Source organism: Clostridium tetanomorphum (assembly GCF_017873215.1).
Taxonomy (GTDB): Bacteria; Bacillota; Clostridia; order Clostridiales; family Clostridiaceae; genus Clostridium_AO; species Clostridium_AO tetanomorphum.
Genome location: NZ_JAGGKA010000019.1, coordinates 1 through 57,671 on the forward strand (window position 1 = coordinate 1; position 57,671 = coordinate 57,671).

At 28.4% G+C, this 57,671-nt stretch carries 57 protein-coding genes (1 of these 57 running past the window's edge); 53 read left to right on the top strand and 4 right to left on the bottom strand.

The features are described from left to right. The first annotated feature begins 258 nt into the window (after nt 1–258). The 5 genes from larC to J2Z24_RS16270 all read left to right on the top strand — a co-directional run bounded on the left by larC (nt 259) and on the right by J2Z24_RS16270 (nt 6,068). On the top strand, nt 259–1,440 hold the full coding sequence (larC, locus tag J2Z24_RS16250) for a nickel pincer cofactor biosynthesis protein LarC (protein ID WP_035145144.1): 1,182 nt from the start codon (nt 259–261) through the stop codon (nt 1,438–1,440). An 11-nt stretch (nt 1,441–1,451) separates the two neighbouring features. Beyond that, nucleotides 1,452–2,270: an ATP-dependent sacrificial sulfur transferase LarE gene (gene larE / locus J2Z24_RS16255; protein ID WP_035145143.1), complete on the top strand. Its 819-nt coding sequence runs from the start codon at nt 1,452–1,454 to the stop codon at nt 2,268–2,270. Continuing rightward, complete coding sequence (gene larB, locus J2Z24_RS16260) at nt 2,263–3,009, top strand: nickel pincer cofactor biosynthesis protein LarB (RefSeq protein ID WP_035145141.1); 747 nt, start codon at nt 2,263–2,265, stop codon at nt 3,007–3,009. Before larE ends, larB begins: the two co-directional genes overlap by 8 nt. Nucleotides 3,010–3,271: 262 nt before the next feature. Further along, a complete protein-coding gene (locus tag J2Z24_RS16265; RefSeq protein WP_035145140.1) occupies nt 3,272–4,651 on the top strand; it encodes a radical SAM/SPASM domain-containing protein in 1,380 nt (459 codons plus the stop codon). Nucleotides 4,652–4,784: 133 nt separating this feature from the next. Beyond that, nucleotides 4,785–6,068, top strand: coding sequence for an ABC transporter substrate-binding protein (locus J2Z24_RS16270; RefSeq protein WP_035145138.1), 1,284 nt, complete (start codon nt 4,785–4,787; stop codon nt 6,066–6,068). Nucleotides 6,069–6,102: 34 nt separating this feature from the next. Here J2Z24_RS16270 and J2Z24_RS16275 read toward each other — a convergent pair whose 3' ends face one another. Continuing rightward, a complete protein-coding gene (locus J2Z24_RS16275; RefSeq protein WP_035145136.1) occupies nt 6,103–7,224 on the bottom strand; it encodes a glycosyltransferase family 4 protein in 1,122 nt (373 codons plus the stop codon). A 155-nt stretch (nt 7,225–7,379) separates the two neighbouring features. On the opposite strand from J2Z24_RS16275, the gene J2Z24_RS16280 reads away from it, so the two are divergent. The 3 genes from J2Z24_RS16280 to J2Z24_RS16290 are packed head-to-tail and all read left to right on the top strand — an operon-like array spanning nt 7,380 to nt 10,186. Then, nucleotides 7,380–8,387 (top strand): CotS family spore coat protein, encoded by a 1,008-nt coding sequence (locus J2Z24_RS16280; protein WP_207714639.1) that lies wholly within the window; start codon nt 7,380–7,382, stop codon nt 8,385–8,387. Nucleotides 8,388–8,403: 16 nt separating this feature from the next. After that, nucleotides 8,404–9,156 carry a hypothetical protein gene (locus tag J2Z24_RS16285; protein ID WP_035145134.1) on the top strand — a complete coding sequence of 251 codons (753 nt, stop codon included), beginning with the start codon at nt 8,404–8,406 and terminating at the stop codon, nt 9,154–9,156. 10 nt (nt 9,157–9,166) lie between these two features. Continuing rightward, a complete protein-coding gene (locus J2Z24_RS16290; protein WP_035145131.1) occupies nt 9,167–10,186 on the top strand; it encodes a CotS family spore coat protein in 1,020 nt (339 codons plus the stop codon). Between the two features lie 39 nt (nt 10,187–10,225). Here J2Z24_RS16290 and J2Z24_RS16295 read toward each other — a convergent pair whose 3' ends face one another. Then, a complete protein-coding gene (locus tag J2Z24_RS16295; protein WP_035145129.1) occupies nt 10,226–11,350 on the bottom strand; it encodes a glycosyltransferase family 4 protein in 1,125 nt (374 codons plus the stop codon). 136 nt (nt 11,351–11,486) lie between these two features. Between J2Z24_RS16295 and J2Z24_RS16300 the strand changes: the two genes are divergently transcribed. From J2Z24_RS16300 to spoIIR, 12 genes are all read left to right on the top strand, one after another. Next, nucleotides 11,487–12,491, top strand: coding sequence for a CotS family spore coat protein (locus tag J2Z24_RS16300; RefSeq protein ID WP_035145127.1), 1,005 nt, complete (start codon nt 11,487–11,489; stop codon nt 12,489–12,491). 110 nt (nt 12,492–12,601) lie between these two features. After that, on the top strand, nt 12,602–13,462 hold the full coding sequence (gene yabG, locus J2Z24_RS16305; protein WP_035145126.1) for a sporulation peptidase YabG: 861 nt from the start codon (nt 12,602–12,604) through the stop codon (nt 13,460–13,462). Between the two features lie 356 nt (nt 13,463–13,818). Beyond that, nucleotides 13,819–14,052, top strand: coding sequence for a Veg family protein (locus J2Z24_RS16310; RefSeq protein ID WP_035145226.1), 234 nt, complete (start codon nt 13,819–13,821; stop codon nt 14,050–14,052). A 319-nt stretch (nt 14,053–14,371) separates the two neighbouring features. Then, nucleotides 14,372–15,937, top strand: coding sequence for a DUF3794 and LysM peptidoglycan-binding domain-containing protein (locus J2Z24_RS16315; protein WP_035145225.1), 1,566 nt, complete (start codon nt 14,372–14,374; stop codon nt 15,935–15,937). Between the two features lie 141 nt (nt 15,938–16,078). Beyond that, complete coding sequence (locus tag J2Z24_RS16320) at nt 16,079–16,894, top strand: cyanophycinase (protein ID WP_051593123.1); 816 nt, start codon at nt 16,079–16,081, stop codon at nt 16,892–16,894. A gap of 3 nt (nt 16,895–16,897) precedes the next feature. Further along, a complete protein-coding gene (gene cphA, locus J2Z24_RS16325; protein WP_035145122.1) occupies nt 16,898–19,513 on the top strand; it encodes a cyanophycin synthetase in 2,616 nt (871 codons plus the stop codon). Between the two features lie 121 nt (nt 19,514–19,634). Further along, on the top strand, nt 19,635–20,477 hold the full coding sequence (gene ispE, locus J2Z24_RS16330) for a 4-(cytidine 5'-diphospho)-2-C-methyl-D-erythritol kinase (protein ID WP_035145120.1): 843 nt from the start codon (nt 19,635–19,637) through the stop codon (nt 20,475–20,477). 199 nt (nt 20,478–20,676) lie between these two features. Continuing rightward, on the top strand, nt 20,677–20,871 hold the full coding sequence (locus J2Z24_RS16335) for a CLC_0170 family protein (protein WP_035145119.1): 195 nt from the start codon (nt 20,677–20,679) through the stop codon (nt 20,869–20,871). A gap of 28 nt (nt 20,872–20,899) precedes the next feature. Then, nucleotides 20,900–22,357: a spore germination protein gene (locus tag J2Z24_RS16340; protein WP_035145117.1), complete on the top strand. Its 1,458-nt coding sequence runs from the start codon at nt 20,900–20,902 to the stop codon at nt 22,355–22,357. Nucleotides 22,358–22,384: 27 nt separating this feature from the next. Further along, a complete protein-coding gene (locus J2Z24_RS16345) occupies nt 22,385–23,482 on the top strand; it encodes a GerAB/ArcD/ProY family transporter (RefSeq protein ID WP_035145116.1) in 1,098 nt (365 codons plus the stop codon). Beyond that, complete coding sequence (locus tag J2Z24_RS16350; protein ID WP_051593122.1) at nt 23,479–24,675, top strand: Ger(x)C family spore germination protein; 1,197 nt, start codon at nt 23,479–23,481, stop codon at nt 24,673–24,675. Before J2Z24_RS16345 ends, J2Z24_RS16350 begins: the two co-directional genes overlap by 4 nt. A gap of 100 nt (nt 24,676–24,775) precedes the next feature. Next, on the top strand, nt 24,776–25,423 hold the full coding sequence (gene spoIIR, locus J2Z24_RS16355) for a stage II sporulation protein R (protein ID WP_035145114.1): 648 nt from the start codon (nt 24,776–24,778) through the stop codon (nt 25,421–25,423). A gap of 63 nt (nt 25,424–25,486) precedes the next feature. Here spoIIR and J2Z24_RS16360 read toward each other — a convergent pair whose 3' ends face one another. After that, nucleotides 25,487–26,662, bottom strand: coding sequence for an MGDG synthase family glycosyltransferase (locus J2Z24_RS16360; RefSeq protein WP_035145112.1), 1,176 nt, complete (start codon nt 26,660–26,662; stop codon nt 25,487–25,489). Between the two features lie 266 nt (nt 26,663–26,928). On the opposite strand from J2Z24_RS16360, the gene ypeB reads away from it, so the two are divergent. From ypeB to phnD, 9 genes are all read left to right on the top strand, one after another. After that, on the top strand, nt 26,929–28,299 hold the full coding sequence (gene ypeB, locus J2Z24_RS16365; RefSeq protein WP_035145111.1) for a germination protein YpeB: 1,371 nt from the start codon (nt 26,929–26,931) through the stop codon (nt 28,297–28,299). A gap of 194 nt (nt 28,300–28,493) precedes the next feature. Continuing rightward, nucleotides 28,494–29,525 (top strand): D-alanine--D-alanine ligase family protein, encoded by a 1,032-nt coding sequence (locus J2Z24_RS16370; protein WP_035145109.1) that lies wholly within the window; start codon nt 28,494–28,496, stop codon nt 29,523–29,525. 30 nt (nt 29,526–29,555) lie between these two features. After that, the gene (locus J2Z24_RS16375; RefSeq protein ID WP_035145107.1) at nt 29,556–30,536 is read left to right on the top strand and encodes a DUF814 domain-containing protein; all 981 of its coding nucleotides are present in this window, start codon (nt 29,556–29,558) and stop codon (nt 30,534–30,536) included. Nucleotides 30,537–30,572: 36 nt separating this feature from the next. Next, nucleotides 30,573–30,995 (top strand): YwiB family protein, encoded by a 423-nt coding sequence (locus J2Z24_RS16380; protein WP_035145105.1) that lies wholly within the window; start codon nt 30,573–30,575, stop codon nt 30,993–30,995. Between the two features lie 123 nt (nt 30,996–31,118). Continuing rightward, nucleotides 31,119–31,421 (top strand): hypothetical protein, encoded by a 303-nt coding sequence (locus tag J2Z24_RS16385; protein WP_035145103.1) that lies wholly within the window; start codon nt 31,119–31,121, stop codon nt 31,419–31,421. Nucleotides 31,422–31,637: 216 nt separating this feature from the next. Further along, nucleotides 31,638–33,236: a CTP synthase gene (pyrG, locus tag J2Z24_RS16390; protein WP_035145222.1), complete on the top strand. Its 1,599-nt coding sequence runs from the start codon at nt 31,638–31,640 to the stop codon at nt 33,234–33,236. A 249-nt stretch (nt 33,237–33,485) separates the two neighbouring features. Further along, a complete protein-coding gene (locus J2Z24_RS16395) occupies nt 33,486–33,830 on the top strand; it encodes a hypothetical protein (protein ID WP_035145101.1) in 345 nt (114 codons plus the stop codon). A 200-nt stretch (nt 33,831–34,030) separates the two neighbouring features. Further along, nucleotides 34,031–35,560, top strand: coding sequence for a transcription termination factor Rho (gene rho / locus J2Z24_RS16400; RefSeq protein WP_035145100.1), 1,530 nt, complete (start codon nt 34,031–34,033; stop codon nt 35,558–35,560). Nucleotides 35,561–35,675: 115 nt separating this feature from the next. Continuing rightward, the gene (phnD, locus tag J2Z24_RS16405) at nt 35,676–37,559 is read left to right on the top strand and encodes a phosphate/phosphite/phosphonate ABC transporter substrate-binding protein (protein WP_035145099.1); all 1,884 of its coding nucleotides are present in this window, start codon (nt 35,676–35,678) and stop codon (nt 37,557–37,559) included. 60 nt (nt 37,560–37,619) lie between these two features. Here phnD and rpmE read toward each other — a convergent pair whose 3' ends face one another. Next, nucleotides 37,620–37,832 carry a 50S ribosomal protein L31 gene (gene rpmE / locus J2Z24_RS16410; protein WP_035145097.1) on the bottom strand — a complete coding sequence of 71 codons (213 nt, stop codon included), beginning with the start codon at nt 37,830–37,832 and terminating at the stop codon, nt 37,620–37,622. 203 nt (nt 37,833–38,035) lie between these two features. On the opposite strand from rpmE, the gene J2Z24_RS16415 reads away from it, so the two are divergent. The 24 genes from J2Z24_RS16415 to J2Z24_RS16530 form a co-directional block, all read left to right on the top strand. Continuing rightward, a complete protein-coding gene (locus J2Z24_RS16415; protein ID WP_035145095.1) occupies nt 38,036–38,623 on the top strand; it encodes a thymidine kinase in 588 nt (195 codons plus the stop codon). After that, nucleotides 38,624–39,553, top strand: coding sequence for a DUF1385 domain-containing protein (locus tag J2Z24_RS16420; protein WP_035145093.1), 930 nt, complete (start codon nt 38,624–38,626; stop codon nt 39,551–39,553). A 6-nt stretch (nt 39,554–39,559) separates the two neighbouring features. Beyond that, nucleotides 39,560–40,432: a peptide chain release factor N(5)-glutamine methyltransferase gene (gene prmC, locus J2Z24_RS16425; RefSeq protein WP_035145090.1), complete on the top strand. Its 873-nt coding sequence runs from the start codon at nt 39,560–39,562 to the stop codon at nt 40,430–40,432. Nucleotides 40,433–40,524: 92 nt separating this feature from the next. After that, the gene (prfA, locus tag J2Z24_RS16430; RefSeq protein ID WP_035145088.1) at nt 40,525–41,598 is read left to right on the top strand and encodes a peptide chain release factor 1; all 1,074 of its coding nucleotides are present in this window, start codon (nt 40,525–40,527) and stop codon (nt 41,596–41,598) included. 32 nt (nt 41,599–41,630) lie between these two features. Further along, on the top strand, nt 41,631–42,233 hold the full coding sequence (locus tag J2Z24_RS16435; protein ID WP_035145086.1) for a hypothetical protein: 603 nt from the start codon (nt 41,631–41,633) through the stop codon (nt 42,231–42,233). 61 nt (nt 42,234–42,294) lie between these two features. Continuing rightward, entirely contained in the window at nt 42,295–43,014 is a 720-nt protein-coding gene (locus J2Z24_RS16440; protein WP_035145082.1) for a ZIP family metal transporter, read from the top strand. A gap of 35 nt (nt 43,015–43,049) precedes the next feature. Further along, nucleotides 43,050–44,102: an L-threonylcarbamoyladenylate synthase gene (locus tag J2Z24_RS16445; RefSeq protein ID WP_035145080.1), complete on the top strand. Its 1,053-nt coding sequence runs from the start codon at nt 43,050–43,052 to the stop codon at nt 44,100–44,102. Between the two features lie 91 nt (nt 44,103–44,193). Then, a complete protein-coding gene (locus tag J2Z24_RS16450; protein ID WP_035145077.1) occupies nt 44,194–44,649 on the top strand; it encodes a low molecular weight protein arginine phosphatase in 456 nt (151 codons plus the stop codon). 77 nt (nt 44,650–44,726) lie between these two features. Continuing rightward, on the top strand, nt 44,727–45,176 hold the full coding sequence (rpiB, locus tag J2Z24_RS16455) for a ribose 5-phosphate isomerase B (RefSeq protein WP_035145074.1): 450 nt from the start codon (nt 44,727–44,729) through the stop codon (nt 45,174–45,176). A 21-nt stretch (nt 45,177–45,197) separates the two neighbouring features. Then, entirely contained in the window at nt 45,198–45,827 is a 630-nt protein-coding gene (gene upp / locus J2Z24_RS16460) for a uracil phosphoribosyltransferase (protein ID WP_035145072.1), read from the top strand. Nucleotides 45,828–45,962: 135 nt separating this feature from the next. Then, nucleotides 45,963–46,451, top strand: coding sequence for a deoxycytidylate deaminase (locus J2Z24_RS16465; protein WP_035145070.1), 489 nt, complete (start codon nt 45,963–45,965; stop codon nt 46,449–46,451). A gap of 27 nt (nt 46,452–46,478) precedes the next feature. Beyond that, nucleotides 46,479–47,513 (top strand): MraY family glycosyltransferase, encoded by a 1,035-nt coding sequence (locus J2Z24_RS16470; RefSeq protein WP_035145068.1) that lies wholly within the window; start codon nt 46,479–46,481, stop codon nt 47,511–47,513. A gap of 26 nt (nt 47,514–47,539) precedes the next feature. Next, nucleotides 47,540–48,694: a non-hydrolyzing UDP-N-acetylglucosamine 2-epimerase gene (gene wecB / locus J2Z24_RS16475; RefSeq protein ID WP_035145066.1), complete on the top strand. Its 1,155-nt coding sequence runs from the start codon at nt 47,540–47,542 to the stop codon at nt 48,692–48,694. 149 nt (nt 48,695–48,843) lie between these two features. Next, complete coding sequence (locus J2Z24_RS16480) at nt 48,844–50,022, top strand: acetyl-CoA C-acetyltransferase (protein WP_035145064.1); 1,179 nt, start codon at nt 48,844–48,846, stop codon at nt 50,020–50,022. A 552-nt stretch (nt 50,023–50,574) separates the two neighbouring features. Beyond that, entirely contained in the window at nt 50,575–50,976 is a 402-nt protein-coding gene (locus J2Z24_RS16485; protein ID WP_035145063.1) for an ATP synthase subunit I, read from the top strand. 15 nt (nt 50,977–50,991) lie between these two features. Beyond that, on the top strand, nt 50,992–51,672 hold the full coding sequence (locus tag J2Z24_RS16490; RefSeq protein WP_035145061.1) for a F0F1 ATP synthase subunit A: 681 nt from the start codon (nt 50,992–50,994) through the stop codon (nt 51,670–51,672). Between the two features lie 35 nt (nt 51,673–51,707). Beyond that, the gene (gene atpE, locus J2Z24_RS16495; protein ID WP_111947618.1) at nt 51,708–51,962 is read left to right on the top strand and encodes an ATP synthase F0 subunit C; all 255 of its coding nucleotides are present in this window, start codon (nt 51,708–51,710) and stop codon (nt 51,960–51,962) included. 40 nt (nt 51,963–52,002) lie between these two features. Then, nucleotides 52,003–52,479: a F0F1 ATP synthase subunit B gene (locus J2Z24_RS16500; protein WP_035145056.1), complete on the top strand. Its 477-nt coding sequence runs from the start codon at nt 52,003–52,005 to the stop codon at nt 52,477–52,479. A 2-nt stretch (nt 52,480–52,481) separates the two neighbouring features. After that, the gene (locus J2Z24_RS16505; RefSeq protein WP_035145053.1) at nt 52,482–53,021 is read left to right on the top strand and encodes a F0F1 ATP synthase subunit delta; all 540 of its coding nucleotides are present in this window, start codon (nt 52,482–52,484) and stop codon (nt 53,019–53,021) included. A gap of 10 nt (nt 53,022–53,031) precedes the next feature. Then, nucleotides 53,032–54,534 carry a F0F1 ATP synthase subunit alpha gene (atpA, locus tag J2Z24_RS16510; protein WP_035145050.1) on the top strand — a complete coding sequence of 501 codons (1,503 nt, stop codon included), beginning with the start codon at nt 53,032–53,034 and terminating at the stop codon, nt 54,532–54,534. 34 nt (nt 54,535–54,568) lie between these two features. Continuing rightward, nucleotides 54,569–55,420, top strand: a complete 852-nt coding sequence (gene atpG / locus J2Z24_RS16515) for an ATP synthase F1 subunit gamma (protein WP_035145047.1) — start codon at nt 54,569–54,571, stop codon at nt 55,418–55,420. Between the two features lie 31 nt (nt 55,421–55,451). Beyond that, nucleotides 55,452–56,849, top strand: coding sequence for a F0F1 ATP synthase subunit beta (gene atpD, locus J2Z24_RS16520; protein ID WP_035145045.1), 1,398 nt, complete (start codon nt 55,452–55,454; stop codon nt 56,847–56,849). 14 nt (nt 56,850–56,863) lie between these two features. Next, nucleotides 56,864–57,130 (top strand): F0F1 ATP synthase subunit epsilon, encoded by a 267-nt coding sequence (locus tag J2Z24_RS16525; protein ID WP_051593121.1) that lies wholly within the window; start codon nt 56,864–56,866, stop codon nt 57,128–57,130. 279 nt (nt 57,131–57,409) lie between these two features. Then, nucleotides 57,410–57,671, top strand: partial view of a hypothetical protein gene (locus tag J2Z24_RS16530; protein ID WP_051593120.1) — the start only. 428 nt of this gene lie beyond the right edge of the window; the window shows 262 of its 690 coding nt (coding positions 1–262); it begins with the start codon at nt 57,410–57,412; the stop codon falls past the right edge of the window.

A 57,671-nucleotide genomic window follows, 5' to 3' on the forward strand; every position in this document is an offset into this window, starting at 1 on the left:
CAATCATGCAGGTTGCAGACCTTGGTATAGTAGGAGACTTTAAGAAAGTAATTCCTGAATTAATAGCTGAAATTAAAGCTACTATGAACTAATAAAAAATAGAGTCTATAGTCTTCATAAAATATATAATAACTCAAACCAATAGTGGTTTGAGTTATTTTTTATATCATAATATGGTAAAATATAATAGAGATATGGCGAAATATTATGACTTTTTTATGTGGTTCAAATATATAAACTAAAGAGAGGTAAATTAAAATGAGAGTACTTTATTATGATTGTTTTTCAGGAATTAGTGGAGATATGAATTTAGGAGCAATGATAGACTTAGGAGTGGACAAAGATTATTTGATAAAAGAGTTAGGTAAACTTAATTTAAATGAATATAAAATAGAGATAACTAGAGAAGAAAGAAAAGGCATAAATGGTACTAAAGTTAATGTTATATTAGAAGAACATCATTCACATAACCATAAAGAAACTCATCACCACCATAGAAATTTAAAAGATATAGAACAAATAATATATAATAGTAAATTAGATTTTGATATAAAAGAATTAAGTGTAGAAATATTTAAAAAAGTGGCAGAAGCAGAAGGAAAGGTTCATGGAAAGGCAATAGATGAAGTACATTTCCATGAGGTAGGTGCGGTAGATTCCATAGTAGATATAGTAGGAGCTGCCATTTGTTTTAAATATCTAAAAGTAGACAAAGTTTTAGCTTCAAGTATAGAAGTTGGAAAAGGATTTATAAATTGTGCCCATGGATTGTTACCAGTACCAGCTCCAGCAACAACAGAAATATTAAAAGGAATTCCCTTAAAGTTTGGTAATATACCTTTTGAGGCTACTACTCCAACGGGGGCAGCAATAATATCTGTATTAGCAGAAGAGTTTATAGATAATTTAAACTTTAAGGTTGAAAAAATTGCATATGGTATAGGAAGTAAGGATGAAGGAAATGTCCCTAATGTACTAAGAGTATTTATAGGAGAAATAGATGAGAAAAATGATAGCTATATTATAGAATGTAATATAGATGATATGAATCCAGAAATATATTCTTATATAGTAGATAAATTGTTTAAAATAGGAGCTTCAGATGTCTACCTAACTCCTATAATTATGAAAAAAGGAAGGCCGGGAGTAGTGTTATCTGTACTTTATGAAAAGAAATTGGAAGATATAATAAAGCACATTATTTTTAAAGAAACAACTACTATTGGACTTAGAAAATATAGAGTAAAGAAAGAGTGCCTTCAAAGAGAAGTTATAGATATAGAAACTTCTTATGGAAAAGTAAAAGTTAAAAATTCTTATCTAAATGGGAAATTGGTAAAGATTAAGCCAGAGTATGAAGATTTAAAAAAAATAGCTGAGGAAAAAAATATACCGCTTATAGAAATTTATAATAATATAAATAGGTTAAATAATATTTGAGGTGAAAATTCATGATAGATAGTTATAAATATAAAAGTTTAGTTCAATATATAAAGAAATTAGGCAAAGTATGTATTGCATTTTCAGGAGGTGTAGATAGTACTTTTTTATTAAAGGTTGCAAAAGAAACACTAAATGATTGTACAATAGCAGTAACTATAAAATCGCCTTATATACCAGCTGCAGAAGTAGAAGAAGCTAAAATGATTGCTAGAAATTTAGGAATTAAACATTATATTTTGGAATCAGAAATTATAGAAGATATTAAATTAAATCCTAAAAATAGATGTTATATATGTAAGAAGAATATATTTCAAAAGATAATAGATTTAGCTAAAGAAAAGGGGATAGAAAATATCTTAGATGGTAGCAATTTGGACGATACTAAAGACTATAGACCAGGAATAAGAGCTTTAGAAGAGCTTAATATAAGAAGTCCATTAAAGGAATTAAGTATTACAAAAGAAGAAATAAGATACTTCTCTAAAAAATTACAATTAAATACATGGGATAAGCCTTCTTATGCATGCCTTTTGTCAAGATTGCCATATGATATTAACATAGATATAGATGAACTGAAAAAAATAGAAAAAGGTGAAAACTATTTACATAATATAGGATTTAAAGGGGCTAGGATAAGAAGTTATAAAGACATGGCCAGAATAGAAGTAGATAAGAAAGATATAAGAAGATTTCTAAGCGAAGAATTAACTGAAGATATAGTATCTAAACTAAAAACAATAGGATACAAATATATAACGCTAGATTTAGAGGGATATAGGATGGGAAGTATGAATGAAGGAATAGAGGAAGGTATAAGAAATGAATGAAAATGATATAAAAGAATTATTAGAAAATATAAAAAGCAATAGATTAAGTATAGAAGATGGAGTAAAAAAATTAAAGGAACTTCCATTTAAGGATTTAGGTTATGCAAAAATCGATAATCATAGAGAGATTAGAGTTGGATATCCAGAGGTAATATATTGTGAAGGAAAAACAGTAGAACAAATAAAAGGCATTATTCAGGTTATGTTAAATAAAAATAATAATATATTAGCTACAAGAGCTAATGAAGAAATGTACAATGAGATAAAAAATATATGTAATGATGCTGAATATTTTAAAGAAGCTAGAATTATAAGGATAATAAAAAATAAGCTAAAAAAGACTAATAATTATATTGCCGTAATTACTGCAGGAACTTCTGATATTCCAGTATCAGAAGAAGCAGCTATTACTGCAGAAACTTTAGGAAATGAAGTGAAAAGAGTTTACGATGTTGGAGTAGCTGGAATACATAGACTTTTTAAAAATATAGATGTAATAAGAGAAGCAAGAGTGGTTATTGTAGTAGCAGGAATGGAAGGGGCTTTGGCAAGCGTTGTTGGCGGATTAATAGATAAGCCTGTAATAGCAGTGCCTACTAGCATAGGATATGGTGCGAATTTTAAAGGATTATCAGCATTGCTATCTATGTTAAACAGCTGTGCTAGTGGTGTTAGTGTAGTTAATATAGATAATGGTTTTGGAGCCGGATACATTGCTAGTATGATAAATAAATTATAGATATTAATAAAAAGAACTTATGGAGTTTGCATAGGTTCTTTTTATTTTATCAATAAAACCATGCTATACGCATATAATGTATAAATAGTTTATATGCATGGAATGAATCATATAATTCTAAATTTTATGAATATTTTGTTAAATGTTTTAATTAAATGTTGATTTAATATATATCAGGAATATAATGTTATTAAACTGGAGGGTATAAAAAAGCTGAAAAAGGATTCATGTCCATTATTTCTATATCAGGGGGGGAACATAAATGAGCGTAATTAAGTCTATGGAAAAAGGAGTAAAAGACATGCTTGTTAAAAGAGGGGCAGAATTACTTAGCAAAAATCCAGAAAAAAATGTCGACAAGTTATTTGACATTGTAAAAAAAACTGTAAAGGATGAAGAAAATTTAGAAAGAGTTAATAATGTATATAAATACTATAAAGAAATACCATCTGTAAATGAATATATACAAAATATATTGAAAACTACAGATAAAAAATGTATGCAAAAATTATTTACAAATTTTTTCTCAAATGCAGTTTGGTATGGTATGCCAAAAAGAGCTAAACTATTAGAGGAGGAAGGAATAAAAACTCCATTTGTCATATTATTAAGCCCTTCTATGAGATGCAATCTTAGATGTGTTGGATGTTATGCGGCAAATTATTCCAAAGAAGATGATATACCTTATGAAGAAGTAGATAGGATTGTTAAAGAGGCTAGAGACATAGGAATATATTATTTTGTTATTCTTGGTGGAGAGCCTTTTTTTAATGAATATATGTTAGATATATATGAAAAGTATAATGATGTAATGTTTACACCTTTTACAAATGGAACTCTTTTTGATGAAAAATTAGCAGATAAAATAAAAGATTTAGGAAATGTTATACCAATGTTTTCAATAGAAGGTTTTGAAAAAGAAACTGATATGAGAAGAGGAAAAGGAGTATTTAGCAAGGTAATGCATGGCATGGATCTTTTAAGAGAGAGAGGAGTATTATTTGGTGTTTCAACAGCTACAGGAAGACATAATGTAGACACTGTAACATCTGATGAATTTATAGATATGTTAATAGAAAAAGGAGCTAGGATGGGATGGTACTTTATATTTATGCCAGTAGGAGATAATCCAGACTTTAATATGATGCTGACACCAGAACAAAGATTAATGTTGGGAGAAAAAGTAAGAAAAATAAGAAATACTAAACCATATTTTGCTATAGATTTCTTTAATGATGCGCCTTATGTAGGAGGATGTATTGCAGGAAAATATTATTGTCATATAAATTCTAATGAAGATGTAGAACCATGTATTTTTGCTCATTTTGCTACAGATAATTTAAAAGGGAAATCATTATTAGATGTATTTAAAGGACCTTTTTTTAAGGAACTAAGAGATAGACAGCCTTATAACGATAACTTACTATTGCCTTGCATGATGATAGATAACCCAGAAGTAGTAAGAGAGGTAATTGCTAAAACAGGTGCTAAACCAACAGATAAAGGTGCTGATATGATGATTAATGATGAAGAATTTAAGAGGAACTTAAATAAGTTAGCAGAGGAGTTTAAACCTTATGCCGAAAAAGCTTGGAAAGAGGAGTTTAATTCTACAGGAAATTATGAAATGTCTAAAGGTTAATATTTAGATAAATAGAGTTACTGATTAAAAGTCAGTAACTCTATTTGTTATATCAAATATAGTTTTTGACAATTTATAGATAGTAGATTATATTTAAGATAACTATAATTAATAGGTGTGTAGGTGATAATTTATGAATAATAAAAAACTATTTATGGTTTTTACTATATGTTTAACTATTTTATTTTCAATAGGATGTAGTAAAAAAAGGGAATTGCTACAGGGTATTGATAAAAAGTTAAAAGGTAAAATAAATATAAGTGTAAGTAAAGAAAGAGTAGGATATATATCAAAGTATGTTGAAGAATTCAATAAAATATATCCTAATGTAGAAATACATATTAAACAAGAGAATAGCAATTATAGACCTTCTGATGAAAAAGAATTAGAAAACATGGATATAGTGGTTATAAAAAATGAATATACTCAGTATTTTTTGAATAATTTTAGTAAAAATATTTATAACATAGAAGAGATTATCTCACCTTATAAGGGGAATTTTTCTAATGATAGTATAGTGGGTGTATCTAGTAATAATAAAATATATGGAATGCCATTAGATAAAAATCCTTATATTATGGTATATAGAAAAGATTTATTAGATAAATGCAATATAAAGATAGAAGACATAAAGACTTGGCAGGATCATATAAATGTATCTAAATATATAAATAAAACGTTAAAGGGAAACTATAAATTCTTATGGGAAAGAGATAAAAGTTATTTATATAAAGTAATGCTAAGTCAATTATCAGAAGGATATGTAGATAGTAACGGGAAGTCTACTATAGCTTCAGCCAAGTCTATAAAAGTTTTAGATATGATAAAGAAATTTAAAAGTGAAAATGTTATTTTACAAGATAATTCAAATGCATCATTAATAGAAAAGATAAGAACAGGTATTTTAGGAGCTACAATATGCAGTGCTAATGAAATTAGTGAAATTATGAACAAATTGCCTGAAATGAAAAATAAGTTAGTAGTAAGCAAGATACCTGCTTTTGAAGCCGGAGGTAATAGAGATATATCCATGAATGGATATAATATGATATTTTTAAATAAAGATAAAAACAAAGATTTAATGGCAACTTTCTCAGAGTTTATATTAAATGATGAAAAACTACAACTTCAATTATATGTTTCTAAAGGTATATTACCTGCCAATACAAGTATATATAAAGCTGAAGAATTGAATAAAAATGTAGATTATTTTAATGAAAAAATATGGCTTTTAATTGTTAGTATACAGAAAGAATCTAAGAATATAGTATATCCGGCTAGTTATATAGAGATAGATAATTTAATAAAGAAGAATATAAATAAGATATATGATAATAATGGAGACATAAAACCTTTATTAAAGTCTATGGAGAATAATATAAATAATATAATAAATGAGAGCCCTTCTAAAAGTTAATTAAAGAAGGGTTCTTTTAATTTTAAATATATGTTTATATAGAAAGAATTTTATTATAAGCATATAGAGTTTTTTTAGTAGTTTCCTCCCAAGAAAAAAGTGAAGCTCTTTTTAATGCTTTAGCTTTTAAAGAAGCTTGTAAATTTTCATCATTTAGTAAGTTACCTAAGGTATGTGTAAAACTCTTTAAGTCTAAAGGATTAATTAATATACCACCATCGCCAACCACTTCTGGTATAGAAGATAAATTAGAAGAAATTACACAAGTACCGCAGCTCATAGCTTCTAATGGTGGTAAACCAAAACCTTCATATATAGAAGGATAGACAAACGCATCACAACCATTATATAAAAGAGGTAAATGTTCTTCAGGAACAAAGCCGGTAAATATTACATTTGAAGATATTTTTAAATCATTAGTAAGTTCAGCAAGATAATTGGCACTATCTTTATTGGCTCCAACTATTACTAAATCGAATTCTTTATTCAGATTCTTATAAATCTTGGAAAAAGCTAATATTAATGAATTAACATTTTTTCTTGAACTAAAGCCACCTATATATAAAATAAAAGGTCTTTTAATATTATAGTGTTTTCTTAGTATAAGATTACAATTTGCTTTATCCATTGGTTTGTATTTAGAATCTGCTGCAAGGGGAGTTACAAATATCTTATTTTCATCTATTACAGGAAAAAATTTAAGTATGTCTTTTTTCGACCACTGTGATACGGTGATAATACCATCACAGTAACCAATTAGTTTAGGCATCTCTCTTAAAAATTTATTTAGATAGCTTTTCCCAACAGTTTCAGGCATAATATATGGAATGAGATCATGGATAGTTATTACCTTTTTACACTTTACATTTTCACTTAATCCCATTCCATTTTGAGGAACATGATATAAATCAATATTTTCTTTATATATATTATTAGGAAAATAAAATTCCTCAAAAAAACTTTTATGTTTTTTTGAAGTAAGTATTATTTTAGAGTTTTTTCTCATATACTGTTTGTAGTTTTTTCCCCACCAATAAATATTATAATAATTTGACTTATCTATATTAAGTAATCCATTCAAAATGTTTTCGGTATATGTTCCTATTCCAGTACCTTTATATAAATTTGCTCCCCTAGCATCAATAGCAATATTCATTTCATCCCCCTCCTTAAATGAACTAAGGTAAAGTTGCAAATATTTCAGCTTATATATTAATAATATTATCTATATACCAAAAATGTGTCATTTAGCACATACAAGAGAATTTTTACATATAATACAACTATAAGTAATGGACAGGAGGAAACCTTTTGATAGAAAAGCTGGTAAAAGAAAGGGTTGAAAAAGAGTATTCACTAAGAATACAATCCATAGAAAAAATAAAAAATGTTTATAAAATTACAACTGATGAAGATAAATATTGCCTTAAAGTAATTAATTATGAATTTAGTCACTTCTTATTCATAATATCTGCTATTAAGCATTTACAAGAACGTGGATTTGAACAAACTCCAGATATAATAAGGACTGAATCCTGTAAAGATTATATATCGTTGAGCAATAAGTATGCCTATTTAACACCTTGGTTAGATGCTAGAGTGTGTAATTATAACAATCCTTTAGATGTACAGTTAGCTTCTTATAAGTTGGCAGAACTTCATAAGAAGAGCTGCGGATTTAAAGTTAATTTACAGATGAAGCCAAGAGTGGGATGGTTTAGATGGGTAGATAACTTTAGAAATAAGAGAAATGAATTATTATTATTCAAAAAGATTATAAAAGATAAAGAAACCATAACTGAATTTGATGATTTTTATTTAAGATGTATAAATGAAGAATTAAAAAGAATTAATGTGGCCACAGATGATTTAGTTAAAAGTGATTATTTTAATAGTATGGAAAGTGAAATTTTAGATGGAGGATTTTGTCATCATGATTATGCTCACCATAATATACTTATAGGAAAAGATAATCAGGTTAATATTATAGATTTTGATTATTGCATTTTAGATACTCATTTACATGATTTGAGTAGTTTACTAATAAGAGTAATGAAAAATGGGAAATGGGATATTAAGAATTCTATATTTATAATAGATTGTTATAATTCAATATATTCAATTAAAAAAGACGATGTATCAATTATGGCAGCGTTTATAGAATTTCCTCAAGCATTTTGGCAATTAGGAATTCAGTATTATATTGAAAAGCAGCCATGGAAAGAAGAATTTTTTATGAATAAGTTAAGGAAGATATATGATGATAAAGACTTAAGGCAGGAATTTGTAAATGAGTTTAAAAATATAAAATACTATTAATGGTGGAGGGGATTATATGACTAAACCAGAAACATTTGAGCAATATTTACAATTAAAAGATATAGAAATAGTAGAAAACATAGATGTAAATATTGATAAAGATGATTTAGATGAAAAGTTAATTTTAAAACATCTAGAAACAATGAGTGAATTTCATAAAAAAACTATGGGTAGCACAGAATTTTTAAAAAATAGATTAGATAGTTCTATAGGAAGAATTGTGGAACAATACAAAGTTAATTTAAAGAAAGTAAATAGAGATTTAAATAGATTAAAAAATGAAGGAGTTAATAATTCTTTTGAAAATATATTATTTCAAAAAGGAGAAGAATTTATTCAAAGAGGAGAAAAGGCTGTAGATAATATATACAAGAATGGATATTATGATTTGATTAAAAGAAGTATGAAGAACAGAGAAATATGTTTAGGAGCTGTAGATTTTAATAATCTGACAAAGGAAGATAAACTAAAAGTAAAATATATAAAAAAATGTAGTCATAACATGGTAGAAGTAGATTGCTTTAATTTTTTATATAAATATAAAAAAAGAGGATTAAACTTGGATTTTAACGAGCTATCTCTAATGTTTTGTAATTTTGAAGATTTAGATATAAGAAGTCATAAGTTTATAATTTCTTTATTGTGTTTTCCATACGAATTTACTAGACAGTGCAATAAATATAGAGTAAGAAAGAAAGATTTAACAGATGAAGAATATGCATTAAAGCTTCAGAAAGCTATTGTACAAGATAGCTTATGCTTGATATAGAGGTGATTTTATGAAGGGAAGAATATATACTGATAGGTATTTTCTAGCAGAGTATGATTTAGATATAAGTTTATTTCATAGATTTGATTTAGAACCCTATGATATTTATCCTTTAAGAAGTGTATTTGTAGTTATCACAGATAAGGGAAGAAAAATATTGAAAAAAATCAAATATGATAAAGAAGAACTTATATTTATATGCCAGGGTATAGAATATATAAAGAAGTCATTTAGCAGAGTAATGGATTTTGTAAAAACCAAAGATGGAAGCTTTTATACTGTATGGAATAATGATATATATTGTATGATGGATTTAGTTGAAGGAAGAGAAAGTGATTTTGACAATCCAATTGATTTAAATATAGCATCGGGAGGATTAGCACAATTACATTTAGCATCAGAAGGTTTTAAAAGTAATGTTAATAGTAGAAATGGTAGTGGAAAATTAATAAATAGATTTAGAAGAAGTCTAAATGAAATGAAAGTTTTTAAGAGCGTAGCTCTTATAAATGAAAATAAAAGTGATTTTGATTGTATATTCTTAGATAAAGTTGATTATTATATTGAAGAAATAAAAAAGAGCATAAAGTTATTAGAAAATTCTTGTTATTATAAATTATGTTCTGAAGAGAGTAAAAATGTATTATGCCATCATGATTTAGCACATCATAACATAATTATAAAAGATAATGAAGCTTATTTTATAGATTTCGATTATGCTTTAATAGACTTAAGAATACACGATTTATGTAATTTTATAACTAAAGGAGTAAAAAATTCTGCTTTTGATATTGAAAAAGCAAAGAATATATTAGCTGAGTATTCAAATGTAAGTTCATTAGATAACAAAGAGTTAGGAGTATTATATGGTATGCTAACATTTCCTCAGGACTTTTATAGTATTGTAAAAGATTATTATACAAGAAGAAAAGATTGGACAGAGGATACATTTTTCGATAGGATAAATAAAAAAACGGAAGTAGAAGATTTTAGAATAGATTTTTTAAGAGAATTTGAGGATTTATTGTAATGATAGCCAATAGATATATTTTATATCTATTGGCTATTATTATCCATTAATTATTTTATTGTAAGCGATTATAGTGTCTTTAGCAGTTTTTTGCCAGGTAAGTTCTGAAGATCTAACTAATCCTTTTAATATTAAACTTTCTTTTAGTGTACTATCTAGGAGAACTTTATGCATTTCCATACATAAATTATCAATATTATTTGGATTTACTAGTAAAGCAGCATCATGGGTAACTTCAGGGATAGAAGTAGTATTAGAAGCAATAACTGGAACACCACAAGCCATTGCCTCTACAGGAGGCAATCCAAAACCTTCATAAAAAGAAGGATATACGAATAACTCACAACCATTATATAAATACGGTAGATGTTCTAGTGGAATAAAGCCAGGGAAAATTACTTTATCCTCAATATGAAGAGCTTCACAGCGTTTTTTGTATATACTGTATGATTTCCCCTGTTTACCTGCTATTACTAATTTAATATTTTTTTTATATATAGATAATAATTTATTAAAAGCTTCAATAAGACCTACTATATTTTTTCTAGGACTAAAACCACCTACATATAATATATAATTATCATCAATGGAATAATGTTTTTTTATGAGATCTTTACTTAAATTTTTATCTATTGGGTGATATATATCTTCACTAGCTAAATAAGAAACAAAGATTTTATCTTTTGGAAAATTAAAAGCTTTTATTATATCATTTTTAGAGTAATTTGATACTGTTATTATTCCATCACACATAGACACTACTTTGGGTAATGTTTCATTAAATAATTTTAAGTATCTTTCACTTGCGGTATTAGGCATTTTATACGGAATTACATCATGTAAAGTTATAACGAAAGAGCAATTTTTATCCATAGGAATTCCTATACCATTTTGAGGAACATGATATAAATCTATATCTTTGTCTTTTAATATATTAGGCATATTTACTTCATCCCAAAAATTATCTGTACAGTTTTGTGTTATTTCTAAAATAGAATAATTTTTTTTGAAATTTATTCTATTACCACAATTTCGCGGCATAAAAATTATATAATCATTAATATAATCTACTTTATTAATATGATTTATAAGTTGATAAGTATAAGTGCCAATTCCTGTACCTCTATACCAATTAGCTGCTCTACCGTCTATTCCTATTTTCATAAGAATATTCCTTTCTTAAACTAATTATATTTCATTATATTAATATAAGGTAAAAAGTGTTAATAAATTAACTTTATTATATACGGTCTTCTAAAAATATCATGGCTGACATATAAATTATAAGGAGGTGATTACTATGATGAGAGAATTTGAAATTGAGAGGCAATTTGATATTAAAATTGAAAGTCTAAAGCCTAACAGGGGTGTTTATTTATTAAAAACTAATAATGGGATGAGATGTTTAAAAAAAATAAACTATGGGATACAAAAACTTCTTTTTGTATATGGAGCTAAAGAACATCTGATATCCAATGGTTTTCCTAGAGTTGATAAATATTTTTTAAATACAGAAGAGCATCCCTATGCAATTGTAAATGAAGATATATATACTCTTTCTCAATGGATTGATGGTAGGGAAGCAGACTTTAGGAATAAGGAGGATTTGGTAATTGCATCAGAAAATTTAGCTTATATGCATATAGCTTCAAAAGGTTATGAACCTCCTGAGAATAGCAAATTAAAAACAGATTTAGGAAGATGGCCTCATCTTATGGAAAAAAGAGTAAGAGCTTTAGAGAAAATGAGAGATATGGCAAGAAAGAGAAATAATAAAAATAATTTCGAGATGAATTATATTAAGACAATGCAATTTTATAAAGAATTAGGTAAAAAGGCTATGAAAGTATTACACGATTCAAAATATATTGATTTGTGTAGAGTTGCTGAAGAAGAAAAAAGTTTTTGTCATCATGACTATACCTATCATAATATAATTATTAATGAAGATAATTGTGTAAATGTTATTGATTTTGATTATTGCAAAAGAGAAGTAAGGGCATATGATATATCTTCATTTATGATTAAGGTTTTAAAGAGGGTAGATTGGAATATAGAATATGCTAATTTGATTTTAGATTCTTATAATAGAATATATGCTCTTAATAAAGAAGAATATAGGGTTTTATATGCCTTCTTATTATTCCCTCAAAGATTTTGGAGACTTTCTAATAGGTATTATTATAGTGAAGTAAATTGGCCTTTAAACACTTTTAATAATAAGATGGAGGAATTAATAACTGAACAGGATAAGTATATTAATTTTATTGAAGAGTTTAAAAAATTATATAATCAGGAAGAATAAGATTAAAAGGCATGTAATACTTTTTATGAGTAATTACATGCCTTTTATTTGCACTTAAATGCTCATTAATACATATTATATAACATGAGTTTTTTATAAGGATGGTTTTTATGGAGGTAGGAGATATTGTTGTAAGAAAATCTTATGGAAAGGATATTACATTTAAAATAATAGATATTAAGAACACTGAAAAAGGATATGTGTATACATTAAAAGGAATAAATTTAAGGATAATAGCAGATTCTCAAGAAGAAGATTTAGAAATCATCTCAGAAGGAAAATGCAGCCAGTATGAGCAGGTATTTAACAGAAGAGTAAATACTTCAATAAAGAAAATATTGATTAATAGAGATAACATTAAAGGACTTACTAGAAATTTAGCTAGAGCTGAAAAAAAAGAACTGTCTTTTGGTAGGCCCGGGAAAATACTTCATGTAGATGGAGATGCTGAATATTTAGATGTATGTTTAAAAGTGTATAAACAATTAGCTTTAGATGCAGTAGGACGAGTAATAGAAGAAAAACAACAGCCAAAACAAATACTTAATATAGTAAAAGAAGTTAAGCCAGATATTGTAGTTATAACTGGACACGATGCAGTAGCTAAAGATACCAAAGACTATATGGATATTGGAAATTATAGAAATTCTAAATATTTCATTGAAGCTGTTACAGAGCTTAGAAACTATGAGCCTGGATATGATAATTTAGTTATTTTTGCAGGGGCTTGCCAATCTCATTATGAGGCTATATTAGATGCAGGAGCTAATTTTGCAAGTTCTCCTAGTAGAGTACTTATTCATTGTTTAGATCCTGTTTTTATATGTGAAAAAATAGCTTATACTAATATTGAAAAAGTAGTGTCTATAAAAGATGCTTTAGAAAACACTATAAGTGGTCCTAAGGGTATAGGTGGACTTCAGACTAGGGGGAAATATAGGGAAGGATTTCCAAAATCTAAATATTCGTAATAGATGATCCTGCTATGAGTTAAAAATGAAGCATAGCAGGATTTATATTTTATCGTACAGCTACAATTAGCTATACTGTTTATCTCTAAAATATGGAGATAGGTAACACATTGTTTTTCTTAAGAAAGCTTTGGTTAAAATTAATAATAATTTTGATATGAATATATATAGAAGATATAGGCAATAATAACTTAGAACTAGATTACTCTATATAAATAATGTATACGTTTTAAAATGTCTAACAGAAGACAAAAATAAATATTGACAAATTGTTAAATTGGATATAAAATTAAAAGTTTAGTTGACATTCAATATATTATAATATATAATTATAATGAGGAAAGAGGGTGTTTGCTGTGGAAAGAGGCAATGTATTGGCTGCTATAAAGAGGGATATAGAAAGCCATGTTGGAGAAAGTGTAACTCTTAAAGCTAATGGGGGAAGAAGGAAAACCTTTGTAAACAAAGGAACAATAGAAAAAACTTACCCTAGCATATTTGTAATAAGATTGGAAAATGACACCCAAAGGACAGTGACATATAGCTATTCCGATGTGCTAACAAAAACAGTTCAGTTAGTTTACGCTTAAATAAAAGCAGTATCGAAAGGTACTGCTATTTTTATTGTTACATAAAAAAAGAAAGATGGTAGGGGCCATCTTTCAACTATGGTATAAAAGGGTATTGAGAATTTATGAGAGGTTATATGGTCAACAACCAAGTTTTATAATACGCCAAAATACTTTATATGTCAACAAGCATAATAGTAATATAATAGTGTTATTAAGTGGTTTTTCAGAAAAAAATGATGAATTTTGTTGTAAAATATTATTTTTCTGCTTTAATCATATTTTTACTAAATAAACTATATAAATAGATAGTAGGTTTATATTAGGAGGGAATATGAAAATGGCTATAGAGGTTATTAGAGAGAATATAGAATGTGAACAACTTCTTGGAGAAAATACTTGTGATACCATTATTAAAGCAGAATATATAATACCAGATACTCATCCCGATGTAGTAAAAATTTTAAATGTAGATTCTAAACCTTTTGTTATAAGTAAGGAAATAATGAAAGATAAAGTTTATTTAGAAGGACAAATAGAATATAACATAATCTATTTAGCAAAAGAAGAAGAAGACAGGATGGGAATATATAATGTTACTTATACTGGAAAGTTTGCTAACTATGTTGATGTTCCTGGAGCTGAATACAGAATGGAATGTGAATACGATTGTTATATTGAACATATGGAATCTAATATTATCAATGAAAGAAAGATATCAGTAGAAGGAGTAATAAAATTAAAGGCTGAGGTGTATAGGAATTATACCTTTGAAATAATAAAAGATATTGAAAACTCAGAAGATATACAAATGCTTAAAAATCCTATGGAAGTAGATAAAATTGTTGGAACAGTAAATACTGATATGGTAGCTAAATGTAATATGAAGGTATCAGAAGATAAACCAGAAATAGGTAATATACTTAAATGTGAAGTTAATATCCATAGAAAAGATATTAGAGTTATGGAGGATAAAATTATAATAGAAGCATCTGCACTGATAGATTTACTATACAGAGGCAAGGACACAAGAGATATAGTTGCTCTTCAGGAAGACGTAGCAATTAGTAAGGAAGTTGATTTTGAAGGTATAAATTCTAGAATGGAAAATTACACGGATTTTAAAGTGGATGCTATGGAAATAAATATAAAAGAAGACGAAATGGGGGAAAATAGAATAATTGACATAGAGGCTTTAGTAAAAGCTGCTACTAGGATAATGTTTAAAGAAGAAATGGATATAATTCAGGATGCTTATTCGCCACATGCATTTATGGAAATGAAAAAGGAAAATTATAAACTTAATGTAACACATGGGCAAGCAAGAGGAGAAGTAGTTGTAAAAGGCGATATTGAAATTGATAAGGATATGCCTAAAGTATCAGAGATAATAATGTGTTCTGGTAAGGTATGCATTACGGATAGAAGGATTGTAGAAGATAAGGTTATAGTGGAAGGTGTGTTAAATGTAAATGTCATGTATAGTACAAGGGATGAAAATAATTATATATGCAGTATATCTGAAGAAATACCTTTTACATGCCCAATAGAATTAGCTGGATGTAAGATTGAAATGCAGAGTATAGCAAAAGCATTCTTGGAAAATATAGAAGCTTCTATAGAAGCAGGTAATATAGCAGTAAAGTCAGTTGTTGAAATTTACGTTAGAGTAAATTATACTATGCCTAAGGAATTTTTAATAGACATATCACCTATAGAAGGAGAAATGCCAAAGAAAAAGTCTAGTCTAACTATCTACGTTGTACAAAATGGAGATACCTTATGGAAAATAGCAAAAAGATATTTTACAACTGTGGATAATTTAATAAAAATAAATAATATAGAGAATCCGGATATTATTAAACCAGGAGAAAAACTCATAATACCTGGAAGAGCTTCTTTATAAGAAAAATTAAACTGTCCTTCTATAAATGATGATTAAAAACACCATAAAGTATTAAGAAGATGATTTCTTTATTAAATAATAGAAGTCATCTTTTTTATTTGTGTATAATACTCGTAAAAATGGAAAAAATAAAAGATACCTATGAAAAGAGGTGTTTTTGTGGATGAGAAATTAAAAGGAGACTTAATAATTATAGGAGGAGCAGAGGACAAAAAAGGTGATAAAAGCATATTAAAAGAGGTGTGTGGGAGAATTGATAAGAAAAAAGATGAACTTGTTATAGCCACAGTAGCTTCTGGAGTGCCTGAAGAATTAGGAATTCAGTATAAAAATATCTTTCAGAATTTGGGGGTAAAGAATGTTTCTATACTTAATGTAAGAGAAAGGAAGGATGCTTTTGATAATTATAATTTAGAATTAATCAAGAAGGCTTCCGTGGTATTTTTTACAGGAGGAGATCAACTTAGAATTACCAGTTTATTAGGTGGTACAGATTTATATAAAATGATGAATGAAAGATATGAGGATGGATGTACATATGTAGGAACATCTGCAGGAGCTTCTGCAATGAGTGATACTATGATAGTAACAGGTCCAGAAGAAGAATCGCCTAAAAAGTGCACCTTGAAGATGGCGCCAGGCTTGGGGTTGATTAAAGGTGTGATAATAGACCAGCATTTTGCTCAAAGAGGAAGAATAGGAAGACTTTTGGTTGGAATAGCAGAAAATCCACAAAGCATAGGAATAGGAATAGATGAGGATACTGCTATAGTTGTAAACAATGAGGCTAAATTTAAAGTATTAGGATCTGGAGCTGTATATGTTATAGATGGTAGTAAGATAACAGATACAAATGTTTCAGAACAAAATCAAGATGAAATATTATCTATATTTAATATAAAGATGCATGTGCTTAAAAAAGATGATAAATTTGATTTAAATAGGAGGACACCTTAGAAAATGAAAGCTCTAAACTTTAAATACTTTGACGGAAGGAATATATACTGTCATAGACGTTGTATAAAGCTGGAACTAGATTTAGAAGGATTTAGTGATATACCTAGTAATGCTATAGATGGTTTTAATGAAAAGTTAATAAATATTATACCAAGTTTAAAAAAACATAGATGTGGAATAGATGAGGATATGGGATTTGTTAAGAGGTTAAAAGAAGGAACATATCTTGCTCACATTTGTGAACATATAGTTATTGAATTACAAAATATTATTGGAATAGAAGCAGCTTATGGAAAAGCTAGAGAAATAAGTGGAGAAATCTACTATATTATATATGAATGCAAATACAAAAATACAGGCATTGAAGCAGGAAAAACTGCTATTATGATAATAAATTCTATAATAAATAAGAAAAATTTTAATATAAAAGAATACATATTAAGGTTAAAAGAAGTTCTAAGAGAAGAAGAATTAGGACCAAGTACTTTGGCAATAATTGGAGAGGCTAAAAATAAAAATTTACCTGTGATAAGAATAGGTGAAGGAAGTATGTTTCAAATAGGATATGGAAGTACTTCTAAAATGATAGAAGCTACTATAAGTAGTAATACTAGTGGGTTATCTATAGATATAGCATGCGATAAGCTTTTAACAAAAAAAATATTATTTAATCAATATATTCCTGTAACAGAAGGTGATGAAATAAAGAATACAATTCAAATGCTTTTAGAAGCTGAGAGATTAGGGTATCCTGTTGTTATAAAGCCTAGATATGGAAATCAAGGTAAAGGAGTTTTTGTAAATTTAAGAAATGAAAAAGAATTGATGAATGCTTATAAAACTGTATCTAAGGATTATAAAGATATAATAATTGAAAAGTATATAGAGGGTAATGACTATAGGGTATGCGTTGTAGATTATGAGGTAGTAGCTGTATCTGAGAGAATTCCACCATATGTTATAGGTGATGGCAATAGTAGTATTATACAATTAATTTATAGAATGAATTTTGATGAAAGAAGAGGAGAAGGACATGAAAAACCGCTTACTAAAATCAAAATTAATGAAGAATTGGTTAACTATGTATGGAAAAATTCATACTCTCTCAATTCTATACCTAAAAAAGGTGAAAAAATTTTTCTTAGAGAAAATGCAAATCTTTCTACTGGCGGGTTAGCTATAGACTGCACAGAAAAAATATGCAAGGAAAATATAGAAATATGTAAAAGAGCTGCTATGGCAGTAGGACTTGATATATGTGGTATAGACATTTGTTGTACGGATATATCAAAACCTATTGATGGAGCTATTATTGAAGTAAATGCTGCTCCAGGTATAAGAATGCATGAATATCCATGCGAAGGAAACAAGAGAAATGTAGCTGGAGCTATAGTGAATATGTTATTTAAAAATATAGAAAATCAAATTCCTGTAATATCTATAACTGGAACTAATGGCAAGACAACTACTACCAGGTTAGTGTCTTACGTATTATCTTTAGCAGGATATAAGACTGGGATGACTACTACAGGAGGAATTTACATAAATAACACTTGTATAGATAAAGGGGATACTACAGGATATGAAAGTGCCTTAACTGTATTAACAAATAAAGAAGTAGAAGTGGCAGTGTTGGAGACAGCAAGAGGTGGAATTATTAAAAAAGGATTAGCTTATGATTTAGCGGATGTAGGTATTATAACAAATATAACCTCAGATCATTTAGGAATTAACAATATAAATACATTAGAAGAATTAGCGTTTGTAAAGGCTTTAGTGATTGAAGCTGTCAAGGATAATGGTTATTCTGTATTGAATGCTGATGATAAAATGAGTATGAGTATCTTAGATAGAGCAAAAGGGAATATAATAATGTTTTCTAATAATAAAGATAATACGTATCTTAGAAAAAATGTTGAAAATGGAGGTTATGGAATATACGCTTTTGATGATTTCATATATGTGGAAGGTGATGGGAGTATATCTCCTATAATAAAGATTAGTGATATTAAGATTACCTTAGGGGGAATTTTAAAATGTAATATAGAAAATGCCATGTGTGCTTGTGCGGCTCTTGTGGCATTAGGGGTTGATTATTCAATAATAAGAAAAGGAATGGAAAATTTTTATCCAAATGAAGAATATAACCCGGGTAGATTTAATTTATATAATATAGGAGATGTTACTGTAATATTAGATTATGGCCATAACATAGAAGGATATAAGGCTGCAATAGAGGGAGTTAAAAAGCTAGATTATAAAAGGCTTATTGGTATAGTGGGAGTACCAGGTGATAGAAACGATGATAATATAATTGAAATAGGGAAGATATCAGGACAAAACTTTGATTATATTTATATAAAAGAAGATAAAGACAAAAGATGTAGAAAAGAAGGAGAGGTATCGGAGTTAATAAGAAAAGGTGTGCTAGAAAGTAGTTTCAATAATAAGAATATAAATATAATATTAGATGAAGTATCAGCGTTAAAAGAAGCATTAAAAAATTCCAGAAAAGGAGATTTAATTATAATGTTCTTTGAAGAATATGAACCATTATTAAATATAGTAAAGAAGGAAATTAATAGTTTAAATAAGAATTCTAATGAAGCTTTAGCCTAATAATAGAATAAGTTTTTAAATAAAAGCTATAAATTCAAATATAGCTTTTATTTTTTTTATGTATTATACTATTTTTTAGTTGATCAATTATTTATAACTAGTTTTAGGTTGGAGGGGTAGTATGGAACTAAAAGCATATGCCAAAATAAATTTATCATTAGATATAACAGGATTAAGAGAGGATGGATACCATCTTTTAAAAACAGTTATGCAGAATATAGATTTATATGATATAGTAACTGTAAATAAATGTGAAAAGGGTATAAATTTGAAGTGTAATAAAAATATAATACCAGTAGATAATAGGAATTTAGCTTATAAAGCAGCAGAATTGTTTGTGGAATTTTATGGTATAAATGAAGGGGTAAATATATATATAGAAAAAAATATACCTATTCAAGCAGGACTTGCAGGGGGAAGTACTGATGCTGCTGCGGTATTAAAAGCTATGAGGGATATTTTTAGACCTAAAGTATCCAATACTGAATTAGCAGATATGTCATTAAATTTAGGTGCAGATGTGCCATTTTGCATATGTGGAGGAACAGCACTTTGTGAGGGGATTGGTGAGAGAGTTACACCTTTAAAACCTTTTAAAGATTATATAGCAGTTTTAGTAAAACCTGAGTTTGGGGTTTCCACAAAAGATATCTATAAAGATATTGATAAAAGAATTATTTTAAAACATCCAAATACAGAAAATATACTAGAAGCTATAGAGAAACAAAATTTACAATTGTTATGTAATAATATGATTAATGTGTTAGAAGAAGTTACTGTTGAAAAATATACAGCATTAAATATAATAAAGGAAGATATATTTAAATTTAAAGCTTTAGGTACTTTAATGAGTGGAAGTGGATCAACTATATTTGGTTTTTTTGAAGATATGCTCTCTGCTCAAAAGTGTTATGACTATATGAAAGATAGATATAATGAAGTTTTTATTACAAGAACAATATAAATTATAAAATGAAAATAAGCCACTTAAAAAGGTTATTTTATACTTTTTAAGTGGTTTATTTTATCTAATGAAACTTAATTCAAAGTAGAATTGTTTCATAACAAGAAAAAATAATACTTTGTATTGCTCTAAAGTTATGAATAAATTATTCTTTTATGTAAAAAATAATTAGGAATTATAAAATTTAAGGTGAGGTTATATGAATATAGTTAATCTTTTTGATAAATATTTTGTTGCGTTAATTCTTATTCAAGGTTTTATAATCTTTTTTATAGATTATAAGGAGTTTAAAAGAAATAACATGAATAAAACTGCAAGGCAGGCCAAGGTTATAGCAATTACTGAGGTATGCATTGCAGTTGCTATGTATGTTATATCTATAACATTATATTAATTTGTAAATAGAAAAGGAAGTGAAATATGTGAAGGAAGATATAAGGGAAACTATATCATCTCATATAGATGATAATATAGAATATCTTAAAGACTTATTAAAAGGAAATTCAGATATAGTTTTTAGAGAGTTTTATATTGACAATACCAAGGCTTTGATTATGTACATAGATGGTATGGGAGATAAATTACTATTAAATAACTTTGTATTAGAAAGTTTAATGCTTAACTGTAAAGAGTTAGAATTAGATGAAATTAAGGATAGAATACTAACTGTATCAGATTTAAGAGAGGTAGAAAAACTAAATGAGAGTGTAAATGCAGTATTATCAGGCGATACACTTATGCTTATTGACGGCATGGATATATGCTATATAATAGCTACTCGTTTTTGGCCAACTAGAGGTGTATCAGAACCATCAAGTGAAACTACAATTAGAGGGTCTAGAGATGGATTTACAGAAGCTGTAAGATTTAATACAGCTTTAGTAAGAAGAAGAATAAGAGATACAAGATTAAAGTTAATACCAAAAACTATAGGTGTAAGATCTAAAAGTGATGTAATAGTAATGTATATTGAAGATATTGCAGATAGAAAAATTGTAAAAGAAGTTTCGAAAAGATTAGAGGATATAAATATTGATGCAATTTTAGATAGCGGATATATAGAGCAGTTTATAGAGGATAATAAATGGTCGCCATTTCCTCAAACTCAGAATACGGAAAGACCAGATGTAGTGGCATCTGCTTTATATGAAGGACGCATAGCTATTTTAGTTGATAATTCACCTTCTGCTATAATTGTACCAACTACTTTGCCCAATTTATTTCAATCACCAGACGATTATTATCAGAGATGGATTTATGGATCGATTTTAAGAATAATTAGGTTGATGTCAATTATTTTAGCATTAATATTACCAGCATTATATGTAGCAGTAACTTCTTATCATCCAGCTATCATACCAACAAAGTTAGCATATTTTATAGCAGCATCAAGAGAGGGGGTACCCTTTCCTGCTTTTATAGAAGCTTTAATTATGGAAGTAAGTTTAGCGTTATTAATGGAATCTATAGTAAGGCTACCTAAGCCCATTGGAGCTACTATTGGTATTGTTGGAGGTTTAATAATAGGGCAGGCAGCAGTAAGTGCAGGAATAGTGAGTCCTATAATGATAATTATAGTATCTATTACTGCTATAACTAGTTTTACTACTCCTAATTATGAGGTTACTTCTGCATTTAGAATTATAAGGTTTGCTCTTATAATAGCTGCATCTATAATGGGACTATATGGAATAATGTTGGTTTTGATTATTACATTAATTCATGTCATAAAGCTTAAAAGTTTTGGTATACCATATTTATCACCTTTGGTTAATAGCAATAAGGGAGATTTTAAAGATATGTTCATAAGAATACCTTTAAGATATTTTAAGAATAGACCTGAATATATGAATACAGATGATAAGATTAGGCAGAAGTAACTAGACATAATTTGGAGGTGATTAAATTTGAATGATAATAATATTGTATCTTCTTATTCACTATTTGCTACTTTAGTAGTAACTATTATAGGGGTTAATGTTTTTTCATATCCTAGTGAATTAGCCAATATTGTTGGAGGAGATGGGTGGATAGTAATACTTCTAAGTAGTATCATATCTTATTTTTTAATATATGTTATATGTAAAGTTATAAGGAATAATGATTATGCTCATACTTATGAGATATTGCAAAATAACTTGGGAAAAATATTTGGTGGATTAGCCACTTTAAGTTTAATATTGTATAGTATATTTTTTTTATCCACTGGACTAAGAGTGTTTACAGAAGAGATAAAAATGTATCTTTTAGAAAGAACTCCTACAGAATTTATATTTTTAGTAACTATTTTAACAGGAAGCTATCTAGTTAGGGCAGAGTTGGATAGCTTAATAAAATTTAATGAGATAAGTTTTTGGTTAATGTTTATACCTGTTATAGTAGTATTTATATTTTCGTTTTATGATGCAGATATAACTAATTTGCTACCAGTTTTAAATAATGCACCAGAAAGTTATTTAAAAGGTATTATGAGAAGTATGAATAGATTTATGGGATTTCAAATATTATTTTTAATTTTACCTTTTGTAAAAGAAAAGAGAAATATTAAGAGAATTGTATTTAATGGAATTATATTTATAGCTTTATTTTATGTACTTGTATTTATATTAGCAGTTGGCATTTTTGGAAAAGAACAAACTAAGATACTTTTATGGCCTACAATTACTATGATAAAATATATTGATATTCCAGGTGCTTTTATTGAAAGATGGGAAGGGATAATAATGAGCATATGGATAATATTTTATTTTACGACTTTTACAAATCATTATTATTTCGCATCTGATCTACTAAGGAAAGTATTAAATTTTAAGGATATAAAATTAGCTTCGTCTATAATATTACCTTTTATATATTTAGTAGCTATATATCCGAAAAATATAGCACAAGTATATGCATTAACGGAAAGATATAATTCTCTCTTTTTTCTAATTAACCTTGTAATACTGCCTTTAGCATTATTATTTATTTCATCTGCTAAGAAAGGAGGAAGGAACGTAAGGTGATTTTCATAAAGAGAAAAAGAAAGTTAATAAAGTTATTATGTTTGATTATGTGTTGTATCTTTATTGTTGGATGTTGGGATAAGGTAGAAATAGATAGGAAAGCTTTTATATCTACTTTAGGTATAGATACAGGAGAAGAAGTGACAAAGGAAGAGGAATTAAAAAAATTAAAACCAGATGAACCTTTCTCAGATAATAATATTAAAAGACTGAATATAACATATGCTTTTCCGGATATAAGTCAAATGGGGCCAGATAAAGGAGGAGTAGCTGAAGAAAAAACAATAAATGTAGATGCGTATTCCATGGAAGATGCTTTTTCTAAGGCAATTTCTAAAAGTAGTAGAACTATTAGTTTTGGACATTCAAAACTTTTAATTATGGGTAACAATTTATTTACATATCCAGAGGTAGTCAAAGAGGTTCTAGATTATTTGCAAAGGCAGCCTTCAGTAAATAGAAATGCTTTAATAGCAATGAGTGATGGGAAAGTAGAAGATTATATAAAATTTAAACCTAATATGGAAAAAAGCTTACAAGGTTATATATATGGACTTATTGAAAATAGTAATAGAAATAGTAGTATTATATCTGTAGATTTAAATGAATTTTTAAAAAGTCTAGATGAAACTGGAAGTGCAATTTTACCTTGTTTATCTATAGATAAATATAAAAAAGAAATCAGTTTATCTGGAACTTGTGTTATAAAAGACTATAAATTTAAAGGGATGTTATCGCCTACAGAAACATCAGATGTAAAAATATTAAGAGGAGAATTAAAAGGAGGAAAAAAAGTAATTTATAAAGAAGGGCATCCAATAGATTTTGAAATATATGGGCTAGAAAGAAAAGTATCTATGGATAGAGAAGGAGAAAAAATAGTATTTAATATGGACATTAGTATGGAAGGACAAATAAAAGAATATTATTTAGGTAAAAAGCTGCTTTCTGAAAGTGAATTGGAGAAAATAGAGACTGATTTTAATAAATCTTTAGAAGATGAGATGGGCAAAGTAGTTAGAACTATACAAGATAAATATTCTGTAGATTTAATTGGATTAAGAGAGTATATCGAGAAGTATAATTCAAAGATATGGAATAAAGTTAAAGGTAACTGGGAAGAAGTATATAAAAATGCGTTAATAAATATAAATGTAAATACTCATATAAGAAGAATAGGAGCAATAAAGTAAAGGTTAAATTAAATAATTTTAAAATATGTATATATAATTAATAAATGGTAATAATAGCTAGTAGATTATTAAGGGAATTGTTACAAGGGGGATAATTATTATGAGAAAAAGAATAGCTATTATTATCTTTTTATTTATATTAATTTTAGGAGCTTTTAATGTAAAGTCAATAAAGACAAGCATGCAACAAAAGAAAGTATCAGAGAAATTAATTAGATTCCATGTTATAGCTAATAGTGATTTAGCTAAGGATCAAAATTTAAAACTAAAGGTAAGAGATGGTGTATTAAAGTATATGGCACCTAAATTAGAGAAGTCTAAAAGTATAGATGAATCAAGAGAAATTATAAAGAAAAATGATAAATTTATTAGGCAAATAGCAAAGAAAATATTGAATGATAATGGTTATAATTATAAAATAGATACTAATTTATCTTATGAAAATTTTCCTATAAAAACCTATGGAAATATAACTTTACCTGAAGGAAAATATGAAGCATACAGAGTAATAATAGGGGAAGGTAGAGGACAGAATTGGTGGTGTGTTATGTTTCCTCCTTTATGTTTTGTAGATATAACTAAAGGGGAAGTAGCTTATAAGGAAACAGAAGAAGAAATGAAGAGTGTTCTTACAGAAAATGAATATAGATTCATAAATAACGAAAAAAAGTCTAATAATAAAAAAGTAAAAAATGATATAAAAATTAAATTTAAAATATTCGAAGTAATAAACAATATATTTAATTAAAAAGAACTAAAAAATCCAGTTTAATCTGGATTTTTTAGTTATAAGTTAAAATTAATTTAATCATTAAAATATATCTTTGCTTATAGAGGCTTCATTCTCCATTGTGTTTACAAACTCACTTTTTTTTATAAGTTTTAGAATTAGATTATACATATCTTTTCCAACGTTAGGTTTTGAAAATTTCGTACAGTTTTCCTTCATTTTTAGTAGATTATCAGGTGTTGAAAGAAGTTCTTCTATAACTTTTTTTGTACTTTTACCTTTTCCTAAATCTACAGCTAGATTATGTTTAAGAAGAAAATCTGCATTTTTTTCTTCTTGACCAGGTATAGGTGAAAATATGCCAATAGGTATTTTGCATATAAGAGCTTCTGTTATTGTAAGACCTCCAGGTTTAGTAAGAAGAAGATTAGAAGCTTGCATATATTTATTTACTTTATCTGTAAAACCTATTATATAAGTTTTTTTATTTTCTGTGGATATATTTTGGTATTTCATTAAATCATAGTATAGTTTTTTGTTATTTCCGGTTATGACTATAATTTGAATATCCTTGTTTACGTGCAGGAGTTCTTCATATACATAGTCTATTTTTCCCATACCTAAGCTTCCACCCATTATTAATATAGTAGTTTTATCAGGAGAAAACTGTATCTCTTCTAAAGTTTTTTTCTTATCATATTGTCTAAAAAATTCTGGGTTAATAGGAATTCCTATATCATATATTGTACTTTTAGGTATACCTTTAGAAACCATTTCTGGTATCATATCCGAATTAGAAACTACATATGCATCTATACGCGGATGAAGCCAAAAGCTATGAGGAGCATAATCTGTAAGTATAGACATAGTAGGTAATTCTGTTTTATGTTTAATTTTTAATATAGATAGCATCTCTGTTGGAAAAGGATGAGTTGCTATCAATACATCCGGATTAAAATCATTTATTAATGGTAGAAGTCTATAAGTCATTATTTCATTAAATTTAGAGCTAATTGTAGCTAATCCATAATCAGTTTCGGAATAATCATATAACTTTCCAAATAAAGAAGGAGTAACTTTTATTGTTTTTAAGTAGCTTCCAATTATAACTTTGTCAATAATTGGATTTATGTACTTTAAGGTATCTATTATTTTTACATTAGATTTAGGATCATGAAGATAAATATAATCTTTTATAGCTTCTGCAGCTCGACTATGACCCCCGCCGGCAGAAACTGAAAATATTAATGTTCTCATGTATTATTGTTTCCCCTTTCATATTTAAAGCTGTCTATACTTTGTAGGAAAACTCAGTTAATAAATATTTTACACTATTTTGATTAAAAATATAAGGTTTTAAAATTATTTAACAGTATATTAAATAGTATAACCAAAAAGTTTCACTATAGTATATTATATCATAATAAAACTTGGTAAACATTTTAATAAATGTTTTGATTATAGTGAATAACTAATGTAAATACTACAGATAATAATATAAGAAATTTGTGGGAGGAATTGCTATGAAAATGACAAAAAAAAGAATAGTTTATACTGCCATAGTAACATTAATAGTTGTATTTTCATCAACCTTTGCAATACTCATGACATTAGAAAGAACGGACTATAGAAATTATTTACAAGCAGAATATACTAAAAATATGTATGAATTAATTAGTTCAGTGCAAAATATAAGAACAAATTTAAGCAAATCTGCTGTAGTTGGTTCTAGGGAGCAAAGTATTATAGTTTTTGAAGAAATATTTAGGCATGCATCTATGGCCAATGATAAATTACATTCTTTACCTATCCCTCAAGAAACCTTAGATAATTCAAGTAAGTTTTTATCTCAAGTTGGAGACTTCTGTTACACGTTAGGTAGAAATGCTTCAGAAGGAAAAGAATTAAAAGAAAAAGATTATCAAACAATTGATAATTTAAAAAACAGGTCTTTTCAGTTGGAGGTTAGCTTGAAGAAAACTTCAGATGAAATTAGTGAAGGAAAGGTTAAATGGGGAGAGATAAGAAAAAGAGTTAGTGGTGTTTTTGCCAAGAACAGGAAGGAAGCATTAGCAGAAAAATTTAAGGGAATACAAAAACAAGTAGCTCAGTATCCGGCTTTAATATATGATGGACCATTCTCAGATAACATAGTAGATATAGCACCAAAAATTAATTCTAAAGACATAGTATCTCAAAAAGAAGCTGAGAATATAGCTAAAAAAACAATAGGAGCAGATAAAGTGGAGTCTATAAAAATAAATGATAGACAGAGCAACACAAAAATACCTACATATTCTTTTGAGGTTTATGTAAAAGGCAGAAATGATAAGAAAAGTACTATTGCTTGCGAAGTGAGTAAACATGGAGGGAAAATAGTATACTTATTAGATAATAAAGCTATAGGAAAAATTAATATAAATAAAGATAAAGCTATGCAAAAAGGAATGAGTTATTTAAATACTATAGGCTATAAAAATATGATACCAATGTATACTATGAATTATGGGAGTACGATGGTTATTAGTTATGTATATAAACAAGATAATATTATAATATATCCTGACCAAATAAAACTTAAGATTGCTCTTGATGATGGTAGTATAGTGGGTATAGAATCAGAGAAGTACTTAATTTCTCACGTTGACAAAAGACAGATTGACAAACCAAAAATAACTGCAGAGCAAGCTAAAGACAGAGTAAGTAAAAGACTAAAAATAAATTCAATTAGATTGGCAATAGTTCCTACAGAAACTAATAAAGAAGTACTTTGCTATGAATTTTCAGGAGTATGTAACGATGAAGATTTTATTGTTTATATAAATGCCAATACTGGATTTGAACAAAGAATTATTCAAATAATAAATACACCTAATGGTGAATTAACAATATAATTAAGAAAATATGGTTGTAAGATGTGGATAACATCTTACAACTATAAATAAAATTGTTGATTTAATTATTAAAAAAAACTAAACTAATATTTGAACTATTAATTTTAATCATATTATAATATAATAGCAGACTTTAATTATTTTATTTAAAATTAATTAAATGATTAAAGTTATATGATTTATGAGGAGAGATAATAATGAAAAAAATAGCTATACTTTTTGGTGGACAATCTACTGAACATGAAGTATCAAGGGTATCAGCAGCTTCAGTACTAAAAAATATTGATAAGTGTAAGTATGAAATTACTACAATAGGAATTACTAAGCAAGGAAAATGGTTCAAATATACTGGTAAAGTAGAAAATATAGAAAATGGACAATGGGAAAATGATGAAGAATGTAAAATTTCTAATGCACAAAATATATTATTTAATAAAGAAGTAGACGTAGTATTTCCGGTTTTACATGGATTATATGGAGAAGATGGTACTATACAAGGATTATGTAAATTACTTGATATTCCTTTTGTAGGACCAGGAGTATTATCATCTGCTTTATGTATGGATAAAGTATATACAAAATATGTGTTAGAAAATTTTAAAATAAAGCAAGCAGATTATGTAGTAGTAAATAAATTCAACTATAATAAGGATAAACAAAATATTATAGTAAATATAGAAGATAAATTAGGATATGATATATTTATAAAGCCTTCTAATAGTGGTTCTTCTGTAGGTATAACTAAAGCTCATAATAGAGAAGAACTTATAAAAGGCTTAGAAGAGGCCTTGAAATATGACAGAAAAATATTGGTAGAAAAAGCCATAAATGCTAGAGAGGTAGAGGTAGCTGTTCTTGGAAATGATGAACCCAAAGCTGCAGTACCTGGGGAGATACTTCCAGCTAAAGAGTTTTATGATTATGAAGCTAAGTATAAAAATGAATCTTCTAAACTTTTAATTCCGGCAGCTTTGGATGAAAATGAACAAGAAAAGATAAAAGAAATAGCTATAAATATATATAAATTACTAGATTGTGAAGGAATGTCTAGAATTGACTTTTTGATAGATAAGGACACAAATGAAGTATATTTAAATGAAGTAAATACTCTGCCTGGTTTTACAAAGATAAGTATGTATCCTAAATTATGGAAAGCATCAGGAAAAGAGTATTATGAATTAATAGACGAGCTTATAGAATTAGCAATAGATAGAAAAGAACAATAAATTTGTTTTAAAGAGAAAAGGGTGAATTTTATGGTAAAAGCATTAGCAATGATATCTGGAGGTTTAGACAGTATTTTGGCTGCTAAACTTATAAAAGACCAAGGAATAGAGGTAATAGGAATATGTTTTAAATCCTATTTTTTCAATGAAGAAAATGCAAAAAAAATGACTAAACAAATAGATATACCTTTAAAAGTTGTTGATTTTTCTAAAGAGCATTTTGATATGGTTAGACATCCTAAGCATGGATATGGTAAGAATATGAATCCTTGTATAGATTGTCATAGCTTAATGCTTAATTATTCAGGTAAATTATTGGAAGAGTTAGATGCTGATTTTATAATAACAGGAGAAGTGTTAAACCAAAGACCTATGTCTCAAAATAAATCGGCTTTAGATATAGTAAAGAAAGAATCTGGATTTAGCGATAAAATTTTAAGACCATTATGTGCAAAGAATTTACAACCAACAGAGATGGAATTAAAAGGCCTCGTAGATAGAGAGAAACTTATGAATATATCTGGAAGAGGAAGAAAAGTTCAAATGGAGTTAGCTGAAAAGTGGGGGATTAAGGATTACCCATCACCAGCAGGAGGATGTAAGCTTACTGAACCTAATTATTCAAAAAGACTAAGAGAACTACTAATAGACAAAAATAATCCTAGGTATAAAGATTTAGAACTTTTAAGATACGGAAGACATTTTAGAATATCAAAAGGAGCTAAAATAATATCTACTAGAACTAAAGAAGAAGGAGATGAAATAAAAAAATATTTAGATAAAGATGATTATATCTTTTTAGCAGAAGAATTTAATGGCTCTATGATTATAATAGTAGGTGAACCTTTGGATAAAGATATAAAGTTTGCTGCTGAAATAACTGCTAGATACAGTAAAGGAAAAGATGAAAAGACGGTTAAGGTTAAGTATGGAAAATTTATGAGTTCGTTAGATAAACATATAGAAGTAGAACCAGCTTCCGAAGAAGAAATTAATAAATATATAATATAACGTTTAAAGATAAAGTAGGAGGTGAAAAAGTGACTTATGAAAAAGAAAGCTCTTATTTCTGTATCTAGTATACAATCCAAGAAAAAAGAAGATACTATAGAAGTAGTTACACCAGGAGATTTTTATAAGAAGGAAAATTGTTACTATGTAGTTTATAATGAAACAGAAATATCAGGAATGGAAGGGACAACGACCACTTTTAGAATAAATTCCCAGGACAATAAATTCTCCTTGATAAGAATGGGAACAACCAGTACTAAAATGGAATTTGAAGAGAAAAAAGATAATACAATACTTTATAATACTCCTTACGGAACATTAGAATTAAAGTTAGATACTAAAAAACTAGATATTGATGTAAATGATGAAGGAGGAAATGTAACTATAAATTATAATATGGGTGTTTCTGGACAAAAGCCTCAAAATACAATTCTCAAAATTACTATAAAAGCGCAGTAGGTATATAGCCTTTGCGTTTTTTTTTATTTAAATTAATGTTTAAAAATTATTTTTATGGATATGATTCTTATTAAAAGAGTAAGGAGGGAATATAGGGATTGTATTTTTCAATTCCTTAGTATAATGAATTATTTTAATAAAAATACTAAATATGAAAAAATAATAGAATTATTATGTGAATATAAAGGGATTAAAAGAGAAGAACTTATTAGAATATTAGAAGATGAGGAATGTAAATACTTATTATTTTTGCTCTTAAAAAAATACAATTGCATGGATATAAGTAATTTAACTAAAGATTTTGATATAAATAATAAAAGAAAGCTTAATAACAACGTGAAGAAAGCTCAGGAAAAATTTTTATTAAATAGAAGGATAAGAGAAATGTATTTTGAAGCAGAAACTATAATAGAAAAAATAGAATAAAAAATAGAGCAAAAAATAGTAGAAAATTTTTAAAAGATATGATAATATATTGTGTATGTATTTGAACACAAAAATCCCATTTTAAATGGTGAGGTAATATTTATTATAAGCATAAAATAGTAGATTGTCAATAGTAATTATAAATATTTTTATATTAAAAAAAGGATTAGGGGGTGAAGAATGCTCTATATAATGAGATTTATAGAGCATAATTTTATGAATACTAAATATATTTTTGTAACTGGAGGAGTTGTTTCCTCATTAGGGAAAGGAATAACAGCAGCTTCACTTGGAAGATTATTAAAAAATAGAGGTATGAAAGTATCTATACAGAAGTTTGATCCATACATAAATATAGATCCTGGTACAATGAGTCCATATCAGCATGGGGAAGTATTTGTAACGGATGATGGGGCTGAAACTGACCTTGATTTAGGGCATTATGAAAGATTTATTGATGAAAGTTTGAGTAAAAGCAACAATGTAACTACAGGTAAAATATATTGGTCTGTGATAAATAAGGAAAGAAAAGGGGATTACTTAGGAGGTACTGTGCAAGTAATACCACATATCACAAATGAGATAAAAGAAAGAGTATATAGGGTTAGCAAGGAAAAAGATGTAGATGTGGTTATAACTGAAATAGGAGGAACAGTTGGAGATATAGAATCTTTACCTTTTCTTGAGGCTATAAGACAAATAAAATATGATGTAGGAAGAGAGAATGTATGTTTTATTCATGTAACTCTTGTCCCTTATTTAGGAAAATCTGGGGAACTTAAGACTAAACCTACCCAACATTCAGTAAAAGAACTGAGAAGTATTGGAATACAACCAGATATAATTGTTTGCCGTTCTGAAAAAACAATTTCACAGGATTTAAAGAATAAGATAGGATTATTTTGTAATGTAGATAAAGGATGTGTAATACAGAATTTAGATGCAGAGAATTTATACGAAGTTCCGCTAATGCTTCATAAAGAAGGATTGGATAATATAGTTTGTGAGAAGTTATCTTTAGGATGTAAAGATATAGATAACAGACAATGGAAAGCTATGGTTCATAATATAAAAAATCTTTCTAAAAAAGTAACTATAGCATTGGTAGGAAAGTATGTGGAATTGCATGATGCATATATTTCCGTGGTAGAATCTTTAAGTCACGGTGGTTATGCAAATGATGCTAGTATAGAAATTAAATGGATAAGTTCAATGGATATAACTAAAGAAAATTCTAACGAAATTTTAAAAGATGCAAATGGAATTCTTATACCAGGAGGATTTGGAGATAGAGGAGTAGAAGGAAAAATAGAAGCCATAAGATGGGCAAGGGAGAATTCTATACCTTTATTTGGAATATGTTTAGGTATGCAGTGTTCAGTTATAGAGTTTGCTAGAAATATATTAGGATATGAAGGAGCGCATAGCTCTGAAATAGATCCAGAAACAAAATATCCAGTTATAGATTTAATGCCTGAACAAAAAGATGTAGATGAAAAAGGGGGTACAATGCGATTAGGATTATATCCATGTAAACTTCTTAAGGAAAGTAAGGCATTTGAAGCTTATGGAGAAGAAATTATTTATGAAAGACATAGACATAGATATGAATTTAATAATGAATATAGAAAGAATTTAATAGAAGCAGGTCTTGTTATATCAGGAACAAGTCCAGATGGCAGATTAGTTGAAATTATAGAGATGAAAAATCATCCATGGTTTGTGGCAGTACAATTTCATCCAGAATTAAAGTCAAGACCTAATAGACCTCATCCATTATTTAAGGAATTTATAAAAGCATCTTTAGGGGAATAGTCTTTATCTCGGTAATTAAACTACATTTAAGCTTAAGAATTACTTAAATACATTTATAATAACGCCATATGCTACAAAATATGAGCATATGGCGTTAAGTCTTTTTGTAATAATCGCTAAAAAATAACAATAAATATCAAAATTATTGAAGGAATTTATTAATCTTTATAGAAATAATATTATTAAGATATTAAATAAGCTATTCTAAATAATCAAAAATTAATGGATAATTATTATGGAGGTGATGTAATGATATTTGAATCAAATATAACTTTTGCCTTAAAAAATGAGTGCGGTAAATATATAATAAAAAATACTTTGTTTTTTAAAATGAAGGAACTAGATAAAGAAGTCACCTCTATAAATAGTATAAAAATAGCTAAAGGAGAAATAATAATTAACATAAGATGTCCAGTATGCTGTGGCAATCATTGTTATAGATATAGCCTAAAAGAGTTAGCGTGTAAAGAATTACTAGTAGGTGGTTGTGAAGAAATTGGCATACCTATTCTATATATAGGAAAATACAATAAAGTTAGAAAAAAAATTTTTAACTATGATAACATTAATAAGGAAATATATGCTATGATATAAAACAAAAGTATGTATTTTCATACTTTTGTTTCACTTTTCCATTCTTAGAAGTTTAGTTGTATAAAAAATTTCTGGATTAAAATATTAAAATAGGGTATAATGTTATACGCAGTGCATCCTTTCAAGATTTCTTTTGATAATTCCCTAAAGGTTGTTTATATAAATAATTTTTTATAATTAAATATTGGAGGTGTTATTTTTTGTCTAGTAATGGTTTAGAGAGTAAGACTGTAAATGAGCTAAAAGAATTAGCTAAAGATTTAGGAATAAAGGGCATATCAAAATATAAAAAAGCTGAATTGATAGAAGAAATTGAGAAGATATCACCTAGTTATATAGAAAAAGATGGTGTTATATTAAGAGAAAGAATAAGCCCTAAATTATCATCTAAAGATGAAGATGTTTCAGATCATATGGAACAGAAAAAAAATAGAGTAGAAAAGAAATACATAAATGAAACAAAACAGGAGCCAATGTCTAGTACGGCAAAAAAAGTAGTTGAGGATGGTAAGGTAGAAAAAGAAACATTGGAAGAAAACGACAAAAGTAATCCAGAAGAAAAGAGAGAAAAGCTTAAGGAAATGATTAATGAGTCAGATTCTGCAAAAGGAGTTCTTGAAATTATTGAAAATAATAATTATGGATTCTTAAGAGGTAAGAATTATTTAACAGGACCGGATGACATATATGTATCTCCTTCTCAGATAAGAAGATTTAACTTAAAAACTGGTGATGAAGTAGAGGGAAAAGTTAGAACTCCAAAGGAAGGAGAGAAATTTAAGGCATTACTTTATGTAGAAAGAGTTAATGGAGAAAATCCTGAAAGAGCTGTAGGAAGAAAGCCTTTTGAAACATTAATACCTATATATCCAAATGAAAGATTGAAATTAGAAACAAGAGGATCTGATTTATCAACTAGATTAATGGATATTATATGTCCTATAGGAAAGGGACAAAGAGGGATTATAGTTGCGCCCCCTAAAGCAGGTAAAACTACTCTTTTAAAGAAAATAGCTCAAAGTATAACTATGAATCATAAGGAAGTAAAATTAATAGTATTGCTTATAGATGAAAGACCTGAAGAAGTTACGGATATGCAAAGGTCAATAAATGGTGAAGTAATATATTCAACATTTGATGAAGAACCTGAACATCATACAAAAGTTACTTATATGGTATTAGAAAGAGCTAAAAGAATGGTTGAGCAAGGGCAAGATGTAGTTATATTATTAGATAGTATAACTAGACTTTCAAGAGCTTACAATTTAACAATAACACCTACAGGAAGAACTTTATCTGGAGGATTAGATCCAGGAGCTTTAATAATGCCTAAGAAATTCTTTGGAGCTGCTAGAAATATAGAAGAAGGGGGAAGCTTAACTATACTTGCTACTGCCCTTGTAGAAACTGGAAGTAGGATGGACGACATGATATTTGAAGAGTTCAAAGGAACCGGAAATATGGAAGTTCATTTAGATAGGAAGCTTCAAGAAAGAAGAATATTCCCAGCTATAGACATATATAAATCTGGAACAAGAAAAGAGGATTTATTATTATTAGCTAAGGAATATGAAGCTGCATTTAATATAAGAAGAGTATTATATGATGAAAACAATACTGCAAATATTACAGAACAGCTTATAAATATGTTATTTAAAACAAAAAATAATGAAGAATTTGTAGGGTTGATAAGTAAGTTAGATTTTAATAAAGATAGAGGAAGTAGGTAGTAAATGAGCAGAATTCTGCTCATTTATTTTTTAATATAAATGTTGTTATAGTATACATTATTTAGTAAAATGATAATATAATGTAAAACAATTTCAATATCTGGGGGGAATCAAAATGGGTGATAAAAAAACTTCTTTTATTTTTACTATGGCAATATTTTTTATTAACATATTACTTTATTTTTTAATAAAAAATACTCTAGTTCTTATTTCTATAATAACTATACTAAATATAACAACATATATTATGTTTAATACTAAATATAATAATGTGCATAATAAATTAGAATATAAGGAAAATACAAATGACAATTTGAAAAATTATTATAAAGATCTATTTATGACTTGGGAAACATTGGGATTTGATATACAACAGTTACTATGGCTACATAAAGATAGTATGGACATGCTAACAAATATAATCAATATATCTAAAGATGTCCAAAGATATAGTGAAGAAAATATGTCAAATATTGAAGAAATAGATGTATCTGTAGATGCTTTAGTAGGTATGTCTCAGGAACTTAACAGCAATATTATGCAAATTGAAGAGAATGCTATTAATTCTCATTCCATGCTTACTAATAACAAGGATGTTATAGAAAATATAGGTAAATATTTATTAGAGTTAAATGATGATATTAAGCATCTATCTAAAGGAAATAATACCTTTGAAGAGTCTTCTAAAAGAATAAGTAATTTTGTTGGAAATATAAAAGGAATATCCAATCAAACGAATTTATTAGCGCTTAATGCTTCAATAGAAGCTGCTAGGGCAGGGGAAGCTGGTAAAGGGTTTTCTGTAGTGGCTCAAGAAATAAGAAAATTGTCAGAAGAGACTGAAAAAGCCGTGCTACAGATAGAAAATATAGTAAAAGAGATTATAGAGGGAGTAGAACAAGCTAATGGATCTATGGGGAAATGCTTAAGTAAAATAGATAATGCTCAAGTTGTTGTTAAGGAGTCTTTTGGATTAGTAAGTGATATAGATGGAATTTTAAATAACATTGAAAGAGCTATAGGGAACTTAAAAAATTTTTCAACTCAACAATTGAATAGTTCTAATAATATAGGAGAAGCTGTAAGAACAATTGCATTATCAGTAGAAAAAACTTATGGTATTATGGTAGAATCTATGAAAATGATAGAATTGCAAGAAGGGAAAAACAAGCATATACTTGAATTTTGCAATAAATTAAGTGATACAGGAGATAGTATTCAGTGCATTGCTGCAAAATTAAAAAAAGACAATGAAATAATATTTGGTATAAACCCATTTACTTCACCAGAGAGCATAAAAAAATCATATGTACCTATATTAGAGAGAGTTTGCGATAGTATTTCTTGCAAAGCAAGAGTGATTATAGTAAAAGATTATGAGGCTTTAGGAAGTGGTATAAAAGAAGGAATTATAGATGCAGGATGGTTCTCACCATTTGCTTATGTAGCTACTCGTAAAGAAATAGATATAACACCATTAGTAACGCCAAAAGTAAATGGAAAAACATTTTATAATGGGTGTATAATAGTTAGAAAACATAGTGGCATAAAGACAATACAAGAATTAAAGGATAAACATTTTGGATATGTAGATAAAAAAAGTGCGTCAGGATATGTATATGCTAGGAATATACTAAAAAAACAAAATATAAATCCAGATACTATATTTAAAAAAATATCTTTTATGGGAAGCCATGATAATGTTATAAAAGCTATTCTATCAGGAGAAGTAGATGCAGGAGCTACATATAGTGAAGCCATAGAAAATGCTAAGAATCATGGTTTAGCTATAGATGAGCTACATATAATAGGAATGACAGATAATATTCCTAAGGATGCTATAGCAGCAAGTCCTTATTTAGATAAAGAAATAACTAATAGTTTACAAAAAGCCTTTGAAGAATTTAATAATTTTCAAGGTATAGATTCTATAGTAGATGGATTTATAGCTAGTAGTGATGATAAATATGATGTAATAAGAGAGATAACAGAAAAATAGAAACACAAAACAAGCCCGAATATTATATTCGGGCTTGTTTTTGTATAAAAAGAACTAATTCTATTCTTCGTTAGATAAGTTGAATTTCTTCATGAATCTTTCAACTCTTCCGCCAGCATCAACTATCTTCTGTTTGCCGGTGAAGAATGGATGGCATTTAGAGCATATTTCAACTTTAAGTTCTTTGTTTGTAGAACCTGTTGTAAAAGTATTTCCACATGCACACTTAACTACCGCATCATGGTGGTATTCTGGATGTATGCCTTCTCTCATGTTTTTCACCTCTTTCGAATCCTGGATACTAATATCCGAATTTTTAACTACTAAATTATATCATAGTTTTTAACAGATAGTCAATAAAATTTAATCATACTCTTTAATATATGTCTTGGGTTTGGTAAAATATATTTGTTTAAAAAGATAAAGTTATATAAAGAATAGTTATTTATATAAAAACCTAAGGAGGAATTTTTATTATGTATGGACCCAAAAATCATGGTTGGATAGAGGTTATAGCTGGACCAATGTACAGTGGTAAGTCTGAAGAGCTTATACGAAGAATTAGAAGAGCCAAAATTGCTAAGCAAAAAGTACAGGTGTTTAAACCTGAAATTGATAATAGATACAGTAACGAAGATGTAGTATCTCATTGTGGTGATAAGGAAGGGGCAATACCAGTTAGAAGTTCTAGTGAAATATTGAAGTTAATTGATGATGATACACAAGTTGTAGCCATAGATGAAGTACAATTTTTTGATGAGGATATAGTAAAAGTGGTAAATTTTATAGCAGACATGGATAAAAGGGTAATATGTGCTGGTTTAGATATGGATTTTAGAGGAGAACCCTTTGGATATATGCCACAACTTATGGCTGTTGCTGAATTTGTTGATAAAATTCAAGCTATATGTATGATATGTGGAAATCCAGCCACTAGAACTCAAAGACTTATAAATGGCAATCCTGCAAATTATAATGATGCTATAGTTTTAGTAGGAGCAAAGGAGTCATATGAAGCAAGATGTAGAAGGTGCCATTTAGTTCCTAAAGATGAGGTGAAGTAAATGAGAAGGAATTGTTCAGTTGGTGGTCAAGCTGTAATTGAAGGAGTAATGATGCGAGGAAGTAAAGGTATAGCAACAGCTGTAAGAAAAACTGATGGAGAAATTATAGTAAATAAAGAAGAATTTATACCATATTCTAAAAGAAATAGTTTTTTTAAAATTCCAATTATAAGAGGATTTGTTTCATTGTTAGAGTCTTTGATTATAGGAATAAAAACATTAAATTACTCAGCATCTTTTTTTCAAGAAGATGCTGAAGAGTCTAAATTTGATAGATGGTTTGAAAATAAGTTTAAAGATAAGGGAGAGAAGATTCTAATTTCTATTACATTAATAATTTCTTTGTTTATTTCTATATTACTATTTGTAGCTTTACCAAATGTATTTGCTAATTTATTTAAAAAAGCAGCTGTAGAAAATACTATAATATTAAATATAATAGAAGGAATAATAAGAGTAAGTATATTTTTGGTATATATTTTTTTTATTGGAAAAATGGAAGATATAAATAGAGTATTTCAATATCATGGAGCAGAACATAAAACTATATTTTGTTATGAAAATGAAGAAGAATTAATACCGGAAAATGCCAAAAATTATTCGAGATTTCATCCAAGATGTGGTACAAATTTTTTATTTCTTGTTATGATAGTAAGTATATTAGTTTTTTCATTGACTGGGTGGAATTCTTTATTAGAGAGAATATTATATAGAATAATATTACTACCATTAGTTTCGGGAATTACCTACGAATTAATTAAATGGCTTGGAAAGAGTAATAGTAGTATATCCAAAATTATAGCTTCACCAGGACTTGCTCTTCAAAAGCTTACTACTAGGGAGCCTAATCTTAGCCAATTAGAAGTGGCTATAAAAGCATTAAAGGCGGCAGAAGGAATTGAATATGAAGAAAATATAAATGAGGTATGATATTTTATGGAAAATTGGAAAGATTTAAATATAGGTATACTTCTTACAAAAGGATTCGAAGTCTTAAAGGCCGCGAATATAGAAAGTTATAGATTAGATTGCCAACTTTTATTAGCAAAAGTTTTAAAAAAAGATAAATTATTTATCATGATAAATAGAGAATTTAATGTTACTAAAGAGGAAGTAGAAGAATATTTTAGATTGATTAATATTAGAAAAAATAAAATGCCTATTAAATATATGCTGGGTGAATGTGAATTCATGGGATTAGATTTTAAAATAAAACAAGGCGTATTAATTCCAAGACCAGATACAGAAATTTTAGTTCAATCTGCTATAGAGGATGTTAAAAAAAATTCTTATAAATATATATGTGATGTTTGCTGTGGTAGTGGAGTAATAGGCATATCTATTGCCAAGTTTACTAAGAACACTCTTGTAGATTGTTTTGACATTGACGAAATACCTTTGGAAGTAACAAAAGAAAATGTTATATTTCATGAATTAGGGAATAGAGTAAACGTAAATAAGAGTGATTTGATGAAATATGCAATAGATAAAAATATAAAATATGATATAATAGTATCCAATCCTCCTTATATAAAAGAAGATATTATACAAACTCTTATGGAAGATGTTAAGGATTATGAACCTTATATAGCGTTAAGTGGAGGAGAAGATGGATTAGACTTTTATAGAAAAATTATAGAGCAAAGTAAAAAAGTTTTAAATAACAATGGAGAACTGGCCTTTGAGATAGGCTATGATCAAGGTGAAGAAGTAACAACATTATTAAGGAAGAATAATTTTTATAATATAGAATGTATAAAGGATTTATCCGGATTAGATAGAGTTGTTAAAGGGCAATATAGTGTATAAAGATAATAGAGAATTTATTTACATTGCCTTATATAAAAAACATATGATATAATTAATAGTTGTTAAAATATATTTACGGAGTGAGAAAAAATATGTTAGAAAGACTTAATTTTATAGAAAATAAATATGAAGAACTATCAATAAAGATTAGTGATCCAACTATTATGGCTAATCAAAAAGAGTGGCAAAAGTTATGTAAAGAGCATGCTGATTTAGAAAGCGTAGTTACTAAGTATAGAGAATACAAAAAAGTACAAGAAGATATAGAAGCAGATAAAGAAATGCTTAAAGAAGATTTAGAAAAAGAATTAAAAGAAATGGTACAAGAAGAACTAAAAGAATTAAGTGAAAAAGAACAAAACTTAGAACAGGAATTAAAAATACTGCTATTGCCGAAAGATCCTAATGATGACAAAAACGTATTTATAGAAATAAGAGGGGGAGCTGGAGGAGAAGAAGCAGCTTTATTTGCAGCAAACCTTTTTAGAATGTATACTAGATATGCTGAAAGACATGGCTGGAAAGTAGAACCTGTAAGTTCAAATGAAACTGATATAGGTGGTTTTAAAGAAGTAGTATTTATGCTTAAAGGTGATGGAGCTTATAGTAGATTAAAGTATGAAAGTGGAGCGCATAGAGTGCAAAGAGTACCAGATACAGAATCAAGTGGTAGAATTCATACATCTACAGCTACTGTTGCAGTTTTACCAGAAGTAGAAGATGTAGATGTTGAGATAAACCAAAATGATTTAAGAATAGATGTGTTTAGAGCATCAGGTCATGGTGGACAGTGTGTTAATACAACAGATTCTGCAGTAAGAATAACTCATTTACCAACAGGTCTTGTAGTTAGTTGCCAAGATGAAAAGTCTCAGTTAAAAAATAAAGAAAAGGCTATGAAAGTATTAAAGTCAAGGTTATATGATAGGCTTCAAGCAGAAAGAAGTGCTAATATAGCTGAAGATAGAAAAAGCCAGGTAGGCACTGGAGATAGAAGTGAAAGAATAAGAACTTATAATTATCCACAAGGAAGGGTTACAGACCACAGAATAGGATTAACTATATATAGGTTAGAGTCTTTTCTTGATGGAGACATGGATGAAATAATAGATGCATTAATTACAGTTGAACAGGCAGAAAAAATGAAAAATTTAGGAAATAATTAAACTAAAAGCTTTTTAAAGAGAAGAGGGAAATTATGGATATGAATAAAGCCATTAGAAAGCAAAAAAAGTCTTATAAGAGATTTATGCTAATAATGAGCTTTATTTTTTTTATACTTCCAATAGTTTTAATATTAACTAAAATAATTACAATGTTTTATATTGTTTATTTAGTGGTTATAGAATGTTTGATTATAATAGCTATTATGGCAAAAATAAATGCGGAGAGTTTAAAGTTTAATTATGATGGCTATAAGATAAAAGTACTTTCAGGCATAAGAAGAGAACAAGTAAATATTACTTGTAATAGAGTAGTTTTTGTTCATGCTGAAGATGTAAAATCAAGTATAGAGAAAGACTTTTTTATAGTTTTAATTTCAGATTCTAAGTTTAGAAGCAAAAAGATGCTACCTATCAATGAGAAATTTTTAAAAATGTACCCATATGCGGCTTTTTATTATAAAAAGATTAAGATTCTTAATCCAGAGAAAGAATATTTTTTTACTATTATAAAAAGAGGGAAACTGTATAAATATGAATTGTTAGACAATATATATAAAAGCTGTGTTTATGCTATTTTTACAGATGAGGCTATTGAAAAGATAAAAGAGTATAGGAATGAATTACATATACAATAAGAATATTTGATTAATAGTTTAAATATTATCTATAGAGAACAAATTTTAAAAAGGTGATAATTTGAATAATTTAATTTTTATGATTATATTAGGAAGTGTAGTTTCTCTTTCTGGCACTACTATAGGAGGGCTAATGGGTATAGTTATAAAAAATCCATCAAAAAGAACTCTTGGAACTATTATAGGATTTTCAGGGGGGCTTATGTTGTCTATAGTTGTCTTTGATCTTATACCAGAAGCATTACAGAATTGGGGATTTAATTATACAATTCTATGCTGCATAATGGGTATTGTTTTAGTTACTTTTGTAGATAATAATCTACAAAATGATAAGGTAGATAGACATATAAAAATGGCTCTTATAACGGCGATAGGACTTATGATTCATAATTTCCCTGAGGGAATAATAATGGGATGTGGATTTGCAGCAGGAGGAAGTCTAGGATTAAAAATGAGTATAATTATTGCCATTCATGATATTCCAGAAGGTATAGCTGTATCTGCCCCGCTAATGGTGTCTAGAATAAAACCATTAAAAATATTTGGATATACTGTAGCCACAGCATTACCTACAGTATTAGGAGCTTTCATAGGTACTTATATAGGTAATATGTCTCGTAATGCATTAGGAATAAGCTTGTCAGTTGCCTCTGGAATAATGCTTTATGTAGTTTGTGGAGAGATGATTCCTGAATCTTCCAAATTATGGGACGGAGTATCTAGTACCATAGGAGTTTTAAGTGGCATAATTTTTGGATTGATTTTAATAAAATTATTATAGATATTTGGCTATAATAGTTAAAAGGAGATGTAGCTTTGGATACAAAGGTTGTAATGTTAGACGAACATGATTTAGATAATAGTGTAATTAGAGAATGTGGAAAAATAATTAGAGATGGAGGACTGGTAGTATTTCCTACAGAAACAGTATACGGTCTTGGAGCAAATGCTTTAGATGCAAATGCAGTTAAGAAAATATTTCAAGCTAAAGGAAGACCTCAAGATAACCCATTAATAGTTCATATAGCTGACATGGAATCTATAAAGCCTTTGGTAAAAGAAGTACCTGAAGTAGCTGAGAAAATAATGAAAAAATTTTGGCCAGGACCTATGACTGTAATATTGAGAAAAACAGATCTAATACCAGATGAGACTAGTGCCGGATTAGATAGTGTTGGAATCAGAATGCCGTCTAATTTGATTGGAAGAGAACTTATTAAAATGTCAGAAGTACCTATAGCAGCTCCTTCAGCTAATATATCAGGTAAACCAAGTCCTACAGATGTAGAAAGATGTGTAGAAGATTTAATGGGAAAAGTAGATTACATTATAGGAGGAGATAAATGCGCTGTAGGAGTAGAATCTACAGTAATAGATTGTACTGTCTATCCTCCTTGCATATTAAGACCAGGTGGTATTACCTTAGAAATGCTTAGAGAAATAGACTCTAACATATATATAGATCCGGCAATTATGAAAAAGCCAACAAAAGATTTAAAACCTAAAGCTCCAGGAATGAAATATAGACATTATGCACCTAAAGCACCGGTAAAAATTGTTCAAGGTGAATTGGACAAAGTTGTAGATAAAATTAATAAAATGGCAGAAGAATATTCAAAAGAAAATAAGATTGTAGGTATAATGGCAACAGATGAAACATTAAATAGATATATATATGGATTAACACTATCTTTAGGAAGTAGAAACAGCTTAGAGTCTATAGCTCAAAATTTATTCGAAACTTTAAGAACCTTTGATGACAAAAAAGTAGATGTTATAATTTCTGAATCCTTTGAGGAAAATGGTATAGGAATAGCTATTATGAATAGACTAAAAAAATCTGCAGGTTTCGATATCATTCATATCTAAACTTTTAATTTAAATTATAGTTGACATATAATGAACAGTAAGTTAAAATGTTTAACTGATAGTTATTAAAGATTAGGCATGGGAGGTAGCTATGAAAGTATTATTTGTTTGTACAGGAAATACATGTAGAAGTTGTATGGCAGAAGTTATTTTTAATAATCTAAAAGAAGATACATCTTTTATTGCATTTTCTGCGGGAATAGCTGCTAATCCTTATAGTAAAACTTCTTTAAATTCTGCTTCAATAGTTAAGAAAGAATTAAATACAGATATTAGTAAAAGGTATGCAGTTCAATTAACGGAAGAATTAATTTGTGAAAATGATTTAATTTTTACAATGACGCATTACATAAAAGAACTTTTAATAAGCAACTTTACTAAATATAAAAATAAAATATATTGTTTAAATGAGTATGTCGGCATTAAAGGGGATGTTTTGGATCCTTATGGCGGCGCAATAACTGTTTATGAGAACACTTTTAATGAGTTAAAAAATAGTATTTTATTACTATTAAATAAATTAAAAGAAGATAAAAGTATTTCTTAAAATACTCCTATCTTCTTTTTTTGTGGGCAAACTAAAATATATATTACAAACACAAATAAACATGGAGGTGTATTATTTTGAAAATTGCATTAGGAAGTGATCATGCAGGATTACCTTTAAAAAGGGAAATAATTAAACATTTGGAAGGTAAAGGAATACAAGTACAGGATTTTGGAACACTTACAGAAGATTCTTGTGATTATCCTGATTATGCTATAAAAGTAGCAGAAGAAGTTGCAGCAAAAAGATATGATTTTGGTATATTAGTATGTGGAACAGGGATAGGAATTAGCATAGCTGCCAATAAAGTTCCAGGGGTAAGAGCAGCACTTTGTGGAGATACATTTAGTGCTCATGCTTGCAGAGAACACAATGATGCTAATATATTAGCATTAGGACAAAGAGTAGTAGGAGTAGGATTAGCATTAGATATAGTAGATAATTTTTTATCCGCTAAATATGAAGGTGGAAGACACCAAAAAAGAATAGATAAAATTTCTTGTATAGAAAGCAAATATAATAAATAAATTTTAGGAGGAACAATAATTATGAGTAAAGTCACTCAAATATCACATCCATTAATATTACATAAATTAGCACTAATTAGAGATAAAAATACAGGATCTAAGGACTTTAGGGAATTAGTAGAAGAAGTTGCTATGCTAATGGCTTATGAAGTAACTAGAGATCTTCAATTACAAGAAGTGGAGATAGAAACACCTATATGTAAAAGTAAATGCAAAATGTTAGCTGGGAAGAAAGTAGCCATAGTTCCAATATTAAGGGCAGGATTAGGAATGGTAGATGGTATGTTAAAGCTTATACCAGCAGCAAAGGTTGGACATATAGGTTTATATAGAGATGAGAAGACTTTAAAGCCAGTAGAATATTTTTGTAAACTTCCACAAGATATAGGAGAAAGAGATGTTATAGTTACAGATCCAATGCTTGCTACTGGAGGATCAGCAGCAGATGCTATCACTCTTTTAAAGAAAAGAGGAGCAAAGCATATAAGACTTATGTGTTTAATAGCGGCTCCAGAAGGTGTTAAGGCAGTTATGGATGAACATCCTGATATAGACATATATGTAGGAGCTATTGATGAAAAATTAAATGAAGATGGATATATAGTACCTGGTTTAGGTGATGCTGGAGATAGATTATATGGCACTAAATAAAATTAAAAGTCGGCTAAATGCCGACTTTTAATTTTATCACTAATACTTTTAATTATTTGTATTTTGGTATAGAATAGTACGTAGTATAAAAAGATTGCAACTAATCTTTTAAAAATACATAATAATGGAGGCATTATGGATAGAATAGATAAAAGTAACTATTATTTAGATATATGTGAGACCATTCTAGAAAGAGGGACTTGTCTAAGACGAAATTTTGCAGCTATAATTGTAAAAAACGATGAAATAATTGCTACTGGATATACGGGGGCCCCTAGAGGAAGAAAAAATTGTTGTGATATAGGATATTGTAGAAGAGAGCAACTAAATGTGCCTAGGGGGACTAGGTACGAATTGTGCAGATCCGTTCATGCAGAACAAAATGCTATAATATCTGCAAGAAGACAGGATATGATAGGAGCTACTATGTATTTAGTGGGAAAAGAATATTCAAGTGGAAAGTTTGTGCAGAATACTTCTCCTTGTGCCCTTTGTAAAAGGTTTATAATAAATTCAGGCATACATAAAGTAGTTATAAGAGATACAAAAGTTGAGTATAGAAGTTTTTTAGTGGAAGAGTGGATAGAAAATGACGATTCTCTTGTTGGTGATGGATCTTATTAATGGAGAGATAAAATGGAGAGATAAAATATGAATAATTTAATTTTAGTAGCTATATTTTCAACAGTACTTTCTTTTTTGTTGACACCTTTAGTGAAAAAGTTTGCAATAAAGGTTAGAGTTATAGATGTGCCTAAAGATAAAAGAAGAGTACATAAAAAGCCAATTCCATTATTAGGTGGATTAGCTATATATATATCCTTTATAACTACATTATTATTAAAGAGTGGGCCACTAACAAATCAGGAAAAGGGAATAATATTAGGAGCTACTTTAATTGTTATAGGAGGATTTTTAGACGATAAATATGAAATAAAGCCTTTAATAAAATTATTATTTCAGATATCAGCAGCAGTAATATTAATAATATTTGGAGTAAGAATAGTAAATATAACTAATCCTTTTCCGAATTATCATCTTTGGATTAAAGTAGGATGGTTATCTATACCGTTGACTATATTATGGGTTGTAGGAATAACTAATTCAATAAATCTTATAGATGGATTAGATGGTCTTGCTGCAGGGGTGGCTTTAATATCTTGTATAACTCTTTTTATAATTGCATTATTTAAAATTGATACTAGATTTGAAGCAGCTTTTTTAACCTGTGCATTAAGTGGAGCAATATTGGGATTTTTACCATATAATTTTAATCCGGCATCTATTTTTATGGGAGATACAGGAGCACAGCTCTTAGGCTTCTTATTGGCTGCAATATCAATAGAAGGTGCCATAAAATCTGCAGCAGCTTTTGCTATATCTGTACCTATTTTAGCTTTAGGATTGCCAATTTATGATACTCTTTTTGCAATGGTAAGAAGGAAAATTAATGGAAAACCCATAATGGGAGCAGATAGAGGGCATTTACATCATAGGCTATTGGACATGGGGTTAACCCAAAGACAAGCTGTTATAATAATGTATCTTATAAGTGCGATTCTTGGCAGTTTCGCAATATTAGCAATGCAAATAAGTAGCCAAAGCTCGTATTTCCTTTTAGCTGTAGTAATGTTAATATTAGTACTTATGGCTTGGAAATGTGGTTTTTTCAAACATAGAGAATAGGTACTGTAAAATTTGGAGGTAAAGTAATGAATAAGATTAAGATTATTACTATATTTGGTACAAGACCAGAAGCGATAAAGATGGCTCCTTTAGTTAAGGAATTGGAAAGCAGAGAAGAGATAGAAAGTAAAGTTTGTGTAACAGCTCAACATAGAGAAATGTTAGATCAAGTATTGAATCTTTTTAATATTACACCTGACTTTGATTTAAATATAATGAAGGAGAAACAAAGTTTAACGGGAATTACTATAAAAGTACTAGAAGGATTAAAAGAAATCTTTGAAGCAGAGAAGCCTAATTTGATATTAGTACATGGTGATACTACTACTACGTTTGCGGGAGCACTAGCAGCTTTTTACCAAAAAATAAAGGTAGGACATGTAGAAGCAGGACTGAGAACCTACAATAAGTATTTTCCATTTCCAGAGGAAATGAATAGAAAACTTACTGGAGCTATTGCAGATTTGCATTTTGCCCCAACTATGAGTTCTAAGAATAACCTTACTAGGGAAGGCGTAGAAGAAAAGGATATATTTATAACAGGAAATACTGTTATAGATGCTATGAAGTTTACTGTTGATAAAGAATATACTTTTGAAAATAAACAGTTAAATTCTATAGATTATAAAAATAAGAAAGTTATTATGGTAACCGCACATAGAAGAGAAAACTGGGGAAAAGGTATAGAAAATATATGTATGGCTTTAAAAGATATAGTAAGAAATAATGAGGATGTAGAATTAGTTTATTTAGTTCATTTGAATCCAATAGTTAAAGATATAGTATATAAACATTTAGGAGAAGAAAAGAGAGTACATTTACTTTCCCCATTGGATACTAAAGAAGCACATAATTTAATGAATAAATGCTTTATGGTAATGACAGATTCAGGAGGATTGCAAGAAGAGGCGCCACATCTTGGTAAACCAGTTCTTGTATTAAGGGATGTAACAGAGAGACCGGAAGCTGTAAATTCAGGAACTGTTAAGTTAGTTGGAACAGATGTGGATAAAATTATAAGAGAAGCTAATTTATTAATAAGAAATAGTAATGAATATGAAAAGATGAGCAAAGCAACCAATCCTTATGGCGATGGAAAAGCATCAGCTAGGATAGTGGATGGCATTCTGTATTATTATGGATTTATTGAGAATAGAGCGGAAGAATTTAAATTCATGTAAACTTTGTGTTTTTTTTAACAAAATCTATTGATAAAAATTAAAAATATGGTTATAATTAAATTGTTGACAGAAAAATTTGTGAATTGTAGATTATAAATGTAAAAAATTTGAACAAAATTTAACAAAGTTTAACAATAGGAGGGTTATAAATGAAAGAAGTTGTTATTGCAAGTGCAGTTAGAACTGCTGTTGGTTCATTTGGTGGTGCATTAAAGGGAGTGCCAGCAGTTGAATTAGGTGCTACTGTTATAAAAGAAGCAGTAAAAAGAGCAGGTGTAAAACCAGAACAGGTACAAGAAGTTATAATGGGTAATGTTCTTCAAGCAGGACTTGGACAAAATCCAGCAAGACAGGCGGTTATAAAAGCAGGTCTTCCAGAGGAAGTTCCAGCATTTACAATAAATAAAGTTTGTGGTTCAGGATTAAGAGCTGTAAGCTTAGCATGTCAGATGATTAAAGCAGGAGATGCTGATATAATAGTAGCTGGTGGTATGGAAAACATGTCAAGAGCTCCATATGTATTAAATGATGCTAGATGGGGACAGAGAATGGGAAATGGCCAAATGGTTGATGAAATGATAAATGATGGTTTATGGGATGCATTTAACCAATACCACATGGGAATAACTGCAGAAAACATAGCAGAAAAATGGGGCTTAACAAGAGAAATGCAAGATGAATTTGCATTAGCTTCTCAAAATAAGGCTGAAGAAGCTGTAAAATCAGGAAGATTTAAAGATGAAATAGTTCCAGTTGTTATTCCACAGAGAAAGGGAGAACCAAAAGTATTTGATACAGATGAGTTCCCAAGATTTGGAACAACTATGGAAGCATTAGTTAAATTAAAGCCAGCATTTAAGAAAGATGGAACAGTTACAGCTGGTAATGCTTCAGGTATCAATGATGGTGCTGCTGCATTAGTTATTATGAGTGCTGAAAAAGCTAAAGAACTAGGTGTAAAACCATTAGCTAAAATAGTTTCTTATGGATCAGCAGGATTAGACCCAGCTATAATGGGATATGGTCCTTTCCACTCAACAAAAATTGCTTTAGAAAAAGCTAATTTAACTATAGAAGACTTAGATTTAATCGAAGCTAATGAAGCTTTCGCAGCTCAAAGTTTAGCAGTTGCTAAAGACCTTAACTTTGATATGTCCAAAGTTAATGTAAATGGTGGAGCTATAGCTTTAGGTCATCCAATAGGAGCATCAGGAGCTAGAATATTAACAACTCTTCTTTATGAAATGGAAAAGAGAGATTCTAAAAAAGGTTTAGCTACACTTTGTATAGGTGGCGGAATGGGAACAGCTATTATAGTTGAAAGATAATTAAATAAAATAGTTTAAAAAGCAGGAGATTTTCTCCTGCTTTTTTATGTAAATTTATTTTTAAGTTTTCATGAAATATTTATATGATAGGTATTATATAAAAAAATAACTTAAATATAGAAAATTATTTATTTTATGAAAATATCATAAATAATAGTATAAACGTTTACTTAACATAGATCAGGTTAGGTATTTTAGAGTTAACAGATATTTAATAAAATAATTTTTAAATATATAAAATGTATAAAATTCATTATTCAGAAAATTATAAATGGAGCTTTTGTATACTAGATTAGTTTACATTAAAATAGACATGAGATTTAGAGTTAAATTACATTAAAAAAGATAAATTTACAAGTTTTTTAATAGTTAGTTAATTGAATAAAAACAAATTTTATTATACTTATTAAACTAATTGGCAAAGAAAAGAAAATAAATAGAAAGCTATGAAGAAAAAACTAGGTATAAATTTATATAGATTAACAAAAATACTAATATAATAATAAATTTGGGGGTATTTTAAATTTTGTAGAAAAAAGTTAGAGGTCTATAATGTATAACATACCTAATAAAGGCATTGGGGTGAATATATTGGCAAAAGAACTTTTAATAATGATGAAAAGAGTTTTCTTTTATGACTTATTTATAGGGATTATAGTGGCTATAGTATCACTTTTATTAATCTCTAATTATTGTTTCTATTTGTTACTTGGTATTGTGACTGCTATTTTAAGTTTTTTTATGAATAGTGTTTTCACCAATTATATAGTCACAAGTAGAAAGGAAAGCTATAGAATGCTCATGCTTTTCAATTCTATTTTTAGAATAGCGTTTATATGTATTATAGCTATATTAATTTTTAGCTTCAATGAGAGCATGGTATTCCCTTTTTTAATAGGGTATTCATTACATTTTTTATCAATAATCGTATATTCTGTAAGCATTAAAAATTAAGAGAGAGGGGATATAGTGGAAGTAGCAAAACCAATATTTATATTAAATTTTTTTGGTATCAATTTTAAAGTGACAAGCAATATATTGACTCAATGGGCAATAATACTGATCTTTGGTTTAATAGCTTTTATATTTACAAGAAATTTAAAGATGATTCCAGACAAGAAACAAAGTATTTTGGAAATTTTTGTTCAGACAGTTATTAATTTGGTTAAAGAAAATATGGGGGAAAGATATTTAGCATTTGTTCCTTTTATAGGAACTATGATTATATATCTTTTATCTATGAATTTAGTAGGATTTATTGGAGTTGTACCTCCAACATCAGATTATAGTATAAATTTGGGGATGGCATTGATAACATTCATTGTAGTACAGGCATATGCCATAAAAAAAGTAGGATTATCAAAATATTTTGTAGCATATGGAAAACCCTATTTTTTTATGCTTCCATTAAATATTATCGAAAGAATTATGTTGCCAGTATCCTTAAGTCTTAGATTATTTGGCAATATGACTGCAGCTTATATAATTATGGAACTTATATATAGTTCTTTAGGATCTTTAAATCCGTTTGCACAATTAGTTATACCAGTTCCATTACATATATATTTTGATGTGTTTGATGGAACCATACAGATGATTATATTTATAATGCTTACTATGATTAATATAAAAATAATATCAGAACATTAAATTTTAATTTAAGGAGGAGTTTTATTATGAATTCAATTGATCCAAAGGCATTTGTCGCAGGGATGGCAGCTATAGGTGCAGGTCTTGCTGCATTAGGTTGTATAGGAGCAGGTATAGGAACAGGTAATGCTACAGGAAAAGCAGTAGAGGGAATATCAAGACAACCTGAGGCTAATGGGAAGATAATGAGTGCTCTTGTTATAGGAAGTGCTTTCTCTGAAGCTACTGCTATTTATGCAGCTTTAATAGGATTGTTATTAATATTTAAAGTAATATCAAAACTAATTTAGTAAAGGGTAGATTAAGCCTGAAGGGAGGCTTGAAACTTAAATGATAAATGTCTCAGAATCTGTAGCAACCATAATAAACTTTGTTATATTTTTAGGCATATTAACATATTTTTTGTTTAAACCGATACAAAACATACTAAATACAAGAGAGAATGATATAAAAAGTAGAATAAAAACTACTAAAGAAAATGAAAAGAAGGCTGAGAACTTATTAGTAGAAAATAGTAAGATCATAAATGAATCTAAAGAAAAAGGAAAGGCTTTAGTAGAACAATATAAGATTAAAGCTGAAAGAATATCAGAAGAAATAATAAGAGATGCAAAAAAAGAAGCAGCTCTAGTTGAAGAAAGATCTAGAAATGAGATAAATCTAGAGAAAGAAAAAGCTAGAGATGAACTAAAGAAACAAATCATTGATTTATCTGTATTAATGTGTTCAAAAGCATTAGAAGAAACTATTGATAAAGAAAAGCATAAGCAACTTATTAAAGATTTTATTTCTAAGGTAGGTATATAACCATGTATGAATATCTAGATAGACGATATGCTATGGCATTATATGAGGTTGCCGAAAAAAAGAATAAAATAGAAGAATATAGAAAGTCTTTTCAAGAAATTATAGACCTTGTATATAGTAATCCAGAACTTATTCAACTTATTAAGCATCCACAAATAAGTACTGATAAAAAGAAAAAAGTATTTATAAAAATTTTTAAGGGAAAAATTGATGAGGAGTTATTGTCTTTTTTATTGATTCTAATAGAAAAAGGTAGAATACTATATCTTAAAGAAAAACAAAAAGAACTTGAGAAGATATATTTTGAAAAGCATAATATGCTATTGGCTCATATAAAAACAGTAATACCTCTAGAAGAACAAGATAGAATAAACTTAAAAGAAAAACTAAAAAACAAATATAAAAAGGAAATAATATTAAGAGAAGAGATTGATAAAAGTATTATAGGTGGAGTATATGTAAGAGTTGGAGAAGACGTAATAGATGGAACAATCAAGGGAAGATTACACGAAATGAAAAAGTTAGCATTTAAGATAGAATAGAGGTGATAAAATGAATATAAGTCCTGAAGAAATTACTTCAATAATAAAAAAGGAAATAGAAAGATATGAGAAGAAAATACAGACGGAAGATTCAGGTACAATTATTCAAATTGGAGATGGAGTAGCAAGAGTATATGGGCTTGATGATTGTATGGCTGGAGAGCTTTTAGAGTTTCCAAATGATGTGTATGGTATGGCTTTAAATTTAGAGCAGGATAATGTAGGATGTGTATTGTTTGGACCAGAAGAAGGCTTAAAAGAGGGAGATGTAGTAAAGAGAACAGGGAAAGTTGTAGAAGTACCTGTTGGAGAATCTCTTATTGGTAGAGTTGTCAATTCTTTGGGAAAGGCTATAGATGGAAAAGGACCTATAAATACACAAGAACAAAGGGCCATTGAAATACAAGCACCAGGAGTAATAGCTAGGCAATCAGTTAAAGAACCATTACAAACAGGAATAAAGGCCATAGATTCTATGATTCCTATAGGAAAAGGGCAAAGAGAGTTAATAATAGGAGATAGACAAACAGGAAAAACTGCTTTAGCAATAGATACAATATTAAATCAAAAAGACAAAGATGTTATATGCATATATGTGGCTATAGGACAAAAACAGTCTACAGTAGCGCATATAGTAAATGATTTAAATGAAATGGGAGGCATGGATTATACGATAGTTGTAGCATCTACAGCATCAGAAACTGCCCCATTACAATTTTTAGCTCCTTATTCTGCTTGTAGTATGGGTGAGTATTTTATGAATAAAGGAAAAGATGTTTTGATAATATATGATGATTTATCAAAACATGCTGTAGCATATAGAACTATGTCATTGCTGTTAAGAAGACCACCAGGAAGAGAAGCCTATCCAGGAGATGTTTTTTATTTGCATTCAAGACTTCTGGAAAGGGCAGCCAAACTATCTAATGAATTAGGAGGAGGATCACTAACAGCTATTCCTATTATAGAAACATTAGCAGGAGATGTAACAGCATATATTCCAACAAATGTTATATCTATAACGGATGGACAGATATTTTTAGATTCTGATTTGTTTTATTCTGGGATAAGGCCAGCTGTAAACGCAGGAATATCTGTATCTAGAGTTGGAGGAAATGCTCAGATAAAAGCTATGAAGCAAGTAGCGGGAACTCTCAGATTAGAGTTAGCTCAGTATAGGGAATTAGTATCTTTTGCTCAATTTGGGTCAGATCTTGATAAAGAAGCTAAAAAAAGACTTGAAAAAGGAAGAAGACTAGTGGAAATATTACAGCAAGATCAATATAAACCAATAGATGTAGTAAAACAAATAATGATACTTTATGCAGGAGTTAATGATTATTTAATGGATATACCTGTAGAAAAAATAGGAAGTTTTGAAGATGAATTTTTAAGCTATATGGATATTCATAATAGAGATATTGAAAGATTAATATTAGAAAAGGGAGAACTATCAGGAGAAATAAAAGAAAAATTAAATGCAGCTATAGAAGAATTTAAAAAGAGCTTTTAAACGAAGGAGAATAATCCTTTGTAGGAGGTGTAACATGGCATCCATAGGATTAATTGGTATAAGAAGAAGAATGAAATCAGTAACCAACACTCAAAAAATAACAAAAGCCATGGGAATAGTTGCTACATCTAAATTAAAAAAAAGTAGAGAAAGATTAGATGGGAATATAAATTATTATAACTATGTTAAAGAAATTAAAAACTATATCTTAAAGGCTATTGAGGGAAAAAACATATATGTAGATGGAAATAAAAATGGAAAAAAGTTATATATATGTATAACTTCAAATTTGGGACTTTGTGGTGGATATAATGTAAATGCAGTAAATGAAACTATAAATAAATTAATTAAAGACAAAAAAAATTCTATACTAATGGTTGTAGGTAAAAAAGGTAAAAATTATTTTAATAAATTTAAAATTAATGTAGAAAGAGAGTTTTTAGATTTAGGTGAAGAACCAGATTTAGAAGATATGAATAGTATAAGTAATTTAATACTAAACATGTATACAAACAAAGATGTAAGTTCAGTTTATGTAATATATACAAAATTTTTATCATCAGTAAAACAAGTGGCAGAAACAAAGAAAATACTTCCTTTAGAAGTTAATGAAAATAATGATTTGGATCATAATTTTGAATTTGAAATTGATCCCCAAGATATGTTAGAAAATATTATAGAAACTTATTTAGATGAAGAATTATTAAATCTTTTATTAAATTCAAAGTCATCGGAGCATGCGGCTAGGATGACAGCTATGGATGCTGCTACTAAGAATGCTAAAGATATATTAGATAAACTAAATACGGAATATAATAGAATAAGACAAAGTGCGATTACTGAAGAAATATCTGAAATCATTGGAGGAGCTGAGGCTCAAAAGTAAATCCTTCATAGATTTAAATAGGAGGTATAAGATGGCAGGAAATATAGGGAAAGTAGTTCAGGTAATTGGTGCTGTTGTAGATATTAAGTTTGACTCAGACTATCTTCCTAACATATATAATGCTATAGAGATAGAGTTAGATGATAGAAAGATAATAACAGAAGTAGAACAACATATCGGAGATGACATAGTAAGGACTATAGCTATGGAATCTACAGATGGGCTAAAAAGAGGAATTAATGCTATTGATACAGGAAAACCTATATCAGTACCTGTAGGAAAAGAAGTGTTAGGAAGATTATTCAATGTTCTAGGTAATCCAATTGATAACTGTGGTGAAGTAAAAGGCAGTGAATTATATCCAATACATAGAAAAGCTCCTACTTTTGAAGAGCAATCTGTAGAGCCTGAGATGTTTGAAACAGGAATTAAAGTTATAGACTTATTAGCACCTTATGAAAAAGGTGGGAAAATAGGATTATTTGGTGGTGCAGGTGTTGGGAAAACTGTTCTTATACAAGAACTTATAAATAACATTGCAAAAGAACATGGAGGGTTATCTGTATTTACAGGTGTAGGTGAGAGAACTAGAGAAGGAAATGATCTTTATAATGAAATGAAGGAATCTGGAGTAATACAAAAAACTGCATTAGTTTTTGGACAAATGAATGAACCACCGGGAGCAAGAATGAGAGTAGCGTTAACAGGACTTACTATGGCAGAATACTTTAGAGATCAAGGGCAAGATGTTCTTTTATTTGTAGACAATATATTTAGATTTACTCAGGCAGGTTCGGAAGTTTCAGCTCTTCTTGGAAGAATACCTAGTGCTGTTGGATATCAACCAACCCTTGCTACAGAGATGGGAGCATTACAGGAAAGAATAACATCAACTATTCATGGATCTATTACATCTGTTCAAGCTGTATATGTTCCGGCAGATGACTTAACTGATCCAGCACCGGCTACTACATTTACACATTTAGATGCTACTACTGTACTATCAAGATCAATAGTTGAGCTTGGCATATATCCTGCAGTAGATCCTCTAGAATCTACTTCCAGAATATTAGATCCAAGGGTAGTTGGAGAGGAACATTATCATGTAGCTACAGAAGTAAAACATGTATTGGAAAGATATAAGGAACTACAGGATATAATAGCAATATTAGGAGTTGATGAGCTTTCAGAAGAAGATAAATCAATAGTAGCTAGAGCTAGAAGAATTCAAAGGTTCTTATCTCAGCCATTTACTGTAGGAGAACAATTTACAGGAATAAAGGGGAGATATGTTCCCGTGAAAGAGACTGTAAGAGGATTCAAAGAAATATTAGAAGGAAAATATGACGAGTTACCAGAATCAGCATTTTTATTTGCAGGGACTATAGATGAAGTGGTGGAAAAAGCCAAAACTATGATGAATGAATAAGGGAAAGATGAAATATGGAAAATAGTATTAAACTTATAGTAAGTACACCTTTTAAAGAACATTATAATATAGATATAAAAAAGATTATTACTGAAAGTATAACTGGGAGAATAGAAATACTTCCAAAACATTCCCCATTAATAGCTATATTGAAGCCTGCTTTGACAGAATTTGAAGATATAAATGGAGAAAAACATAGTTTTCGAAGTTCTAAAGGATTAATGGAAGTAACTAATAATGAAGTTACAATAGTATGTAACAATATTGAAAATAGTAATTAAAATGAATATATATGTAAAGTATAAAATGATTAAAAACCTCCGTAACTTAGAGCTGCGGAGGTTTTTTAACAAGTAAAAAAATGTTTATAATGAATAATTGTAAAAAAGAGTATCAATATAATTTGTAACATTTTCCTATAAAAATTATATATTAGTAATATATTTAGTGAATAATATTTATATATATGTCCATAATTTAACTTGAAAAGATAATTTGGTAATTTATGTATCTTTTTAGTTTAAATTATAGGGGGGAAGCTATTTTAAATAGCGAAGGGTATGAAAATAAAAAAAATAATATTTTTAATTATTGCTATAATATTAGGAGTTTCGTTTATAGGAAGAAGTAAAGGTAGTGTTACTTTAACTGGTAGTGTGTTTGATTATATACTTAGAGATACTAAGGGAGAAGTTATTGAGTTTGGGTTAATTACAAATTTTAAGCATCAAAAAGAAGGGGAACAAGCCTGTAAATATGTATTAGAAAACTTAAAAATTTCCCCGAAAAACTATAGTAATATATTAAAAAATAAAAAAATTT

Excerpts from the sequence above, each read along its gene's own strand:
- cphA (WP_035145122.1), top strand. The coding sequence starts at position 16,898 with ATGAAAGCTCTAAACTTTAAATACTTTGACGGAAGGAATATATACTGT.
- atpG (WP_035145047.1), top strand. The coding sequence starts at position 54,569 with ATGGCATCCATAGGATTAATTGGTATAAGAAGAAGAATGAAATCAGTA.
- J2Z24_RS16380 (WP_035145105.1), top strand. The coding sequence starts at position 30,573 with ATGAAAAAGAAAGCTCTTATTTCTGTATCTAGTATACAATCCAAGAAA.
- J2Z24_RS16300 (WP_035145127.1), top strand. The coding sequence starts at position 11,487 with ATGATGAGAGAATTTGAAATTGAGAGGCAATTTGATATTAAAATTGAA.
- J2Z24_RS16320 (WP_051593123.1), top strand. The coding sequence starts at position 16,079 with ATGAAAAGAGGTGTTTTTGTGGATGAGAAATTAAAAGGAGACTTAATA.
- spoIIR (WP_035145114.1), top strand. The coding sequence starts at position 24,776 with ATGAGAAAAAGAATAGCTATTATTATCTTTTTATTTATATTAATTTTA.
- J2Z24_RS16295 (WP_035145129.1), bottom strand. The coding sequence starts at position 11,350 with ATGAAAATAGGAATAGACGGTAGAGCAGCTAATTGGTATAGAGGTACA.
- larC (WP_035145144.1), top strand. The coding sequence starts at position 259 with ATGAGAGTACTTTATTATGATTGTTTTTCAGGAATTAGTGGAGATATG.
- J2Z24_RS16360 (WP_035145112.1), bottom strand. The coding sequence starts at position 26,662 with ATGAGAACATTAATATTTTCAGTTTCTGCCGGCGGGGGTCATAGTCGA.
- J2Z24_RS16415 (WP_035145095.1), top strand. The coding sequence starts at position 38,036 with ATGTATGGACCCAAAAATCATGGTTGGATAGAGGTTATAGCTGGACCA.
- phnD (WP_035145099.1), top strand. The coding sequence starts at position 35,676 with ATGGGTGATAAAAAAACTTCTTTTATTTTTACTATGGCAATATTTTTT.
- yabG (WP_035145126.1), top strand. The coding sequence starts at position 12,602 with ATGGAGGTAGGAGATATTGTTGTAAGAAAATCTTATGGAAAGGATATT.
- J2Z24_RS16525 (WP_051593121.1), top strand. The coding sequence starts at position 56,864 with ATGGAAAATAGTATTAAACTTATAGTAAGTACACCTTTTAAAGAACAT.
- atpA (WP_035145050.1), top strand. The coding sequence starts at position 53,032 with ATGAATATAAGTCCTGAAGAAATTACTTCAATAATAAAAAAGGAAATA.
- prfA (WP_035145088.1), top strand. The coding sequence starts at position 40,525 with ATGTTAGAAAGACTTAATTTTATAGAAAATAAATATGAAGAACTATCA.
- J2Z24_RS16285 (WP_035145134.1), top strand. The coding sequence starts at position 8,404 with ATGACTAAACCAGAAACATTTGAGCAATATTTACAATTAAAAGATATA.
- J2Z24_RS16385 (WP_035145103.1), top strand. The coding sequence starts at position 31,119 with ATGAATTATTTTAATAAAAATACTAAATATGAAAAAATAATAGAATTA.
- J2Z24_RS16435 (WP_035145086.1), top strand. The coding sequence starts at position 41,631 with ATGGATATGAATAAAGCCATTAGAAAGCAAAAAAAGTCTTATAAGAGA.
- upp (WP_035145072.1), top strand. The coding sequence starts at position 45,198 with ATGAGTAAAGTCACTCAAATATCACATCCATTAATATTACATAAATTA.
- larE (WP_035145143.1), top strand. The coding sequence starts at position 1,452 with ATGATAGATAGTTATAAATATAAAAGTTTAGTTCAATATATAAAGAAA.
- J2Z24_RS16485 (WP_035145063.1), top strand. The coding sequence starts at position 50,575 with ATGTATAACATACCTAATAAAGGCATTGGGGTGAATATATTGGCAAAA.
- J2Z24_RS16450 (WP_035145077.1), top strand. The coding sequence starts at position 44,194 with ATGAAAGTATTATTTGTTTGTACAGGAAATACATGTAGAAGTTGTATG.
- J2Z24_RS16290 (WP_035145131.1), top strand. The coding sequence starts at position 9,167 with ATGAAGGGAAGAATATATACTGATAGGTATTTTCTAGCAGAGTATGAT.
- J2Z24_RS16470 (WP_035145068.1), top strand. The coding sequence starts at position 46,479 with ATGAATAATTTAATTTTAGTAGCTATATTTTCAACAGTACTTTCTTTT.
- ypeB (WP_035145111.1), top strand. The coding sequence starts at position 26,929 with ATGAAAATGACAAAAAAAAGAATAGTTTATACTGCCATAGTAACATTA.
- J2Z24_RS16275 (WP_035145136.1), bottom strand. The coding sequence starts at position 7,224 with ATGAATATTGCTATTGATGCTAGGGGAGCAAATTTATATAAAGGTACT.
- J2Z24_RS16395 (WP_035145101.1), top strand. The coding sequence starts at position 33,486 with ATGATATTTGAATCAAATATAACTTTTGCCTTAAAAAATGAGTGCGGT.
- larB (WP_035145141.1), top strand. The coding sequence starts at position 2,263 with ATGAATGAAAATGATATAAAAGAATTATTAGAAAATATAAAAAGCAAT.
- J2Z24_RS16500 (WP_035145056.1), top strand. The coding sequence starts at position 52,003 with ATGATAAATGTCTCAGAATCTGTAGCAACCATAATAAACTTTGTTATA.
- prmC (WP_035145090.1), top strand. The coding sequence starts at position 39,560 with ATGGAAAATTGGAAAGATTTAAATATAGGTATACTTCTTACAAAAGGA.
- J2Z24_RS16505 (WP_035145053.1), top strand. The coding sequence starts at position 52,482 with ATGTATGAATATCTAGATAGACGATATGCTATGGCATTATATGAGGTT.
- pyrG (WP_035145222.1), top strand. The coding sequence starts at position 31,638 with ATGAATACTAAATATATTTTTGTAACTGGAGGAGTTGTTTCCTCATTA.
- J2Z24_RS16375 (WP_035145107.1), top strand. The coding sequence starts at position 29,556 with ATGGTAAAAGCATTAGCAATGATATCTGGAGGTTTAGACAGTATTTTG.
- J2Z24_RS16420 (WP_035145093.1), top strand. The coding sequence starts at position 38,624 with ATGAGAAGGAATTGTTCAGTTGGTGGTCAAGCTGTAATTGAAGGAGTA.
- wecB (WP_035145066.1), top strand. The coding sequence starts at position 47,540 with ATGAATAAGATTAAGATTATTACTATATTTGGTACAAGACCAGAAGCG.
- J2Z24_RS16265 (WP_035145140.1), top strand. The coding sequence starts at position 3,272 with ATGAGCGTAATTAAGTCTATGGAAAAAGGAGTAAAAGACATGCTTGTT.
- ispE (WP_035145120.1), top strand. The coding sequence starts at position 19,635 with ATGGAACTAAAAGCATATGCCAAAATAAATTTATCATTAGATATAACA.
- J2Z24_RS16465 (WP_035145070.1), top strand. The coding sequence starts at position 45,963 with ATGGATAGAATAGATAAAAGTAACTATTATTTAGATATATGTGAGACC.
- atpD (WP_035145045.1), top strand. The coding sequence starts at position 55,452 with ATGGCAGGAAATATAGGGAAAGTAGTTCAGGTAATTGGTGCTGTTGTA.
- J2Z24_RS16315 (WP_035145225.1), top strand. The coding sequence starts at position 14,372 with ATGGCTATAGAGGTTATTAGAGAGAATATAGAATGTGAACAACTTCTT.
- J2Z24_RS16270 (WP_035145138.1), top strand. The coding sequence starts at position 4,785 with ATGAATAATAAAAAACTATTTATGGTTTTTACTATATGTTTAACTATT.
- rpmE (WP_035145097.1), bottom strand. The coding sequence starts at position 37,832 with ATGAGAGAAGGCATACATCCAGAATACCACCATGATGCGGTAGTTAAG.
- J2Z24_RS16335 (WP_035145119.1), top strand. The coding sequence starts at position 20,677 with ATGAATATAGTTAATCTTTTTGATAAATATTTTGTTGCGTTAATTCTT.
- J2Z24_RS16480 (WP_035145064.1), top strand. The coding sequence starts at position 48,844 with ATGAAAGAAGTTGTTATTGCAAGTGCAGTTAGAACTGCTGTTGGTTCA.